The organism is Acinetobacter indicus, assembly GCF_009914475.1.
GTDB lineage: Bacteria > Pseudomonadota > Gammaproteobacteria > Pseudomonadales > Moraxellaceae > Acinetobacter > Acinetobacter indicus.
On record NZ_CP045198.1, the window covers coordinates 1,729,047 to 1,786,717 of the forward strand.

49 protein-coding genes, 1 other RNA gene and 2 pseudogenes (2 of these 52 cut by a window edge) are annotated in these 57,671 nt (G+C 43.2%); 19 read left to right on the forward strand and 33 right to left on the reverse strand.

Features of this window, described 5'->3' with window-relative positions:
• The 4 genes in view from GA693_RS08645 to GA693_RS08660 are tightly spaced (at most 44 nt apart) and all read left to right on the forward strand, a layout consistent with a single transcriptional unit that may run on beyond the window.
• A protein-coding gene (locus GA693_RS08645; protein ID WP_087528172.1) for a Csu type fimbrial protein crosses the window boundary here: on the forward strand, window positions 1–84 show its final stretch. 393 nt of this gene lie to the left of the window's left edge; the window shows 84 of its 477 coding nt (coding positions 394–477); its start codon lies off the left edge, out of view; it ends in the stop codon at window positions 82–84.
• 44 nt (window positions 85–128) lie between these two features.
• On the forward strand, window positions 129–878 hold the full coding sequence (locus GA693_RS08650) for a fimbrial biogenesis chaperone (RefSeq protein ID WP_104488383.1): 750 nt from the start codon (window positions 129–131) through the stop codon (window positions 876–878).
• Window positions 879–884: 6 nt separating this feature from the next.
• Window positions 885–3,254: a fimbria/pilus outer membrane usher protein gene (locus GA693_RS08655; protein WP_104488384.1), complete on the forward strand. Its 2,370-nt coding sequence runs from the start codon at window positions 885–887 to the stop codon at window positions 3,252–3,254.
• A complete protein-coding gene (locus GA693_RS08660; RefSeq protein WP_104488386.1) occupies window positions 3,245–4,222 on the forward strand; it encodes a Csu type fimbrial protein in 978 nt (325 codons plus the stop codon). Before GA693_RS08655 ends, GA693_RS08660 begins: the two co-directional genes overlap by 10 nt.
• A gap of 23 nt (window positions 4,223–4,245) precedes the next feature.
• On the opposite strand, the gene GA693_RS08665 is transcribed toward GA693_RS08660, so the two are convergent.
• The 5 genes and pseudogenes from GA693_RS08665 to GA693_RS08680 all read right to left on the reverse strand — a co-directional run bounded on the left by GA693_RS08665 (window position 4,246) and on the right by GA693_RS08680 (window position 10,632).
• Entirely contained in the window at window positions 4,246–4,716 is a 471-nt protein-coding gene (locus GA693_RS08665) for a Csu type fimbrial protein (RefSeq protein WP_104488387.1), read from the reverse strand.
• A gap of 26 nt (window positions 4,717–4,742) precedes the next feature.
• Window positions 4,743–4,917, reverse strand: a pseudogene (locus tag GA693_RS14890) (IS3 family transposase); the annotation flags it as partial.
• Window positions 4,918–4,958: 41 nt separating this feature from the next.
• A pseudogene (locus tag GA693_RS08670) lies at window positions 4,959–5,270 on the reverse strand (integrase core domain-containing protein); the annotation flags it as partial.
• Between the two features lie 446 nt (window positions 5,271–5,716).
• Window positions 5,717–7,519, reverse strand: coding sequence for a GmrSD restriction endonuclease domain-containing protein (locus GA693_RS08675; RefSeq protein ID WP_016659432.1), 1,803 nt, complete (start codon window positions 7,517–7,519; stop codon window positions 5,717–5,719).
• Between the two features lie 80 nt (window positions 7,520–7,599).
• Complete coding sequence (locus GA693_RS08680) at window positions 7,600–10,632, reverse strand: type I restriction endonuclease subunit R (protein WP_160241062.1); 3,033 nt, start codon at window positions 10,630–10,632, stop codon at window positions 7,600–7,602.
• A gap of 306 nt (window positions 10,633–10,938) precedes the next feature.
• Between GA693_RS08680 and GA693_RS08685 the strand changes: the two genes are divergently transcribed.
• Window positions 10,939–12,071 (forward strand): IS3-like element ISAba14 family transposase gene (locus GA693_RS08685; RefSeq protein ID WP_223155595.1). Its coding sequence is split into 2 segments (ribosomal slippage): window positions 10,939–11,191 and window positions 11,191–12,071, totalling 1,134 coding nucleotides; the frame shifts between segments, so codons are not numbered across the junction.
• 17 nt (window positions 12,072–12,088) lie between these two features.
• Here the strand turns inward: GA693_RS08685 and GA693_RS08690 are convergent.
• From GA693_RS08690 to GA693_RS08710, 5 genes are all read right to left on the reverse strand, one after another.
• The gene (locus GA693_RS08690; protein WP_160241061.1) at window positions 12,089–13,297 is read right to left on the reverse strand and encodes a restriction endonuclease subunit S; all 1,209 of its coding nucleotides are present in this window, start codon (window positions 13,295–13,297) and stop codon (window positions 12,089–12,091) included.
• Between the two features lie 11 nt (window positions 13,298–13,308).
• Window positions 13,309–15,669: a type I restriction-modification system subunit M gene (locus GA693_RS08695; RefSeq protein ID WP_160241060.1), complete on the reverse strand. Its 2,361-nt coding sequence runs from the start codon at window positions 15,667–15,669 to the stop codon at window positions 13,309–13,311.
• A 163-nt stretch (window positions 15,670–15,832) separates the two neighbouring features.
• A complete protein-coding gene (locus GA693_RS08700) occupies window positions 15,833–16,096 on the reverse strand; it encodes a hypothetical protein (protein WP_104470628.1) in 264 nt (87 codons plus the stop codon).
• A 12-nt stretch (window positions 16,097–16,108) separates the two neighbouring features.
• Window positions 16,109–17,356 (reverse strand): N-6 DNA methylase, encoded by a 1,248-nt coding sequence (locus tag GA693_RS08705; protein WP_104470627.1) that lies wholly within the window; start codon window positions 17,354–17,356, stop codon window positions 16,109–16,111.
• Window positions 17,357–17,367: 11 nt separating this feature from the next.
• Window positions 17,368–18,009, reverse strand: coding sequence for a restriction endonuclease subunit S (locus GA693_RS08710; protein WP_160241059.1), 642 nt, complete (start codon window positions 18,007–18,009; stop codon window positions 17,368–17,370).
• 623 nt (window positions 18,010–18,632) lie between these two features.
• Between GA693_RS08710 and GA693_RS08715 the strand changes: the two genes are divergently transcribed.
• Window positions 18,633–18,803 carry a YhfG family protein gene (locus tag GA693_RS08715; protein ID WP_075168045.1) on the forward strand — a complete coding sequence of 57 codons (171 nt, stop codon included), beginning with the start codon at window positions 18,633–18,635 and terminating at the stop codon, window positions 18,801–18,803.
• A 12-nt stretch (window positions 18,804–18,815) separates the two neighbouring features.
• Entirely contained in the window at window positions 18,816–19,412 is a 597-nt protein-coding gene (locus GA693_RS08720; RefSeq protein WP_160241058.1) for a putative adenosine monophosphate-protein transferase Fic, read from the forward strand.
• Window positions 19,413–19,445: 33 nt separating this feature from the next.
• Here the strand turns inward: GA693_RS08720 and GA693_RS08725 are convergent, their stop codons facing one another.
• The 9 genes from GA693_RS08725 to ssrA all read right to left on the reverse strand — a co-directional run bounded on the left by GA693_RS08725 (window position 19,446) and on the right by ssrA (window position 29,397).
• Window positions 19,446–19,673 (reverse strand): helix-turn-helix transcriptional regulator, encoded by a 228-nt coding sequence (locus tag GA693_RS08725; RefSeq protein WP_075168047.1) that lies wholly within the window; start codon window positions 19,671–19,673, stop codon window positions 19,446–19,448.
• Between the two features lie 94 nt (window positions 19,674–19,767).
• The gene (locus tag GA693_RS08730; protein ID WP_160241057.1) at window positions 19,768–20,664 is read right to left on the reverse strand and encodes a recombination directionality factor; all 897 of its coding nucleotides are present in this window, start codon (window positions 20,662–20,664) and stop codon (window positions 19,768–19,770) included.
• Window positions 20,665–20,761: 97 nt separating this feature from the next.
• Window positions 20,762–21,838: a YqaJ viral recombinase family nuclease gene (locus tag GA693_RS08735; RefSeq protein WP_096902608.1), complete on the reverse strand. Its 1,077-nt coding sequence runs from the start codon at window positions 21,836–21,838 to the stop codon at window positions 20,762–20,764.
• A 164-nt stretch (window positions 21,839–22,002) separates the two neighbouring features.
• Window positions 22,003–23,043: a DUF932 domain-containing protein gene (locus tag GA693_RS08740; RefSeq protein WP_160241056.1), complete on the reverse strand. Its 1,041-nt coding sequence runs from the start codon at window positions 23,041–23,043 to the stop codon at window positions 22,003–22,005.
• Window positions 23,044–23,354: 311 nt separating this feature from the next.
• A complete protein-coding gene (locus GA693_RS08745; RefSeq protein ID WP_096902610.1) occupies window positions 23,355–24,326 on the reverse strand; it encodes a YagK/YfjJ domain-containing protein in 972 nt (323 codons plus the stop codon).
• 424 nt (window positions 24,327–24,750) lie between these two features.
• A complete protein-coding gene (locus GA693_RS08750; protein ID WP_160241055.1) occupies window positions 24,751–26,646 on the reverse strand; it encodes a hypothetical protein in 1,896 nt (631 codons plus the stop codon).
• Between the two features lie 33 nt (window positions 26,647–26,679).
• A complete protein-coding gene (locus GA693_RS08755; protein ID WP_160241054.1) occupies window positions 26,680–27,450 on the reverse strand; it encodes a hypothetical protein in 771 nt (256 codons plus the stop codon).
• Window positions 27,451–27,715: 265 nt separating this feature from the next.
• Window positions 27,716–28,855 (reverse strand): tyrosine-type recombinase/integrase, encoded by a 1,140-nt coding sequence (locus GA693_RS08760; protein ID WP_160241053.1) that lies wholly within the window; start codon window positions 28,853–28,855, stop codon window positions 27,716–27,718.
• A gap of 182 nt (window positions 28,856–29,037) precedes the next feature.
• Window positions 29,038–29,397, reverse strand: a transfer-messenger RNA (tmRNA) gene (gene ssrA / locus GA693_RS08765).
• A gap of 132 nt (window positions 29,398–29,529) precedes the next feature.
• Between ssrA and glpK the strand changes: the two genes are divergently transcribed.
• On the forward strand, window positions 29,530–31,014 hold the full coding sequence (glpK, locus tag GA693_RS08770) for a glycerol kinase GlpK (RefSeq protein WP_160241052.1): 1,485 nt from the start codon (window positions 29,530–29,532) through the stop codon (window positions 31,012–31,014).
• Between the two features lie 121 nt (window positions 31,015–31,135).
• On the opposite strand, the gene GA693_RS08775 is transcribed toward glpK, so the two are convergent.
• Window positions 31,136–31,633 (reverse strand): thioesterase family protein, encoded by a 498-nt coding sequence (locus GA693_RS08775; RefSeq protein WP_034597877.1) that lies wholly within the window; start codon window positions 31,631–31,633, stop codon window positions 31,136–31,138.
• Between the two features lie 108 nt (window positions 31,634–31,741).
• On the opposite strand from GA693_RS08775, the gene hemB reads away from it, so the two are divergent.
• Together hemB and thiO are read left to right on the forward strand one after the other, a co-directional pair.
• A complete protein-coding gene (gene hemB, locus GA693_RS08780) occupies window positions 31,742–32,755 on the forward strand; it encodes a porphobilinogen synthase (protein ID WP_160241051.1) in 1,014 nt (337 codons plus the stop codon).
• A gap of 16 nt (window positions 32,756–32,771) precedes the next feature.
• Window positions 32,772–33,896, forward strand: coding sequence for a glycine oxidase ThiO (gene thiO / locus GA693_RS08785; RefSeq protein WP_160241050.1), 1,125 nt, complete (start codon window positions 32,772–32,774; stop codon window positions 33,894–33,896).
• Window positions 33,897–33,963: 67 nt separating this feature from the next.
• On the opposite strand, the gene GA693_RS08790 is transcribed toward thiO, so the two are convergent.
• On the reverse strand, window positions 33,964–34,413 hold the full coding sequence (locus GA693_RS08790; RefSeq protein ID WP_034598225.1) for an ABZJ_00895 family protein: 450 nt from the start codon (window positions 34,411–34,413) through the stop codon (window positions 33,964–33,966).
• A gap of 407 nt (window positions 34,414–34,820) precedes the next feature.
• On the opposite strand from GA693_RS08790, the gene GA693_RS08795 reads away from it, so the two are divergent.
• The 3 genes from GA693_RS08795 to GA693_RS08805 are packed head-to-tail and all read left to right on the forward strand — an operon-like array spanning window position 34,821 to window position 40,787.
• Complete coding sequence (locus tag GA693_RS08795) at window positions 34,821–36,071, forward strand: exonuclease SbcCD subunit D C-terminal domain-containing protein (protein ID WP_160241049.1); 1,251 nt, start codon at window positions 34,821–34,823, stop codon at window positions 36,069–36,071.
• 9 nt (window positions 36,072–36,080) lie between these two features.
• Window positions 36,081–39,686 carry an AAA family ATPase gene (locus GA693_RS08800; protein ID WP_160241048.1) on the forward strand — a complete coding sequence of 1,202 codons (3,606 nt, stop codon included), beginning with the start codon at window positions 36,081–36,083 and terminating at the stop codon, window positions 39,684–39,686.
• Window positions 39,687–39,689: 3 nt separating this feature from the next.
• Window positions 39,690–40,787, forward strand: a complete 1,098-nt coding sequence (locus GA693_RS08805) for an acyltransferase family protein (RefSeq protein WP_160241047.1) — start codon at window positions 39,690–39,692, stop codon at window positions 40,785–40,787.
• Window positions 40,788–40,832: 45 nt separating this feature from the next.
• On the opposite strand, the gene GA693_RS08810 is transcribed toward GA693_RS08805, so the two are convergent.
• Complete coding sequence (locus tag GA693_RS08810; RefSeq protein ID WP_005179764.1) at window positions 40,833–41,519, reverse strand: YggS family pyridoxal phosphate-dependent enzyme; 687 nt, start codon at window positions 41,517–41,519, stop codon at window positions 40,833–40,835.
• A 123-nt stretch (window positions 41,520–41,642) separates the two neighbouring features.
• On the opposite strand from GA693_RS08810, the gene GA693_RS08815 reads away from it, so the two are divergent.
• Window positions 41,643–42,680: a type IV pilus twitching motility protein PilT gene (locus GA693_RS08815; RefSeq protein WP_160241046.1), complete on the forward strand. Its 1,038-nt coding sequence runs from the start codon at window positions 41,643–41,645 to the stop codon at window positions 42,678–42,680.
• Between the two features lie 27 nt (window positions 42,681–42,707).
• Complete coding sequence (locus GA693_RS08820) at window positions 42,708–43,826, forward strand: PilT/PilU family type 4a pilus ATPase (RefSeq protein ID WP_005179770.1); 1,119 nt, start codon at window positions 42,708–42,710, stop codon at window positions 43,824–43,826.
• A 73-nt stretch (window positions 43,827–43,899) separates the two neighbouring features.
• Here the strand turns inward: GA693_RS08820 and fur are convergent, their stop codons facing one another.
• Window positions 43,900–44,337, reverse strand: coding sequence for a ferric iron uptake transcriptional regulator (gene fur / locus GA693_RS08825; protein WP_005179771.1), 438 nt, complete (start codon window positions 44,335–44,337; stop codon window positions 43,900–43,902).
• Window positions 44,338–44,449: 112 nt separating this feature from the next.
• Between fur and GA693_RS08830 the strand changes: the two genes are divergently transcribed.
• Window positions 44,450–44,848: an outer membrane protein assembly factor BamE gene (locus tag GA693_RS08830; protein WP_005179773.1), complete on the forward strand. Its 399-nt coding sequence runs from the start codon at window positions 44,450–44,452 to the stop codon at window positions 44,846–44,848.
• Between the two features lie 42 nt (window positions 44,849–44,890).
• On the opposite strand, the gene GA693_RS08835 is transcribed toward GA693_RS08830, so the two are convergent.
• The 10 genes from GA693_RS08835 to GA693_RS08880 all read right to left on the reverse strand — a co-directional run bounded on the left by GA693_RS08835 (window position 44,891) and on the right by GA693_RS08880 (window position 54,868).
• Entirely contained in the window at window positions 44,891–45,214 is a 324-nt protein-coding gene (locus GA693_RS08835; RefSeq protein WP_005179774.1) for an RnfH family protein, read from the reverse strand.
• Window positions 45,214–46,296, reverse strand: a complete 1,083-nt coding sequence (locus tag GA693_RS08840) for a hypothetical protein (RefSeq protein ID WP_127800517.1) — start codon at window positions 46,294–46,296, stop codon at window positions 45,214–45,216. The genes GA693_RS08835 and GA693_RS08840 overlap by 1 nt, the downstream gene beginning before the upstream one ends.
• 166 nt (window positions 46,297–46,462) lie before the next feature.
• The gene (locus GA693_RS08845) at window positions 46,463–46,918 is read right to left on the reverse strand and encodes a bacteriohemerythrin (protein WP_005179777.1); all 456 of its coding nucleotides are present in this window, start codon (window positions 46,916–46,918) and stop codon (window positions 46,463–46,465) included.
• A gap of 256 nt (window positions 46,919–47,174) precedes the next feature.
• Window positions 47,175–48,023 (reverse strand): class II glutamine amidotransferase, encoded by an 849-nt coding sequence (locus GA693_RS08850; protein ID WP_075168090.1) that lies wholly within the window; start codon window positions 48,021–48,023, stop codon window positions 47,175–47,177.
• A gap of 86 nt (window positions 48,024–48,109) precedes the next feature.
• The gene (locus GA693_RS08855) at window positions 48,110–48,922 is read right to left on the reverse strand and encodes a GNAT family N-acetyltransferase (protein ID WP_160241045.1); all 813 of its coding nucleotides are present in this window, start codon (window positions 48,920–48,922) and stop codon (window positions 48,110–48,112) included.
• 114 nt (window positions 48,923–49,036) lie between these two features.
• Window positions 49,037–49,939, reverse strand: a complete 903-nt coding sequence (gene argB, locus GA693_RS08860) for an acetylglutamate kinase (protein WP_016659457.1) — start codon at window positions 49,937–49,939, stop codon at window positions 49,037–49,039.
• A 10-nt stretch (window positions 49,940–49,949) separates the two neighbouring features.
• Window positions 49,950–51,374, reverse strand: a complete 1,425-nt coding sequence (locus GA693_RS08865; RefSeq protein ID WP_005179784.1) for a phosphomannomutase/phosphoglucomutase — start codon at window positions 51,372–51,374, stop codon at window positions 49,950–49,952.
• A gap of 193 nt (window positions 51,375–51,567) precedes the next feature.
• Window positions 51,568–52,020, reverse strand: a complete 453-nt coding sequence (gene dut / locus GA693_RS08870) for a dUTP diphosphatase (RefSeq protein ID WP_005179786.1) — start codon at window positions 52,018–52,020, stop codon at window positions 51,568–51,570.
• Window positions 52,021–52,050: 30 nt separating this feature from the next.
• Window positions 52,051–54,090, reverse strand: a complete 2,040-nt coding sequence (locus tag GA693_RS08875; RefSeq protein ID WP_005179787.1) for a UvrD-helicase domain-containing protein — start codon at window positions 54,088–54,090, stop codon at window positions 52,051–52,053.
• Window positions 54,091–54,217: 127 nt separating this feature from the next.
• Window positions 54,218–54,868 (reverse strand): OmpA family protein, encoded by a 651-nt coding sequence (locus tag GA693_RS08880; RefSeq protein WP_104472555.1) that lies wholly within the window; start codon window positions 54,866–54,868, stop codon window positions 54,218–54,220.
• Between the two features lie 242 nt (window positions 54,869–55,110).
• Here GA693_RS08880 and GA693_RS08885 point away from each other — a divergent pair, with 242 nt between their 5' ends.
• The 3 genes from GA693_RS08885 to minC all read left to right on the forward strand — a co-directional run.
• Window positions 55,111–56,031: an acyltransferase gene (locus GA693_RS08885; RefSeq protein ID WP_005179793.1), complete on the forward strand. Its 921-nt coding sequence runs from the start codon at window positions 55,111–55,113 to the stop codon at window positions 56,029–56,031.
• A gap of 18 nt (window positions 56,032–56,049) precedes the next feature.
• Window positions 56,050–57,105 carry a hypothetical protein gene (locus tag GA693_RS08890; RefSeq protein WP_035363269.1) on the forward strand — a complete coding sequence of 352 codons (1,056 nt, stop codon included), beginning with the start codon at window positions 56,050–56,052 and terminating at the stop codon, window positions 57,103–57,105.
• Between the two features lie 121 nt (window positions 57,106–57,226).
• Window positions 57,227–57,671, forward strand: the 5' portion of a protein-coding gene (gene minC / locus GA693_RS08895; protein ID WP_005179806.1) for a septum site-determining protein MinC. The gene runs 278 nt beyond the window's last position; 445 of the gene's 723 nt are visible here — the first part of the coding sequence; its start codon is at window positions 57,227–57,229; its stop codon lies beyond the right edge, outside the window.

The window sequence follows — 57,671 nt, forward strand, 5'->3', positions numbered from 1 at the left end:
CCTGTTGTTGCAAAAGTATCTGGTTCAACGAATGTTCGAGCAGGTAAATATATCGACACGGTTACCGCTACAGTAACGTATTAATTTTTGCTATCGTAAGGATATTCTTCACGAATAAGGGTATCGGCATGAAAAATACGTCGCGTTGGTCAAATGTACTGCGTAAGTGTAGCTTAGGTATATTGGCAACGAGTATTTTTTTGACACAGGCGCATGCTGCCAGTTTGCAGGTTGCGCCTATTTTATTGGAATTTTCGCCTCAAGAAAAAGTCAAAGAACTTTGGTTAACCAATACTGGGGATGAAGCCATCCAAGGTCAAGTTCGGGTAAATGCTTGGACGCAAACCAATAATCAAGATATTTTAACCCCGTCTAAAGATCTGATCGCAAGCCCAATGGTATTGACGATTCCCGCAGGCCAAAGACAGTTGGTTCGTCTTATTCGTAGTACTGCAAGCAATAACTTATCTGAGCAAGCTTATCGTTTGATTGTTGATGAGCTACCGAACCCTCAAGCAGAAAAGCAAAGTGGTCTTCAGTTGTTGCTGAAATATTCAATTCCTGTATTTTTTAAGGCCTCAAGCGCTGATGTCATTCAACAAGGTGTAACCTCGCTCAATGGCATGACATTTAAATACAATGCGAACAAATTAACGGTTACTAATCTGTCTCCGCACTATAAACGTTTTAGCCAGTTTGCCTATGTTGATGCGCAGGGGAAAAAAACACCCATCCAAAAAGGACTCATGGGTTATGTGCTGAGTGGTCAAAGTATGCAATGGCCTATTCCTGCTACGATAAATGTCAAACCTAATGGAAAATTTGTAGCAGTTGTAAATATGGATGTTCGGGAACAAGAACTTCCTATATCTCCTTGATATTGTATGTCTTTAGGAGTTTCTTCATTTAACGTTCGAGTCGGTCATTTACTCTGTGCAGGGCTAATTATTGTTATTGCTCCTCACGTTTTTGCAGAGTCGGACTCCCCAGAGCAAGTAAGTGAAATCCAGCAAGACTTATACTTGGATGTCGAACTTAATCAGTCTGTTCAGCCACAAATTGGTCATTTCCTGCAACGAGGTCAACAGCTTTATATAGACCGTGCATCTTTAGATAGTTTTGCCATTCATGCGGATGCTCCGCAAATGCTCATTGATCAAGCGACTTATATTGCGCTTGATCAAATTAACGGGCTGAGCTATCAGTATGATGATTTGAATCAGAAAATATCAATACAAGTACCCGTTGAGTTGTTAAGCGGACAAAACCAATATGGTTATCAAGCTTTACCTGCCGCCAGTATTAACCCATTACAAGAAAAAAAGGGGTTGTTACTTAACTACACGGCATTTGCTCAACAAAATGATGATGTTTTTTCATTTAATGGTTGGAATGAGCTACGCTATTTTGGCTTATATGATGGCGTTTTAAGTCTGTCAGGAAATTATGAGTATCGAGATCATGTCGCGACTGATGGTCAAATACTTGATACGTATTGGGAAAAAGATTTTCCAAATCAATTACTTCGATTGCGTTTAGGTGATGCTCAAAGTGATGCGCTTACATGGACACGTTCAACGCGTTTGAGCGGTTTGAGTATATCTAAAAACTTTGCATTACAGCCTTATACGGTAACCACGCCCTTAATGAGTTTTAAGGGGCAGGTGACTTTGCCCTCTCAAATTGATCTGATTATTAATGGGATCAAGCAATCTTCACAAAATGTGGTACCGGGGCAATTTGATATCCAAACCATCCCGAGTATTACGGGGGCTGGAAATGCCCAGATGGTCATTACCGACATCAATGGTCAGCAGCAAGTTCAAAGTTTTTCTTTGTATCGTGCCAATCATTTATTGGCACAGGGACTAAATGATTGGTCTTTGAACTTGGGTTATCCTAAGCTTAATTATGGTCTATCTTCTTTTGATTATGCGAATGATCCCGCTTTTAGTGGAAATTATCGTTATGGGCTAAGCAATACTTTCACAGTTGAAACGCATGCCGAGCTTACGGAACAATTGCAACAAGCAGGTTTAGGAACAGTTTATCAATTAGGCAAGCGCGCAGGGCAAATCAATGTTTCCTATGCTTATAGCCATACATCCGAGCAACAAGGTCAATTGTTGGGTTTTGGCTATAGCTGGAACTCCGCATTGCTCAGTCTAAACTATAATGGCCTACGTCAGTTCGGACAGTTTAATGATATTGCAAGCTTAAACGATGCAACATTTGCAAGCCAGTCCGATCAATTTTATATGGGACTAAATACTAAATTTGGACAATTTGGCGGTAGCTATATTCAGCAGGAATACATAGATCAAGCGAGTAATCGTTTTGTCTTGCTCAACTGGTCTTATATTTTACCGCGACGAATGAACTTGAGTTTGAGTTATAGCCGTGACTTGTTAAATAAAGAGAATAGTTATTATCTATCTTTAAATTTACCATGGGCAAAGCGTAATTCTGCGACACTTACCGCTCAGCGTAGCAATGACCAAAACCAAATGAGTCTGAATGTTTTACATTCTGTGGATCAAGACCAAGGTGGTTTAGGTTGGCAAGCTTTAGCCAACCATACTGAGCAATATTCACAATTTCAGGGGCAGTTGGATTATTTAGGACGTTATGGTTTGGCTCAATTTAATGTGCAACATACCGAATCTGATCAACAAAATAATACCAGTGCTTATGCTTCTGTGAGTGGTGGGTTGGTGATTTTAAAAGATACAGTATTAGCTAAACGTCTGGGCAATGGTTCATTTGCAGTTGTTTCAACAGATCAAGTTGCAGATGTACCTGTACGTTTAGAAAATCGTTTAATTGGTAAAACAAATCGGAAAGGTTATTTACTGCTTGATTATTTAAATCCATATCAGCATAACAGTGTGGCTGTAGATACTTTGGATTTACCGATCAATTTAAAAATTGAAACGACCCAGCAAGATGCAGTTCCTCGGCAGTCGAGTGGGGTATTTATTCGGTTCCCGATGTATCAGGTCAAATCAGTACAACTTCAAGTGGTCGATTTGCAAGGAAATAACCTTTCGGTAGGAACTTCTGTCTGGCAAGAAAAACCAAATGAGCAACTTCAACCGACGACTATTGTGGCGCATGATGGTATGGTGTATTTGGATAATGTAAAAAATAATACCCTATATATAGGTGATCAGCTCAAGCAGTGCAGAGTAAAGTTGCCAGATCTTGAAACTTTAAATGGTTATAGTGATTTGGGGCAAATCGTATGTCAGTAAACTACAGTCACTGGTTTAAAATGAACTATTCTAGCCAGTATTTTGCTTGTATTGGCTTGTTGCTCCTTAGTTGTGGGCTGATCTATTCGCCTGTGCATGCAGAAAGCTGCTGGATTGGGGGAGCAACTCTCAGTTTAGGTACTGCAAATGCTCAAGGCTCTTCTACTGCTTCAACGGACGTCACGGTGAGCTGTAACTCTAATTGGAGGCAGCCAGTCACATATAAAATGTGTTTAGCAATTGATAGTATATCTCCTTCGGGGAATGATCCTCGTAGTATGATTAGCTATAATCCTGAAACACTGCTCAATTATCATTTGTACTATGATGCTGCGCGAACGTACAAAATTCCAAGTTCAGACCGTAAAAATCAGGCACAGTGCCAGACTTTTCAAGTCGAGGCTGGGCAGGCGAATGCAAGTACTCAAATTAAAATATATGGACAAGTGCTCGCTGGGCAAGTGGTTCCTGCGAGAAGTTACACCACAAATAGTGTAAATCTGAAACTTTATTCTGCTTTTCGTTATGGTTCTGCAACACCTAGCAATGAAGAGGTTTTTGCAAATTCAAATACAGGAAATAATAACCTCATCGTTAACTCCAATTATGAAAATAGTTGTTTAATCCAATCGGCTACGGATATTGACTTTGGAGCTGTTGAGCAATTAAACACCCCATTATTTGGTTCAGGACTTATTCGTTTGGCTTGTCCAACAGGAACCAGTATGCAAGTTAGTTTGGATAATGGCGTAAATGCGCAAGGAAGCCAAAGACGAATGAGAAATGCAGTTGGAAGTTATATTCAGTACAATTTATATAAAGATGTTAGCCGTTCACAAATATGGCAGGCGAATGTTTTTTATCCTGTAGATAACCAGAGTGTTCCTGTGTATGCAGCTGTTCCAGCTCAAACGATCACAAGTATTGGGCAATACTCCGACACAATCACAGTCACTTTAACTTACTAAGTTGCTCATTATTCCTTTTCAGCTTAATAGGTAATGGTTGCGGTCACTTTGTCACTATATTGTCCTGCAGGAACATTAGCATTGGGGACTTTTCCCCAAATGGTAATATTTTGCGTTTGCCCAGTACCTTGTTGAGACAAACGATTGTCTGCAATATTGCCCCATTCTTTACTCATGGCAGCATCTTGGTATAGCTGATAAGGAATTTGTATAGAAATATCATTACTATGTTTTAAACTGCCATTGCTGTTTAACGCAATGTTATAGGGTGTTCCATTGGTACAATAAACATTTAAACTTCCTGTCGCTTGCACATTCTGTGCATTACGAGTCACTGTTCCAAAATCAATATCCGAAGTACTGCCTGTTCCAATATCGCAAATTTCTGTAACTTGCATTTTAACTTGAAATTGTGAGGATTGACGATCACTCATGGTATACGCTGAAACAGAAATGACGGCGAGAATTGCGAAAGAATATTTGAAAAGTTTCATGTATTAGCCCCTGTAAAAACGGACAGTTAACTTGCTAATTTTAGCGAGCGAAATTCCCGAGGGGATTTCATTTTTAAACCACTATGCGGGTAATTACGATTATAGTCTTCCATCTAAATAGGTAAATATTTCATGACTATTTTTTTCTGCATCTGAGATATCACTTAAATATACATAGTCCCGTTTAAAGGTTTTAATAAAGGTGAACCGTACCGGGTTTGTCGGAGACTTTTTTATTTAAGTTAGGCCACCTGACCTAACGGGTTAATCTTATCATAGTACATTGCTTCAAACTCAAAAGGCGATACATAACCCAGTGCACTGTGTACACGCTTTTTATTGAACCAATCTACCCAGTTTAGTGTCGCAAGTTGTAGATCTGCTAAACCTTGCCAATCTGCTTTTAGATATTCAATCACCTCTGTTTTGTATAAGCCATTCACTGTTTCAGCCAAAGCATTATCGTATGAATCACCAGTCGTACCGACTGATGCTCGTAAATTTGCAGCTTCTAAACGATTGGTATAGCGAATAGAAAGATATTGAACACCTCTAATGGCTGCTCAACCTCTACTTTTAACTTCGGTTATTTATGGGAGGATTACCCTTTGAACATGGTAAAATCCGTCGTATTTCGATAAGAAATAAAAAGCCTCAACTAAACCTTATGATTCAGCAGCATACTAACGAAGTAACGGATTTTGTCTTATGTATGAAGATAAGATGAGTATTTTTGTTTAAGAAAGTATGACTTCTTAACCGCAGGTTAAAACTCAACCTAGGCATTTTTGCTTAATTGAAAGAATATGAAATATCTAGTTTTTTGTCAATAACACTTCAACTAGAATTTGAGATGGTGACAAAACAACTCATATTGAAAATTTAATTTAAACATGAAGTTAAAACAATATTACCCACTATCTATTACCCATATTTACCCATCAACCTCAGAAAGAGAATAGGCTGTGCATGAAGCACAGCCTGTAACCATCTATAAGAATTATAGACCTTTATAGAATTCCTTAATTTTTTGTGCCATGAGCTTACGACGCTCATTCAAAAATTCAGTATATTGATCAGCATCTAACTGGTTTAAATTACTTGGTATGCAATGAGTCTGTAAATTCAGGTCTAAACCTTCAATACTTTTCAGAGAAGTTATTTCATTCTTATCCAACTTAATATCATTTTGGATTTTTTCCATATACACTTTTGGAGAAGCGTTTCCTAGTTTAATATTGATTGCTTGCTCTGTATAAACATAATTAGCTACTTGATTATATTCACTTTTCTTAAACCCATTTTTAGCTAAATAGTCTTTTGGAAAAACGTGATGTACATCCCCTCTTTGCTCTATTAAGCTTCGTACAGTTAAACTACCAGACAGGAAGGATTGCTCATTTGATTTGCATTGTGCTGCTAGATAACACAAGTATGCATTATTAACAGTACTTGAAGAATCCAGCTCATTTACCAAACGGTAATTCCAGAACCCATCATCTAAATCTGCTTGCTCGATTTGAGCTAAGTATCCTTCGATACCTTTTTCTAAGATTTGTTTACTATCACGCTCAATCGCTGATTCTGAAGATCCAGAATAACGCCCTGTCAGTAATGAAACCACATACCAGCGTTTTACAAGATTTTGAATTTGTGGCTCAGGCATTTTTGATGCTCTAAGCTGCAAATAAAGCGCATAAGCAAAATTCAAGCTAGTCTTTGAGCTAATAAGTTTTTTGTCAATAAATCCCGCTGATTGGATGATCGTTAGAAAACGTTGGTAATTTGTCTGGTTGAAGAAGTCTTCTAAACCTTGACGTAACTTGTGATAACTTTCTTCAGCAATACTTTGTATATTACGTCTATTTTCAAAATCGCGGCCAGAAAGTAACGCCACAAGATCACTAAATTTTCCACGATTAAATTGGCACGTGTATGCCACACGTAAAACATCTATATAGTTAGGTTGATACAAATCATCTTTGATATCAGCTATCCAACTAATTTTTTTATAGTCCTCCGTATCTGCAAAATTTTTATCATTTTGTTTAATGATTTTATTAAAACTACCATCTTTCAAAAGATGGCAAAAGTAATCAATCATTTTACGTAATCGATTTCCACCAAATTGCTCATCTGATGCAATCTTTGACATAACAAAGTCTGCATTACTGAGTACTACACCCTTTTGATTGATTCGTATAAAAATTTCAGTAACCGTGTCGATATCCAGAGATGAATCTAGTTCAATGATACCAATCTGACGATTTTTGATTGCTTTTAACTGCTCAAGCTTATCTTCAATGAAATCTTCATTTGCATCTGGATTCAATCCCATATATGCACGTCTAGCCTGAGATATTGAAATATCCCCATTTAAAATTGGGGCGATATTATTGACCCAGATTGGATTACGCTCGATAGCTGTGTTACATACTTCAAATAAGGGCTCATCATCTTTAGCAGTTGGGTTATACGCTATTCGAATATTAGTTTCTTTATAGTCCTTATCTAACACCAACTGCCCAACAACAGCAGCAGTCAATGCAGTAATACGTTGCTGTCCATCAATAAGTACCTTTTTTCCTGCGGATAAGGTTCCATCTTTAAGACGAATATCCGGGTTACGCCATGTGATGATATAGCCGACAGGATAACCTTTATATAGCGAATCCATTAGATCCCGCACTTTACTACTCGACCAAACGAAAGGTCGCTGGATTTCAGGAATTGCGATTTCACCTGATTTTATCCAAGAGAGTAATGTATCAATTGGATGCTGATGTACTGAATATTTCGCCATTAAGACGCCCCTCAAAATATCTAAAACCAACAAAACAAAAGGTCATTGGGTACTGATACCCAATGACCAAATTTAGAAAATCAAACTTCTTCCATCTCAATCAAGTTTTCCAAGGTCTGGCTAAACGTATCTTGGAATGCTGAGTCCTTACGGTAAAGATTATATAAATCCACCATGTTTTTACGCTGTACCACCATAATTTCATCGAGCATCTTTTTAAACACGAGTGCTCTGTTTTGTGGATCTTGCGTCTGCTTATACTTCTTCATAAAGTTTTGATGCTGCTGAATACGCTTCACCAAATCGATAATAATCACCCGTTGATCTTCTGGTGTTGCACTCCAATCCTGAAACCATTTTTCATTAAACTTGGCAACGATCGAATCTAAAGTCTCATCATCATTTTCTTCGCTTGGATTACGAGGGTTTGGATTTGGTGGTTCTACAACTGTTTCCTCTGCATCAAGTGTAATCGTTTTATTGATATGCTCACGCTTTAAGGCATAAGTACTTAAATCGACTGATTCCAACAGGTCATCAATACCATTTAAGCGACCATCCTGTACATTCAATTTTGGGATGAGGAATTTTAAAAACCAATACTGTTGCTCCCATTCCTTTTTATTGAACTGCATGATTGAAGATACTTGTGCATAAATTTTAACGAATTGTTTTGCTTTAACCTTAAAATCAACTCGTTGTTCATGCTCCCACGAGCCTTTTCTCTCCGCGTCAAATCGTGCTGCAACCGTATCGATGATAGGGCTTAAATCACTGCCTGACGCATCACTAAAGAACAGTTCATTGAACTTCACCACTTCATGTAATTCATAAATGCCTGTGTCGTCCAATGCCGTTTTGATATCATTCAACACATTGACATCAGTCGCATTCGACAATGAAGTAGAGGTATAGAAATCATCAAAGGCTTTTTTAATGTCATCAACGTCGTTATAAAAATCTAAGATAAACAAATCTTCTGTGCGTTTATTATATTTTGGCGCAGCACGGTTTAAACGTGACAATGCCTGCACACACAGTACCCCTGTCAGTTTTTTATCGATATACATCGTGGTCAGTTTGGGTTGATCGAAACCTGTCAGGTATTTGTTTGCCACCACCAAAATTCGGTTTTCATCTAAATCAAACTTTTCTTTGGTTTTAGCGTCATTAAAGCCATTCAGCGATTCTTCAGTATAGGTTTTACCATCAACCTCTTTGTCACCTGAGAACGCAATCATGATGTTAAATGGATTGCCTTTTTGATCTAGCAATTTTTTGAGTGACAAGTAATAGCGGATCGCAGCTTCAATGCTTTGTGTCACCACCATGCCCTTTGCTACGCCTTTGAGCTTTTTCTTATTGACCACATTATCAATGAAGTGCTCAAGCATAATACTGGCTTTGGCATCAATGGATTGTTGTGATGCTTCCACATAAGCTCTTAAAATACGCTGGGCTTTTTTAGATTCAAAAACAGGATTTTCTTCAATCGACTTTTGAATTTCATAAAAGCTCTTATAGGTCGTATAGTTTGCCAATACATCTAAAATAAAACCTTCTTCAATCGCTTGCTTCATGCCATAAAGATGGAATGGTACATACTTACCTGTTGCATCTTGCTGACCAAACTTTTCTAAAGTGGTGTTTTTAGGCGTTGCTGTAAAAGCAAAGTACGAAACATTTTCACGTTTTTTACGTGTGGTCATCATTGCCACAAGCATGTCCTGAACATCATCCGCATTTTTTAAAGCTTCATTGCCCATTGCTCGGTTCATGCTGTTATGCGCTTCGCCTGACTGTGAACTATGTGCTTCATCAATAATGATGGCAAAGTTTTTATCACTTAAATCAGTCACGCTATCCCAAATGATGCGGAACTTTTGAATGGTAGTGATAATAATTTTTTTACCTGTTTCTAAAGCAGTTTTTAGCTGAGCACTATTCATCGCAGGCGCAATAATATTCTTCATTTCAGAGAAATCATTAATATTATCCCGAAGCTGTTTATCTAAAATTTTACGATCTGTGACCACAATGACAGAATCGAACAATGGCTGATGCAATGCTCGTTTGCCGGCTGCCAATGCATTGTTTGGATAGGCTTCAATGAGCTGAAAAGCTGCCCAAGTAATCGAATTCGATTTACCCGAACCTGCTGAGTGTTGAATTAAGTAAGGCTTGCCTACACCATGTTGTGATACATCACAAATGATTTTACGCACCACATCAAGCTGATGATAACGTGGGAAAAACAATGTTCGTTTACTGAGTTGATCTGTATCTTTACCATCTAAACGGACAAAGTGCTGAACGATGTTTACTAAACTTTCTTTAGCAAAGATTTCTTCCCATAGGTATGCTGTTTTATAGCCATTCGGATTAACAGGATTACCCTGTCCACCTGAAGCTGTACCTTTGTTAAATGGCAAGAAGTACGTCTTTTTGCCTTCTAGTTTGGTGGTCATATAGACTTCATCGGTATCCACAGCAAAATGCACCAAGCAACGTGCAGGCGTCAGTAATGGCTGTGTTGGATCTCGATCTTCACGATATTGTTTTTGACCATGATAACGTGCTGTTTGATTCGTCCATGCGTTTTTAAGTTCCATCGTCACTAATGGCAAGCCATTGAGGAAGATGACCATATCAATTTCTTCACGACGGTTTTTTAGTGAATACTGTACTTGTCGTGTCACGCTAAAGATATTAGACGCGAAATTTTGTTTAACCGATTGGCTACTGCTTGCCAATGGGCATGGATACATAAAATGAAAATGTTGCTCATCGAGTGCCATGCCTTTTTTAAGCATATAGGCAATGCCATGTTTTTTAATCAGCTTGTCAAAACGCCCTAGAATTTTTTGTTTCCAGTCGTTTTTGTTATAGGCTTTGTAGGCATCTAAGCTATCTTTTTGAGTGCTTTCTAAAAATTGAAAAAATAGTTTTTCATCAATGGCATAGTCTGTATTAAAGTCAGACACTTGCCCGATGACATAGCCCAAACCCGTATGGGCTTGAGCGATGCCTTGAGCAAGGTCTTCTTTACAGATACCGACCAATGCACGTTCGATATTTTTTTCTAAAGCCAATTCGTTTAAATTTTTGTTCACAGTTACCCCTCTTACATGCATTGGTGATTTGTATTTTTAAAAAAGCTAGATGAAGAATTAAGCTACTTTAATTTTGCCTGTAACAGCATCATTAATCAGCGTGGTTTTATATTCTTTAAGTTGATGAATAGATTTCTTTTCAACATTAATAGCTTCATCAATAATTTGACAAATTCTTTCCAACGTTTCACAAATCTGTACTTGCTCATCTAGCGTTGAGAGATGGATCCGTAAATTTGAACAACTCCTATAAGTGATATTCTGCTCCTCAAATGATGTTATAAACATCAATATATGGAGTATTTTATGGCACGTAGACCAAGAAGAAATCATTCAAATGATTTTAAAGCTAAGGTAGCACTTGCTGCGATTAAAGCAGAAAAAACACTTGCTGAATTGAGTGCTGAGTTTGATGTTCATCAAAACCAAATTATTGACTGGAAAAATCAATTGATCTCAGCTTCCTCGCAAGCTTTCGATCAATCAAAAGCTCCAACAGAACCACCCATCGATCTAAAAAAACTACATGCAAAAATCGGTGAGCAGGCATTAGAAATTGATTTTTTAGAAGGTGTGTTGAAGAAACTGGGCCGCTTCAACCACAAAAGTTAATCGACGACTCACTTCAGATTTCAGTATCTAAGCAAGCTAAGCTGCTGAAAGTCTCCCGTGGTTGTTATTACTATCGCCCAAAACCTGTGAGTGCATCAGATCTGAAGCTGATGCGATGTATTGATGAATTACATATGCAATATCCTTTTGCAGGCAGTCGTATGATGCGTGATTTGTTGAATCGTCAAGGACATCATATAGGACGACGTCATACACGTACTTTAATGAAGAAAATGGGTATTCAGGCGTTATATTGCAAACCAAATTTAAGCCAGGCTAATCAAGCTCACCGTAAATATCCATATCTGCTCAAAGGGTTGGCTATTCAGCGCAGTAATCAAGTGTGGTCTACGGATATAACGTATATCCCTATGGCAAAAGGCTTTGTTTATTTATGTGCTGTGATTGATTGGCATAGCCGCAAGGTACTTGCGCATAGGGTATCGATTAGTATGGAGGTGGATTTTTGTATTTCGGCTTTAAATGAAGCGATTGAAAAATATGGTCGACCTGAAATATTTAATACAGACCAAGGCAGCCAGTTTACCAGTGATGCATTTATTGATGTATTGAAATCAAATGGCATTCAAATCAGTATGGATGGTAAAGGTCGATGGGTAGATAATGTGATGGTTGAACGATTATGGCGGAGCGTTAAATATGAAGAGGTGTATCTCAAAGCTTATAGCAGTGTCACAGATGCGAAAAAGCAATTAAGTGCATATTTTGAGTTTTATAATTTGAAACGACCTCATTCGAGTCTAGACAAAATGACACCAAATGAGTTTTACTATGATCAGCTACCCCAACAAAACAAGGTGGCTTAACTAGAGCGGAATATCACTTATAAATACGCTTTTAGTTGTTCAAACAAGTGGGACCACCTCTTTGGATACACTAAAGGCAAATTACCGATTGATACAGTTGAAATATTTGGTTGTTGCCCTGTAATATCTATCTTCTTCTCAAATTCTTGAACAAATCCATCAGCTAATAAAACATAATAAAGCCATTCCTTAATCACTTTATTATTAGGTCTGAGCACAGCATTTCTTTGATTTAAAAGCATTGTTTCATCGCTATCGATTATAGTTGCCTTGAGACCTGTAGAAATAATAGGGCGCGTTAAAGCAAAAACTAAATCACCTTTATACACCAAAGCATTGGTAGCAATTTTCTTCCATTTTTCATCAATATAAGATTCATCTTGCCAGTCAAGGGTCATAGTTTGAATATTTGAGATTTTTAAAACTCTAACCCCCTGATCTGTAAAACTATCACTAGGAAAAGCAAAGCCGTTTAAAATTTTACCTAAGTGCTTAATTCTAGAAATTTCCCAATGCTCAGGAATCTGTCCAATCCATTCCACACCCGAATCTTTCATCACAACATTTGGATCTAAACCTTGCGTCACAGCTTTTTGAATCACAATTTGCTTACGTTCATTCAGTAATGCAATTTGCTGTTCTTTAATGGCAATAGCTTGGTCTATTTGAGAGGTGATTTGATCTAAGATTTTTGCTATCAACTCCTGCTCTTCTTTAGGAGGAAAAGCAATCACAAAATCTTTGATATCTTTAGGAGCCATATGTGGAATCATCGGATCTGTCTTAGATCGATTAATCCAATTTAAAAATCTTTTGCTAGCAATATTCCAAAAAAGAAATCTAGCATTCAATTGTTCATTAACTCTTAATCTAGCTACCCGTTGTAATAGTAACAAAGGCAGATCATGTTTAGTAATTTGACAAAAGTTTTTCCCTACTTTGGAACCATCCATTCCAATTAAAATATCGCCACTCTCTAATAAATAATTGGCTAAGTCAGGAGTCACTTCAGACCAGTAAGCTGTATCTTTCCAGTCTAAAACAGATTCTTTCACATTAATTCCACGAACAAGCTTGATACCATTTTCTATGTATTTAGCACTATTAAATGGATAACCTGTAAGTAATTTTATCTCGTACTTGATTCTATCTACTTTCCAATCAGCAGGAACAATAGGAAGTTCCACATTTTTAGAATCTTTATAAGCATCATATTTTTTAAACATTCCGCTTCCCCTTAAAGACCCAAAATCTGTGCAATCAAACCATCAGCTTGCTTCTCAAGACTTAAAATATCCTGAGCCACATCTTCAAGCGAACGTAACGGCTTATGTTGGTAGAAATACTTATTAAAACTGATCTCATAACCAATTTTCACAGAATCCAAATTAATCCATGCCTCATCGACATGTGGTTTCACTTCATCTAAAAAGTATTGATGAATACGTTGATTTAACGGCACAGATTCACTGTCACGAATATCAGCATTAGTTTCATAGGTGATGTATTCCCCTTTCTTCGCTGTTGCAAAATAACCAAAGTCGGCTAAGTCAGACTCTTCACAACCTAAATGCTCAAGCAACTTTGCTAACTTATCGCCATTCAGTTTCAGCACTTTTTTCAGCACTTTTTCAGCCGTTTCGTCATACCAGCTTACGGCATTTAAAATGCTGTTCTTTTCAGGAGCAGACAGCTTTAGACCAAGGGCTTTAATGGCTTTATCCACGTTGTCTTTAAACACATTAAAGTCACTTGTCTCAGCTTCTCCCACTTGTGCCATAATCGCTTGAGCAGATTCAAACAACGTCTTGAGTGATGTCCAATTCTTGATATCAAATAGCTTCGCTTTCGCCTTGGTATTTAAGCTAATCTCTTGCTTCTCACACCAATCTAAAACGTCTTTTTCCACGTCTTTGAGCTTACCTGCTTGGTAGAGCTCATCACCATATTCAGCAAACATATATTCCATTGGCTCAAGCAATGACTTATCAAAACGTAATGGTTGTAAACGCGCCAAACTAAACTGCGCTTTACGACGGTCAGGACGTTCGATATTGACTTTGTAATAACCAAAATCACTGTTATTAAAGACTTTAGATGCTAAACCAATCGGGTCGTTATTGGCATCAAAACCACGCTCAACATCTTGCCCATTCAGGTACACATTTAAAATTTCTTCAATATGCTCCGGTGCAAACTCACAATTCTTTTCCCCTAAGTTTTTACGCAGCTTCCGGTAAAGTAAACTTGCATCAATCAGTTGTACTTTGCCTTTACGTGATTCAGGCTTGTTATTCGATAACAACCAAATATATGTACTAATATCGGTGTTATAGAACAATTTGTTTGGCAATTGAATAATGGCATTCAACAAATCATTTTCGATAATATATCGGCGAATATTAGAAGCTCCACCACCTGCATCGCCTGTAAATAAACTCGAACCATTATGGACAGAAGCAATACGGCTACCGATCGGGCTGACATCAATCGATTTCATCTTACTGACCATTTCCATCAAGAAGAGAAGCTGACCATCAATTGAACTTGGTGTTGCATGTTCTTCTTTGAGTTCGCCCCAATAGTTTTTAAGCTCGACTCTAAAACGTGGGTCGATGACTTTTTTATCTTCTTTAATATATTTCTGATCTGATGCCCAGCTTTTACCATAAGGAGGATTTGACAACATAAAATCAAAACGTGTTGAGGCAAACTCATCACTTGCCAAAGTCGAACCGACACGAATGTTTTCAGGGTTGTTGCCCTTAATCATCATGTCCGATTTACAAATCGCATAGGTTTCATCGTTAATTTCTTTACCGTAGAGGAAGATGTCACGATCTTCATCGCTATAACGCTCTTCGATAAAGTTTTGCGCTTCTGTGAGCATACCGCCACTACCGCAGGCAGGGTCATATACAGATAAAGCATACGGAATACGGTCTTTGATTGGGTCAAAGACTAGGTGTGTCATTAATTCAATGACTTCACGAGGGGTAAAGTGCTCCCCTGCTTCTTCGTTGTTTTCTTCGTTAAACTTACGAATGAGTTCTTCAAAAACATAGCCCATACCCAAGTTAGACAGGCCACCGAGCTTATAGCCATTCGGATCTTGTGTTTCAAATGGACTGAGGTTGATGTATGGTGAAACAAATTTTTCTAAAACGTCGAGCAATACGTCTTTGTTTGCCATGTGACGGATTTGAGCAAATAGATTGAAGCAATCAATAATTTCTTTAACGTTGTCGCTGAAGCCACGTAAGTAATCTTCAAAGTTTGCCAATAAAATCTGCTGATTATTGGTCGCTGTCTCAAATAAACTCTTCAAGGTCCATTGTGAGCTGTTATAAAACACATAGCCTGAAATATGTCGTAATGGTAGATCATCCAATTCAACAAAGTCAGGTTCAGCTTGTTGATCCTGAACTTCAGCTAAAATTGCATCTTTGGTTGGTTCTAATAAGGTGTCTAAACGACGTAACACGACCATCGGTAAAATGATATCACGGTACTTACCACGTACATATACGTCACGTAAACAATCGTCTGCAATTGACCAGATAAAAGAAACTAATTTGTTGTGAACTGAGTGATCCATGTATTAACCTAAAAATATAAATTTTATAATAACTTGCATTTAACTAACCCTATTCTACATTTGAATAATCGCTAGCAAATGACTATCTTTCCGCTTAGCGACAATAAATGTCGCTAAGCATTAATTCTAAAAATTTCCTGTACTTAAGACTTTTAACTGCACATTAATATGCCATCTTTCGGCTATCAAAATCATAGGTCGTCAGCAAAGCCTCTCCATCTGCGACCACAACCACCCCACCTTTATCTCTGAGTCGCTTGGCAACTTTCAATTGTGCTTCAAGTTCATGAATTGTCTCATTCAATAACTTACGATTCAGGAACCATCGATCACCTTGGATGACACCATGATCTAAAGTAAAGTTGATCATGTCTTTGGTAATGCCACGCTGTTGTGCTCGTTTTTGAACATGCTTGGTATCGTACATGATATTTCTCCTTTAAATTTGGCTCAGCAACTGATTGAGTTTCGCTTGAGTGATTGAATATTCATTTTGCAAAGCACTCAATGCTTTCAATTCCTCACCCAAATCCAGTTCTTCTAAATTCAATTCATGCTCAAAATACTCAGAACAGTGCAAGCTATACTTCTTTGATCGAACCTCTTGAATCGAGACATCTTTCACCAAATTCGATTCGGTATCATGTCCATTAATTAAATTGACAATGTGTTGAATTTCTTCATCAGTGAGTACAAGTTTGCCTCGTCTTTTGACACCTAAATTTCGACCATCAACTAAACGAATGTCATGTGAGTCTTTCGCCTTATTCAAAACCAATATGCTCATTTCCACTGCTGAATTTAAAAGCGTACCAGCAGGTAAAAGCGTTACCGATTCAACCAAGTTTTTTTCAACTATCTTCTCACGTAGTTCAGCATCATATCCCCCTCGGAATAACCAACCTGGGATAATAAGTAAATATGCTTTACCTTGATCATTGAGCTGATGAAGTGCCTGCTGAATCCATAGACTTTCAGATGCACTTGAGGGAATTTTTGCCTGAATAAATTGGTCTTTTAGATATTCATTACCTGACACCAATTGCGATTGTACTCGTACGCCAATAGGTGGATTACTTACAACAAGATCAACACCATGTGAGGCTTCATTATCAACCAATGAATCAGACCGTTTAATATCAACTTCGATACCAGCCAAGTCTGCTAAGATAGAAGCAATACCAATAGTCGTGGTATTAATATCTCGTAAAATTGTTTTCTCAGCTTGTAATGCAATTGGCGTAATCCCAAGTCCACAAGCTCCGTCATATAAGGTTTTACCCTTGCACGAACCAACCATCTTCTTAAATATATTGCGAATCACCTCAGAATCTATACTTTCAAATTTTAATGAAAGATATAGCTCCGTCAGCATCGTTAACATTTGAAGATCATAGTCTGAATTAGAACTGTGAAGATCTAAAAAAAACTTAATAATTTCTTGTAATTGCGTACTACTAACGGTAAATAAATTTGAATTAAACCACTGTAATTTTTCATCTGATGCTGTCTTTAATTTCAGTTGTTCAACAGTGTCTTGCTTATTTAAGCGTAATAAATCACTGATACCATCTATATCATTTTTTACCATGAAAGCGATGACTGAAAACAGCTGCACTGATTCTTGTACAGGCATTTCACCACGTAGTAAATCTACATATTTAAAAATATCTTTTGAAATATTCATTCTCTAACCTCCTAAGCAATCAGCTTCTGGATTGTTGCTTCCATCACGTTTAAGTGCGCTTTTTTCATCTCTTCCAATAACATCAATGCCTGATGATGTTGGTAAAATGCTTGCGCAATAATTTCTTGCTTAGAAAGGTCAGGTAAATTGATTTCAATATCCTTTAAGCCACTGACAGGGATATTCATAATTACAGTGCCTTTATTTAGGCTAGTGAGTACCGCTTGACCATATTCACTATTCAAGAACACAGTTAAAAATTCAGGTAAAACAGTTGTCGAGTTCACCTTGATTACTAGGCACGTTGCAGGAGCCAACAAATTTAATTGTTCCTGTTCAGGTGTCACAATTGCAGCACGTAAATTTGTTCCTTTTGATAAGAAGACAATATCACCTGCTTTTAGCTTCTTTTTTTCGATAAGGTCTTGATCAACAAATACAGCTTTTGTTGTGTCAGTATTTACATTAAGAAAACCGTTGTCATTTAGGCTCTGCCCAGTCAGCAAAGATGCCTCCACAAGATTTTCAGCTTTGGCATCATTAAACTTATTGATACCAACGATAATACTCGAACATAATTCATTTAGTTTCATAGCTACCTCAAAATTGTTTTTATAAAAACCATTTTCAATCCATGAGCAGATAGCAGCCACACCAGATCAAATTGTCAATTGTTTTTAGTAAAACTATTTTTATTTTTTTATAAAAACTTATATAGGTAAGGAACTAAATATTAACTTAAACTACTGTAAACTTATCTCCAGATTCGTTCAATATATTGTTTTAATTTAATTTTTTAAAAAATTACAACTATTTTTAATAACTTGTGCATAAGCCCGCTCCTCTGCTTTATGTGATCACTCCTTATCTATTAAAAAAACAAGGACTGAAATTCGGTCAACATGGACGTAGGCTATTCAATGTTTCTACCATAAAAATTTATCTGATTTTTTCCAATCGAATAACAAAGATTAGACATCCATTATTAAATTAATTATTTTATTCAACATCTTTTAAAATCAATGAATTAAGACTTAACAGCAAGGTAAAGGAATTTCATATGTCAGAAGTAAAGTGGATTGCTCACAATATTGAAATAATAAAAAAAGAGGCTTTGTTGCATAAATATGTAAGCATCTGATTTAAATAAATTTAATTTTGGATCAAAAAATAATCAAAACTTTTAAAATCATATAGTTATGAAATCTTTGTGCAACAAAGCCGACTCGATCTGCTAAACTCAATTTATACTCCCTTGTTTAAAGGAACTTGAACTATGCTCCTTACCCTCGAACAGAAAAAAAAATATATCCAAGCAACGCGCTTGCAAAACTATCAGGCCAGTTTAAAGCTGGAAGGCATTAACCCGTCCTCAACTGCACCGGCATTAAGTAAAGCTCAGATCCTGCAGAAATATAAGAAATTCTCACAGACCTCGGAATCGTGATCAGGTTTCCTTATGGATAAATATGGTGAAATGGGTGACAGCATTTACTGTTACCCCGACTCGGACGTACTCAAAAACAAGCTGAACATTCAGGATGCAGAAATTCTGCAACAGGCAGAACTGGAGTTGACTGAGTATGCCAGCACACGAATTGAGTATGCGGAGCCACCTTACGATCTCAAATACCTGCAATCCATTCACTTTCAGCTCTTTTCAGACCTGTATGCCTGGGCAGGTGAACTAAGACAAGTGGATATTGCCAAAGGTGATACCCGCTTTTGTACCTTCTCGCGTATTGAGATTGAAGCCAATAAGCTCTTCAAGCAACTTGAGCATCAGCACTATTTTCAAGGTTTAGCAAAACCAGTGCTTATCCAAAAAATTGCCGATTTTTATTGTGAACTCAACGTGATTCACCCATTTCGTGAAGGCAATGGACGCACCCAGCGTATCTTCTTTGAACACCTACTTGCTCACTGCGGCTATGGGGTACAGTGGAGTAAAATTAACAATAAGGAAGTCTGGATTCAGGCCAATATTGATGGATTCAACTGCCGGTTAGATGGACTGATCGCTATTTTTGAAGCCTGCATAATCACTCCTGAATAACAAAAAAATTAAGGGAGCCGAAGCTCCCATCCATTACCGGCTTTCCAACTTGGCTTCAATCCACTGATTGATTTCCCAAGCTGACCAACCAATACGGTTTTTTGTGATTTTCACTTTCTTGGGGAAAGTTTCATCGTAATAAGGTGAATTTTCATCCATCATCTCATAAATAGTTGATCGACAAACGCCAGTAAACTCTATGACTTGTTTGATATTAATGAGTTGATTCATTTGAAAAGTTTGACCGACAAATGTATTCATGACGAGTTCTCCTAAGATCATTTAAGCGAGCTGTCTTCTGCTCAAATGATCAGGACGTTCTGTAGAAATTTATTCCAAATTGATCCAAGCCAATCTAATTTACCGCACTGACACTTTGTTGCAGCCCCTGCTGAATCTCCTGTATGTAATCCATCACATCCGTCTGACCAGATTCAGGCTTAGTTTCTGTGCTGGCATAAAACTCTTCCAGCACATCTACTCCTTCCTCACTATTGACCTCAAACTTCGCATTCGCAAAACCCTGTCGTGCGATATGATCCAAAGCCTCCTGATAAAAACCTGCCTGTTTACTTTGTTCATCAATCTGTGTCGCTGTACGAATGGCTTCATGTAACTGAATCCCTTCCCTTAACGTCAGATCCACGTAATACACGGGTTGGCGATAGCTTTGCGTAGTACTCTTTCCCCTTAAAGTCAGCTGTAGGGGCAGACATGACAACAACCCTCCCGATGCCGCATGGTAGTAAGCTAAACGTGCAGCCAAGGTTCGGATGCTGTTAAAGCCAGTGGTTCTAAAGATGAAAGTGCCCAGTTCATCCGATTCATCCAAATTGACATGCAAACGCCTATAAGGCTTGCAGTGTCCACCTTGTGCCAACGAACAGAGATCTGGCGATGGACACGGATGCTGTTCGACGCCTTGACTGGTCAACCGCTGGCAGGTCTGTCCGTTACCTACACAAATCGGTCGTCCCGTCTGTCGGTCAAACATGCTGTACTCTGCTCTCAGATTCAGATCAGGGTCATTGAAGATCATTCTGACTGGAATGGAGCGCAGCTTTTGATTGGGAGCTTTGGCCCGTAGCTGCTCATCCAGTGGATGCTTGATCCAGCCGTCCTTACTCTGAATCTGACTGGTGATGGTGAACTGGTCATCTTTTTCTGGTAGGCGTTTACCATTCTTTTCGACCACCTTGCCAATACTGATACGACCAAGTACAGGCGGGGTAATTGCTAGACCTTTAATCATGTTGAATCTCCTAGAAATATTGAATAAAGAAATAAAAAATCCCATGCGCTGGGGCATGGGATCGGTATAGGCTTAGGTTAAGTTTGGTTGTTGTTGATTAACGATTGCTATAGATCTGGAAACGTCGTGTACCTGCACGGGTGAGGGGAAATTGTTCCAGCATTTCTGGGTGTAGTTTCAGCAAGGCCTTACTGTCCAAGCTGACAGAGTCCTTACTTTTCTTCCAGGTCACTGAACCGTTTGCAAACGTAGCTCGTTCTGCATCTTTCATTAAGGCCTGTATTTGATGCTTTAGTTCATCAAACTGAGTTTGGTGTTGCTCAATCTGGTTCTTCTCCTCAATCAATTGATCGAATAACTGATTAGCAAATTCCAGCTGACTGAGATCTTCTACCGTTAAAGGCTGATGCTCAGGATAGAGTTGCTGTAAGGCTTGTGCTGCCGACTCACTGGCATCTGCTGCCGGTGGCATATCACGCTGTACACATTCCCAGAAGTAGCGTTCCGCATGGATGATCTGTTGGATCAACGCTTCGTTGCGGGTGACTTTAAAAATCCGGGTTTCATGTCCACACAGCAAGACGCAGATATGCGCAGCCTGTTTACCGGTTACGGCCAGTTGATGCTGTACCTGACACAGAACATAGAGTGGAACACCGTCCCGCCATAGTTTACTGCCATACTCTCCTGCGGTTTTACATTCAAGGATCTGTACCTCATCGCTACCGACCACAGCATAGTCCAGATTGGCCAGCATAAAGGCTTTATCCGGATCAGGGTGCTGCAACACAGCATTGACCCGACGCACCTTATTGTTGGTCTGCATGCTGTAGTATTCGGCGACTAAAGGTTCAAGCTGCTTGCCCCAATATAGCGGTGCATGGCCTGAGCTTTCATCTTGAATGTTTTGCTGTACCCGACCCGTCTTGATCATCCACAGTTCCAGCATCGACATATGCGGATTGAGTCCGCATGCAGTGGCTGCATCACTACTGCCAATACCCTGTTTACGTACTTCTAACCACTGTTGATGATTGAGATCTTTGGTGTTGGCTAATCGTTTGGCTGCCATACTACGGTTGTTTTTATTTGATGCTGCTGGCTGCTGTGCCAATGGTTGTAATGGCAACAGGGATGGGTGAGATAGATTTGATAATTGAGCGACGTTGTTCATGATTTATCTCCTGATCATTGAATCTACAAATTTGCGGCATAAAAAAAGCCACATCCGGGGAGATGTGGCCAAAGGGTAGTTTTGAGGTTCATGGAGAATTTAACCTTGATAGTAGATTAAGTTCTCGATCTTAAATAAAACTTAAGCCAGTAAATAAAACTGTATTAAGCAACCAATCTCAAGGCCTGTTCCAGTCCACGCTGTTTGAGTGCTGCGCCTGCACCAAACCATGCGGAATCAAGTCGGTGATCGGTACTCATGGCTCGACGCTCATGGTCTGCAAATTCAGTGATCGAACACAGCAAACCATAGGCGGTATCTTTGGCAGAGGAAAGTTCTGCCCCTCGTCCCTGTCCGTTAAACATCTCCATGACTTTACTCATGGCCCGTCCATTTGGCTCAGTTTTATTACTTGTGGAGTTACTGGCTTGTGCTGCCACATTCCGGTAGAACTGGATAATGTTATCCTCCTGGTCTTGTACGCTCATGGTTGTGTTATTGAACACAGCATCAAAGAAGGCAGCGGCTTCACCCTGAGTGACTTTACGCTGACTGAGCTGTTTCATTTCATACATGTGCTCATCCCAGGCACGCACGGAAATACCCAATTGCTGTTTGACTTTCTCGGCATCGAACTTGGTGCTATGTGGAACTTTGACTACACCAGCACTGCTACTCTGCCCACGTAAGGCAATTGCCAAAGTGTTGTTACACACCACACGAATCGAAGTGAACTGTGCCGTGGTTGCCAAGGTGCCATCACAAGCGGTTGCCAACAGGATGTAGCCATTGCTGACATCCTTACCTTTGAGTGCAGTAGATTGCCCTGTACGTGCCAATGCCCAGAATTTCTTACCACCTTTGAGTACTCCGACGGTTTCCAGCTCAAAGCCGGATTGCTCAGTGAGATCCCGATAGAACTCCAGAATCTCTCTAGGTTGTACTTCCTGATAACGCTGGCTAACGACTGATAAGGGGGCATGGGTATCAGAACGGTAGAGTACCCGTTGTTCTTCATAAGGCAGGATGATGCTCTGTCCACGTTCATTCTGTGCCATGTAGCTGACATTAGAGGATTCAATGCGCCAGTCCATCCCTGCCTGTTGTGCCCAGATTTCAATCGGTTGATTAGGGGTCAGTTGATTACCCAAGCCATGCCAAGGGGTATCACCAACATAAGCCATTTGTTCAATTTGATGTGCCATAGTTTTAGTCCTTATAAACAAAAAAGACTGCTCAATCTCACTCCCTTTATCAGGAATGAAATCGAGCAGTCTTCTATTTGATCGATGTAATTAGAACGGACTTATCACTTGATAAATCCAATTCCTGATTGATTCATATTGATGTTATATAACTGAAATATGTTTCAATCAGTCTTAGGAAACTTAGATCTTATGATGCTAGTAGCATAGCTTTCATCTCGCGGTAGTCGCATGATGCGTTTAAAACCACTTTTGCGGTTTATTCAAGATGGCTTTTTTGAGTAATAATGTATAAATCAAAAGTGCTGTGTTCAGCCTTTTTTGATCCCTCGTCTGCTGTCTATTTCAAATTTTCCATGCCCAAAAGTTTGCATACCCTTAGTAGTCTTTACCCTCAACCTTTGGCTTTCTTTGGTTTCCTTTGTGAGATACAAGCCAACTGTGAGTAATTTCTCCAAATCGCCTTCCACCTCCCGTGACAGTGTGCCAATGCCTATCTCATTACCCTGCATTATCAATTGGTTGATATATGCTCTATTATGCAGATTGTAATAAGTCCCTTGTTGGTTAGTCAGTTCAATCCACTTCTCACCAACTTGCTGTGCCAGATATGAACCTTTACGATGTTTATCCGCACTATAGATCAATAGCAAATGTACGTGATAACCACCATTTTCTGTTCCTTGCTCCATTGCCCAAGCGTAACCATGTAGATTTTCAAAACAGGTATCTTGATTTGATATGCGATTTCGCATCTTCTCAAAATGCTGATAAAACTGTTTAATATTGATGTCTGTCTGAGCTTCTTTTGTATATTTCAAATCCACCCGTACCACTAGTATCCGTGAATAATGCTTAAAAAGCTTCGTGAGATATTCCGCAAGACTTTTTGCATTATCAACTTCCTGTAAATGAAACTGCTGAATATCTGTATAGATACTGCTCTTACAAAGCTGAGCCTGTTGCAGTAGTTCCTGTAATTGTTCAGGTGTCAGTGAAAGTACAAAGTCATAGTTATCAGCTGTTTGATCATCTGATCCTATAGGTTGAAAAGGACTATAGCGTATCCCATCTAGTATTAATTTCAGCTTGATGAATGCTTGTAGGTAATCGCAGTAAAACAAATCTATATCATAGATAAGATCAAATTGCTCCAAAAGGTATTTGAAGTACGTCAATTGTTCAGAATAAAGTCCACAACTAATAATTTCTTGTGTGAATTTTTCAATATCCAATAGAATTTGGCTTTCTGAAAGTGGTTGATTTTGTCGTTGAGATGTCATTGTGTGAATTTCCTTTAGTTGGTTCATCTCATCAGTCACTTATGTATTTTTTTATTTTGAAAGCTATCTTATCTTGTTGTACCAATATTCAGTCAGGTATTGAATTCACTTACTTTTATGAGTTTGGGTTGAAGGCTTGAATAAATCTATGATTGCTCCGATTACGTATAGATGAATATGTGTTCACTATCATTAGTTGATGCAATTGAAATCGTATAGTTTATTGAAATCACGGTATCATCAGATAAATGTGTTTTATTCTTTCTGTGAGTTATTGATAATCCTAAGCTTTATTTGTTTATATTATAAACTACCGAATAAGACATACTAGAAAGACACCTCAATAGTTCCTAGTGGCAAGGGCGGTGTTTCTTAAATACCCCCATATTACGGGCTATATGGGGGTGGTTGAGTTAAGCTAAAGTTAAGTCACTGATTCGTCAATTGTTAAGCTTAGTTTTGTTGTATGTTCTTCCAGTTTCAATGGCATTTTTTTAACTGTGGATCTTAAAGCTTTCTTACTCACAGACTCTTTTTTAACAAACAAGTTTGTTAAATATTGACTCATGCTGAGTTTGTATCTTTGATTGGACGAGACATCCTGTAAAAAAATAGCCTGCGAAATAAAAAATGGAATAAGATCAGAAATGACTAATTTGTCATTAGCCATCTTACTATTTTTGATAAATAGATATTTCACTGCCAATTGTTCATGTTTTGGAATCAAGCTAATACTATGTGCTAAATCTTCAAGCTGACCAAAATTCATTTGGTTTCCTCGCTTTTTCATTTCAGCTTCTACAGTTTTTGTCCATAATTCTACAACATGCTCACTGAGCTTATTTTGATTTTCCGCTAATTCAGCACTATCAAAAATCAATACAACATCCAAAGAAACACTTTGATGCTTCTTACATTCCAATAGAATATGTTGAACATCCTTAAAGTGACGTTCTTTACCTGATAACCTCGTTTTAAATTTATTAAAAAGTGACATTAATCCTTCTTTTACATTGGAGTCACTTGGCAGATTAAATTGCCAACGCATAAGAATGCGTTCTTGATCAAAAGCCTTTTGCCACAACTTTGCATTTGCATACTTTAGATATGTTAAAGGTTGCTTCATTTTCTTTTGATACTCTGCGACCAATACTCGCGCCTTTTTCATCAAGTCATTAAGCTTTTGAACTTGCTGGTGATGCATCTTCAATTGTGAAAGATCGGACTGATATTCTTCATTAGGACGAGATTCAAACATCTTAGTAACCAAAATCCAATAACCTGATTGAATACTCAGCTCATTTAACTTATTTTCAATATCTTGTGTATGAAAGTCATAAAGTAAAGAAAGATACTGCCCCCCAACAACAGACATTTCTTCAGGATTACATTCTCGTTTTGGTACTACTGCAAAATAGGGATTTGAAGCACTTAGTAAATTATCGATAAAATGTTCAAACCTGACCAGAAAACTTAGAAGTTCTGCATCAAGAATCTCATTTTTAAATAATATTTCAGCCCAAGTGACACGTTGCTTATTTTTAATTTCAGTTTTCCATATGCCATTTTTCTCATCCAAGACGTAATCAATAAAGTCTTTCAAAATGGGGATTTTTGATGGATTTATTAGATCTTCATCTTTAGGTGCACCAACATGAAGCTTTTCTATTTTGAAAATAGGTTTACTTTGAAATTTTGGTCTAGGTTTTGATTCAACAATGTCAGCCAAAGGTAAATTATTGGTAATATCAAATTTTTCACTGTAGAAAGAAGTTTGGTTAACCTCAGTCCTTCTTTGATATGTTACAGGCCCTTCATTCACTTGAGATTTTTTTCTTCCTGACTGATTTGAATTTTCTGTCTTCTGTTCACCCCTACAGCGACTATATTTTTCCTGTTTTTCAGGTGTTGCTAATTTAGTCTGAATTTTTTTAGGGTAGGTTGATGATCGATAAACAAAGCTTACTATAGATGGATGTAAATCCTCATGATGTTTCTGGAAATATAGATACTTACTAGAAATAAATAAGTATTTAATCCCCCAATACTCTAATTTTTGCCTGTCTTCATTACTAAAAGAATCATCTATTCCAAACTTTAATTCAGGTTGAAGCTTTCTTAATTGCTCATTCCAATTGATAATTTTAAAAATAATATCGTGCTGATAGTCTTGAAAAGTGGAATGGATACTTTGCTCAATCTTATCCAAATCTTCTTTGGAATAACATAATTCATTTAAATCCCTATGATTACGCCATTCGTTTATTTTTTTTGTGTAAAGTGGATTCAACCACTCATTTAACAACACTTTATCAGACAATCTATGTTGCAATTTTTCATTAAATTCTGCTAGCTACGATGATTCAGTCAAAGTCAAAGATTGCAAAAAAATGACTACATGGAATCGAAAGCCATATATCCCATCATCTTCAAACTTCACATAAAATCGTAAAGTATCCGACTGTTGTTTCAGAATATCATTCAGCGCATTCTCTAATAGAGGTTTTAACAAAACAGCATTTTCTCGCCAATTTTCAATCGCATCCCCTTTGAACTGATCCGCTTCAATTTCAATATCAAATGCTAAAAAGTATGCACTCTGGGTATTTTTTAAAAATAGCTGTACGTCTTCAAATTGATATTGATATTCTAAATCTACATCAAATCGCGCTTCATTTTTGGCTAATAATTTTAGCTGTTCTCGTACGGGGTACACTTCCTTTAACCAATGGGTCAGTTCATTGTCACCATATTTTTTTAGTACCAAATTTCGATATTCACGTAACCTCAAATCAGAGTATAGCTTCCTACAATCTTGTGAGTATTCTGTTATTCCAAAATTTCCAAGCACTTCATCTTTGACTATTAACTTATCTGATTCTGTTTGAAAGGACGCAAAATCATTTACAGAAGGAGGCGTAGCTTCGACGGACAATTGGTAAAAATAATCTTCACAATTACGATACCATCGAATCAACTCTAAGGAATTTGAAACTGGTGATGAGATGATATTAAAACAACCATCCTTATCAAAAATAGAATGTGAATAGCGGAGTTCCATAATCTTAAATAAATCACTGCTCCGCACGAAGGAAGAATTGCTCAAATAAGTAGTATTAGACACGCTGAAATACCCTAAGTTATTGTTTTATTATTCTATAATGAATCATTTACTCTTTTTTTACTACAGCAAACTCAGGTTTTTATCGCAGCAATTTTTTACAGATACAACAGCAAATTTTATAACTTACAATAATCATTGCACTCAATTACAACATGCTAGACAAGTATTTCCACCAACCAATATTTCTATCAGACATAAAAAATCCCCCTTGAACCAATATGCTTCAAGGGGGATTTCAGTTTATTTAGTCTTGTATAAATTAATATCAATATTCTATCCATATTTTAACCTGCTCTCCATACCACTCCATCAATCTCACCCGCTCATCCCAATATTGCGCTCGGTTATATGCCGAGCGAATTCTATTCTGGGGCACATGTGCAAGCTGGCGTTCAATGGCATCTGGATTAAACAGATTCGATTCGTTTATAACTGTACTGAATAGCGATCTAAAACCATGTGTGGTCATTCGTCCCGCATAGCCTGAACGTTTGATCACAGCCAAAATAGACTCGCTACGCATAGGTTCTTTGTTATTTAAACGATGTGGAAATAGCAGTTCCTGATTATGGGTAAGCCTCAAAGCCTTTAGCTCAGCAATCATCATGTCCGTCAACGGTACACGATGCGGAAGACGGTTCTTCATCCGCTCTTCAGGGATATCCCACTTACGTCCTTCTAAATCAAATTCTTCCCAACGTGCTTGCAGCAATTCACTAACCCGAACCCCTGTCAGCATAATCAGAATAATGGCATGATGTGTCTGAGCATCACTTGGGTATGCTCTTATCTTTCTTAAAAATTCAGGCATTTCAGAGGCTGTAAGCGAAGCCAGGTTTTTGACTCTTTTGTTCTTAAGAGCATAAACCAGATCACCTGCCGGATTATCATAACGATAGCCATGCGCAATAGCATACTTCATGACCATGCCGCAACGAGATAAGGTCCGTTTTGCAATTTCAAGCGAGCCTCTAGCTTCGATCTTCTTAATGATCTGCAGAATCTCCGGAGCCTGAATTTGATTAATACGCTTATTAGCAAGAGCAATATAAAGCTCATCCAATGAAGCTCGTACATTACTGATATGTTTGGATGACCAGGTTTCTTTTTGATTATTGAACCAATCTTCTGCAACTTCTTTGAAATAGGGCTTTAAGTCTTCATGCAATACTGAACGTGAGTATCGATGCTTAAGCTCGTATGCAAGTTCCCTTGCCTTTTTTAAACTTAAATCTGGATATGGGCCCAGCGATTCAGACTTACGCTCACCATGGACAGTGACGCGCACATTCCAATATTTTTGACCTTTGGTGGTAATGATTAGAGATAAACCATGAGAATCTGAAAGACGATACTGTTTGTCTTTCGGCTGTGCTTTTCTGCATTTAGTATCTGTAAGTGGCATGTCGATTACCCATAATTGATGTATTAATTTCTGGGTAAATTTTCCCAATATTTACCCGCAAAGAGCAAATATGGGGTCAAATAGGATCAGATAATATCGGACAAACAGGCATAAAAAAAAGCCTTTAAACATTGAGTTTAAAGGCTTTTTTAGATTCCGATGGATTACTTCGGAAAGAATTTTGGTGGAGGTGGCGGGAGTTGAACCCGCGTCCGCCAACACTACGCTCGAGAATACTACATGCTTAGATATCGTCTATTGTTTTAACACTTTAAGACCCGACGAACAGGGTTCAAAGTGCGATCCTCTAAATTTGGTATAAAGCCCCGAGGCTTGGCTCTATACGGACTTGTGTGCGTTCGCTTCGGTCGGGTTCACTGACCACAAGTATTCAGTGAAGCGGACAAGCGGCCCTTAGGCAGCTAGAGCGTAAGTTTCGTCGTTTGCGACTATTTAAATGCAAATTTGATTTACGAGAGAAAATGCGCTCTCGGCATGCATCTATGAGTTTCATCATCAGCGTCGAAGCCAATAACACCCCCAGACTACAGCGCCATCATAGCATAAAAGTTGAAAATTACGAGATCATTTCACAACTATTCACCGCAAGATCTGCGCTTAATAACATAATTGCGCTAATATTTTAAATTTCAAGTCAGATAACAGTATAAATTATGACTTATTTACTCGCCCTGGATCAGGGCACGACCTCAAGTCGCGCGATTATTTTTAATGAACATGGGCAGGTTCAGGCCAGCGCGCAACGCGAAACCCAAATCAACACCCCGCAATCCGGCTGGGTGGAACAGGATGCCCAGGAAATCTGGAGCAGCCAGATGGCTGTGGTGCAACAGGCGCTGGCGTCCGCACGGATTCTGGCCAAAGATATTCATGCCATTGGCCTCACTAACCAGCGGGAAACCACCATCGTCTGGGACAAACGCAATGGCCAGCCCTTGGCTCCGGCCATCATCTGGCAAGACCGGCGCGCAGCCGACTGGTGTAATCAGCTGCTGCAACAGGGACTGCAACAAAAAATACAGCAGACCACCGGATTATTAATTGACCCTTATTTTAGTGCCGGCAAGCTGGTCTGGTTGCTTAAGCATATTCCCGGTCTGGCCGAACTGGCAGCGCAAGGTCATGTTGCCTTTGGTACCGTCGATAGCTGGCTAATCTGGAACCTGACCCAAGGCGCCGAGCATGTAATTGAAGTCAGCAATGCCTCACGCACCATGCTCATGAATTTACAAACCCAAAGCTGGGATGAAGAACTGCTGCAACTTTTTCAGATTCCCGCTTCGGTCTTACCGAAAATTATCAGTTCCGACCATTATGTGGCCGATACCGCTGCCGGCTTACTCGGCGCCCGAATTCCAATCAGCGGCATTCTGGGCGATCAGCAATCGGCCCTGTTCGGCCAGTCCTGCTTTGAGCCGGGCATGGCCAAAAACACCTATGGCACCGGCTGCTTTATGCTGTTTAATACCGGTTCGACACTGCAATACAGCCAGAATAAACTGCTCAGCACCTTGGCCTGGCAATGCCAGAACCAGACCCATTATGCGCTTGAAGGCAGTGTGTTTATGGCCGGTGCGATTGTGCAATGGCTACGCGATGGTTTGGGCATCATTCAACAGAGTGCCGAGGTCGAACAGCTGGCCAGTCAGGTCCGCGATACCGATGGCGTGGTGCTGGTGCCGGCTTTTACCGGTCTAGGTGCGCCGCATTGGGACAGTGATGCACGTGCCCTGCTCTGCGGTATGTCGCGTGGCACTCACAAAGCCCATATCGCCCGGGCAGCGCTTGAAGCAATTGCCTTTCAGGTGGCCGATGTTCTCAGCGCGATGCAGTCAGATATTCAGCAACCGCTCAAAGAATTACGGGTCGATGGCGGCGCCAGCTGTAATGATATGCTAATGCAGTTTCAGGCCGATCTGCTCAATGTGCCAGTGTTAAGGCCGCAAATGCGAGAATCCACCGCTTGGGGCGCAGCGGCAATGGCCGGGCTTAAATCCGGGGTGTTTAACAGCCTGAATGATATTGCTGATAACTGGCAGCTGGAACGCGCGTTTGAACCCGGCATGGGAGAAGATCAGCGTCAGGCACATTTGCAAAAATGGCAACAGGCGCTAAAACGTGCCCGTTCCGATCTTTAAACGGCACACGCCCCGCGAAATCGCTCAAGCTTGATTTTTACGCTATTCACCGCGACTGATCCAAATAAAAAACAGGCCCGATTGAGCCTGTTTTTTTTATCTGCCAATCAATCCATTTGGATTAATAAGCATAAGACGCAATTGCGGTGGCAATAGCTTTATGTTCATCATTAACCAGAGTCATGCGCATGGTACAGCCTTTACGGCCCAAACGCAGGGTTTCAGCACGGGCCGTAAAATATTTGCCTCGCCCCGGCGCCAGATAATCCACCCGCATATCCACCGTGGCCAATCGGGTCACTTTCTTGATGGTATCAGGTAACTGCTCCGGCTCGGTGCGCTTATACAGCTCGCCCATCGCCACAATCCCGCCCACACTGTCCAGAATTGTCGCAGCAACCCCGCCATGTAAAATCTGGAAAGCCACATTGCCAATCAGCTGCGGCTGCATCTCGATATAGGCTTCAATCTGCTGATCCACCACGCGCATCTGCATGCCGTTATGCTTGAAAAATGGTGAACTGTTAAAGGCCTGACACAATTGCTGTAAGACGACATCAATATCTACTTTCGAACCCAAATGAATGCCTCCGGTCCACTTTTTTGCCATATCGCTCATAAATTGGCCAATTACCTTAAATTGAGAAAAAACGCATGTATTTTGCCCCACAATCCTGTTTATGGGTCTACAATATTGCCTAGTTTAATACTGATCAGTGAGATTGTTATGACTTATACGTTCAATCGTCCCGCATTTCCTGCCACTCGTATGCGTCGTATCCGTAAAAATGACCAGCTACGTGCCATGGTGCGAGAAACCCAGCTCACGGTTGATCATCTCATTTATCCAGTATTTGTTTTACCCGGTCAAAACCAGACCCAAGATATTCCAAGCATGCCCAACATTCAGCGCCTGTCGGCCGATCTGCTGCTGAAAAAAGCCGAACGCCTGCTGGAACTGGGCGTGTCTAAACTGGCGCTGTTTCCGGTCACCCCACAAGAAGATAAAAGCCTGACCGCCGAAGCCGCCTGGCGCGAAGATGGCCTGGTACAAAGTACGGTCCGTTTACTGAAAAAAGAACTCCCGGAGATGGTGCTGATTACCGATGGCGCCCTCGATCCGTACACCACTCATGGTCAGGACGGCATTATTGATGACAGCGGTTATGTGCTGAATGATGAAACCGTAGCAGCCTTAATCAAGCAATGCTTAAGCCATGCCGAAGCTGGTGCCGATGTGGTGGCACCAAGCGACATGATGGATGGCCGTATTGGTGCTATCCGTCAGGCACTGGAAGCACAAGGTCATATCTATACCAACATCATGGCTTACTCGGCCAAATATGCTTCCAGCTTTTATGGCCCGTTCCGGGATGCCGTCGGTTCGGCCAGCAATTTAAAAGGCGGCAATAAATACAATTACCAGATGGATATTGGCAACCGTGCAGAAGCGCTGCATGAAATCGCGCTGGATATTCAGGAGGGCGCCGACATGGTCATTGTCAAACCGGGTATGCCGTATCTGGATATTGTCCGTGTAGTCAAAGATACCTTTGCTGTGCCAACCTTTGTTTATCAGGTCAGTGGCGAATACGCGATGCTGGCTGCTGCCATTCAAAATGGCTGGTTATCCGACAGCGTGATCATTGAATCGCTGATGAGCTGCCGCCGTGCCGGTGCCGATGGGATCTGGACCTACTTTGCAGAAGAAGCCGCACTCAAACTCAAAGACATGAAATAAGGATATTGCCACTGCAATGAAGCACATTGCCATGATTGGCGCCGGCATTAGTGGACTGATGTCGGCGCTGGAGCTCTTGGAACAGGGCTGCTCGGTCAGTATTTTTGATCAGCAGCAATCCGGTCAGGCAGCCTCCTGGGCCGGTGGTGGTATTCTCTCTCCAATGTATCCGTGGCGTTATCCGGCTGCGGTAAATGTGCTGGCGCAATCAGCCAAGACTGAATATCTGCGCTGGAATGCTAAACTTCAGCCTGACACCGGTATTGATTTTCAGATCCATGAAACCGGCATGCTGATTTTTGATGAAAGCGATTTTGACATTGGCCTGAATTTTGCCGAGCAGTTTCAGCAACCCATGCAGCAGGCAAAGCATCTGCACAGCGCCGAACTGCATCAGCTGAATCCGCATATTTCCGCACAGTTCCAGCAGGCCATCTATTTCCCGCAGCTGGCCAATGTGCGTAATCCGCGTTTATTACAGTCAATTCTGTGCTATTTAAAGCAGCATCCACGGGTGCAGCTGTTTGAACACTGCCCGATTGAACGCCTAGAACTGCACGGTCAGCAGGTATGCGCTATTGTCGATCAGGCCGGACAGCGTTATCAGGCCGATGACTATGTCTTGACCACCGGGGCCTGGTCAGCGCGCTGGGCCGAGCAGCTTGATGTACAGATTCCGGTACGTCCGGTGCATGGACAAATGGTGCTATTTAAAACTCCGGAAAACTGGCTGCCCACCATGTGCATGAATCAAGTCATGTATCTGATTCCGCGTCAGGACGGCCATATTGTCTGTGGTTCCAGTATGGCAGAACAGGGCTTTGATACCCGTTTGAATACCGATACCACGGCCCATATTCTGGAGGCCAGCTATGCCATGGTGCCAGCTTTAAAAGACCTGCCGATCGTCAAGCAATGGGCCGGTTTACGCCCGGGCTCACCAGACGGCGGTATTCCCTATATTGGCTTGATGCCGGAGTTTGACAATCTATGGGCCAATTTTGGTCATTTCCGCAATGGCTTATGTATGGCACCAGCCTCTGCGCGTTTGCTACGTCAACTGCTGTTGGGCCAGACCCCGGATGTATCTCCTGAGGCTTATAGTCCGGCCCGTTTACAGCGCGCTGCCCTGGCCAGTTAAGATTGGAACAATTCCCCTACCCGAGATGAGGCGAAGGGAAAATACGTCAGATGATTTAGCCCTGATGCTATGAACCAAACATTTTCGCCGCCATCCGCTGCGCCTGTTTGCCATAAAACCAGTACGTCAGCAGATACAGCGGAATGGCAATTAATAACCACATAATCACCACCACGCTTAAAAATTGCGGCTGCTGTAAATACAGCAGAAAATCCTGCCAGATGGTTGGATTCTGACGGGAAAAAATCCAGATGCCGAGTAATAAAAAGGCCAGATTATAGCCCCAGAAAATCAGGCTAAAACCTAAGGTCAGCTTTTTACGCTCGGCCTGAGACGGTGCGCGCTGCTGCTGTTTTAAAAATTTAAACAGCACCCAGATCATGGCAACCAAGTAAGGCACTGCGGTTAAAATGCCGCCCACACCTGCCGGTAACAATGCAGCCAGTACCCCGCAGATACAGGTAAAGATCAGACAGAAAAATAAAAACCAGAGAAAATAACGTGTTAGAGAAATCATTAAACTGTCTACCTGAGCCATAAGCAACTAGTATAAAAAAAATTAATTTTTTTTGCATGATCCTGTCAACCGTTGTGCCCGAACAGGCGTTATATAGGGCACAAGCTTCATCTCCGGCGAATTTGTAACGGCATCCACAAATTTTTCGGGAAGCTTTGCTAAAGCAATAAGCGAATGTGAATCAAGTTTTTGTATAGCAGCCAAATGCTTTGTTCATCGCACTTTTTATTTGGCCGACGATTTATCATCACTCGAATCGTCGGCTTTTATTTGTCTGGCCTTTGCTGGTGAGCAGCACTCATCTTCAGGACAATAAAGATTAAACCTTAGCGTTTTATACCGGTACAGAATTTTAAATTTCGCCCTCAGCTATAGTATGCTTGCCTAAAGCAAAACAGGTTGATGACATGGCAGTGCATTTTTTTCATACGTCAGATTGGCATTTGGGGCAATTTTTCCATAACCACGATCGTGAATATGAACATGCACAGTTTTTAGACTGGTTATTAGAACAAATCCAGGAAAAACAGCCGAATGCCCTGTTTATTGCCGGGGATATTTTTGATGTGATTAACCCGGCCTCCAGCGCGCAGCGCCAGCTGTACCAGTTTCTGGCCGATGCCCACGCCATTGCACCGCACATGCAGACCCTGATGATTGCCGGCAACCATGACTCCGGCTACCGCATTGAACAGGTGGAACCGTTGCTGGCCAAGTTTAAGGCCAAGGCGGTTGGGGTGATTCAGCGCAATGCCGACAACCAGCTGGATCTCGACCGTTTACTGGTACCAATTTATGATGCCGAAAACAAAGTTATTGCCTGGTGTCTGACCCTGCCGTTTTTGCGCACTGCGGAAATTACCGGACTGAATGAGCAGACCCAGAACGCCCAGAATGCGATTGCCTATTTACATCAGCAGTTGATTGCCGAAGCCAAACGCCGTAAAACGGAAGATCAGGCACTAATCCTGATGTCACATGCGCATATGCAAGGCGGCGAAACTTCAGATTCAGAACGGCCGATCATTATTGGTCATGAAGAAGCACTTTCCACTGCCCTGTTTGATGATGTGATTGACTACGTCGCGCTGGGCCATCTGCATAAACCACAAAAAGTCCAGCATTCACATATCCGCTATAGCGGCTCTCCAATTCCGCTGTCTTTTAGTGAAATCCAGTACAAGCATCAGGTGCTCGAGGTCAAGATTGACCCGCAGGCTGCGCCCGAACAGCGCCTGCAACTGGGCTCACTGCTGATTCCGCGCAGTGTACAGCTGCACCGTATTCGCGGCAGTCTGGATGAAGTGTTTCAGCAACTGAAAGCCCTCCCGCAAGGTACGGTGGAACGCATCTGCCAGCGTGATTATCTGGAAATTGAATACAGCACCGATGTACCACCACCGGTCGATTTACGCCAGCAGATTGAACAGACCTTACCGGAACAGCGCTATCGCCTGTTACGCATTTGCCGGGTCTACACCCCACAGGAAGATCAGGCCGCAGATCAGTCCAAAATTGATCTGGCCCCGCCCACACCGGACAGCTTATTCAAACAGTTGTGGAGCAAAATGGGCTATCAGCCGGATGCCTCGGTCGAGCGAGATTTTATGCAGCTGCTGATTGAAGCGCAGCATAGCCTTGAACAAGAACAGCCATAAGGATCAGACATGAAAATTTTACGTTTAAGTCTGAATAATCTGGCTTCTATTGCCGGCACCCAGGACATCAACTTTGAAAGCGCACCGCTGGCTCATGCCGGCCTGATTGCGATTACCGGAAAAACTGGGGCCGGTAAATCGACCCTGCTCGATGCCATGTGTCTGGCGCTGTATGACCAGATTCCGCGCTTAAACGGCGCTGCCGGGGCGCTTAAAGATGCCAGCGGTCAGGGCATCTCGATTAAAGATTCTAAAAATATTCTGCGCCGCGGCTGTACCCAAGGCTTTGCCGAACTGGAATTTATTGCGCTGGATCAAAAGCGTTATCTGGCACGCTGGGAAGTGCGCCGCGCCCGTAACAAGGTCGATGGCAATTTAAAAGTCGAACGCGCGATTACCGCTGTGGAAGATCAGCGCGTGCTGACCCAGAAAATTTCGGAATGCACCCCGACTGTTGAAAAGCTGATTGGCCTGAGTTTTGAGCAGTTTACCCGCGCCGTCTTGCTGGCCCAGTCTGAAGTGGGTGCGTTTTTAAAGGCCAAAGATCAGGACCGCGCCGACTTGCTGGAATATCTGACCAATTCCCATATTTTCAGTCTGGTCAGTCAGAAAGCCTTTGAAAAAATCCGCCAGATTCGCAGCGAAAAAGAACAGTTACAACAACTGATGGGGCATATTGAGTTGCTTAGTGATGAGCAGCTGCAAACCCTACAACAGCAGCATGCCCAGAGCAAACTGAGTCTGCATGAAAAACTGCAAAGCGAAAAACTGCTGTTGAATGATTTAAGCTGGTACAAGCAGCAACATCGTCTGCACAGTGAAATTCAGGCCAAAAAAGAATTTTATCTGGTGCAGGTCGATGCCAACCAGAAAATGCAGCCGCAGCGTGACCTGCTGGCGCAGCTGGACCAGTTTCAGGAAATCCGTGAACAGTATCTGCAGCAGCGCCAGCAACAGTTGCAACAGCAACAGCTGGCGCAGCAACTTGAGCAATTCCAGCCGGAATTTCAACACTGTGAACAGCAGCATCAGCAGGCACAGCAGCAGCTGGAACAATTGCAGCACAGCGCGCAACAACAGCAGAAAGAACAGCTACAGTTACAACCCGTGTTAGAACAGGCACTACAGCTGGATGGCCAGATTGAGCATCTGATTCAGCGCTATAAAGAAGCCGATGCCCAGCTGAAACAGATTCAACATGAAAAAATTACGCCACTAACCACCCAGCAGCACGGCCAGCAACAGCACTTACAGCAGTTGCATACGCAATTAGAACATCTGGAACAGCAATCGGTCCAGCATGCCTTTCTGGCAGTATTTGACCGTGAGCCGCACAGTATTCTGCAACGCTTGCAGCAATTCCAGAAACTGCAGCAACAGCTACAGCAGCAGGCACCGGTACATGCGCACAGTTCACTGGCCCAGTTGCAACAGCAGCTAGATGATGTAAAACAGCAACAGGCCGATGCGCTCCAGCAGGCCGGCTCAATGGCTGAACTGGAACAGCAAGCCACAGAACTGGAACAGCAGCAGGTACAATACCAGCAACACAGCCAGCAGCTGGAACAAGCCCTGTTCCTGTTACAACACATGCTGAACGAGCAGCAGGAACAGCAGCAATTACAGCAGCACATGACCCAGCTTCAGGCCGAGCTAAGCAGCTTGCAACAGGCGCAAACTGAAGCACAGCAGCACTACCAGAATGCCCAGACGGCACGTGAACAGCTGGAACAGATTTTTGCCCAGCAGCGTTTATTGCAGGCACAAAGTGTGCAGGAGTTGCGTCAGCAGCTGCAAGCAGAACAGCCGTGTATGGTCTGCGGTAGCACTGAGCATCCATTTGTCAGTCATCAGGATTTGCTGGAATCTGCACTGCAGTCGGTGCAGGACACCCAGTTACAACAGGCCCAGCAGCAGGAACAGCAGTGCCAGCAGCAGCTCCAGCAATTACAATTGCAACATTCCAAACAGCAAACCCTGCTGGAACAGAAACAGCTACGCTCTAGCCAGCTTCAAGACAGTGTGCAACAGAAACTGCAGCAGGTTCAAAAGCTCAGCCCAAGCACACAGCTGGATGATACAGCACACGATCTGACCGCCTTGCAGACCACACTGCAACACAAGCTAAATCAGCAGCAACAGCAGTTACAGCAGCTAAAAACTCGCCAGCAACAGCTGAAAAGCCAGACCCAGCAGCTGCAACATTTGCAGCAACAGATTCAGTCCCTGCAGTTACTCTGTCAGCAATTCCAGCAGCTGGAACAACTGATTGAACCGGTTACCCAGGCACTGGAACCGGCCCAGCAAGCGCAATGGGCGAACCAGGCCGAGATGTGTCAGACTCTTATTGCCCTGCTGAGCAGCCGGACTCAATACCTGCAACAGCGCGAGCAATGCCTGCAACAGCAGCAGGAATTACAGCGCCAGATCAAAGACGGCGAACAGCAACTACAGTTTTATCAGCAGCAACAGCAACAGCTGAGCAATGACCTTACCCATGCACAAACTCAAGGCAGCCAGTTGCGCCAGCAGGTACGTGATCTCAGCCAGCAACATGCTGGACAGGTGCTGGATACCGGCAAAGCCTGGCAGCAGCTGTTACGAGAGCAGCAGCAACAACTCCAGCAGCAGGTAGAACAGCAACACCTGCACTGCCGTCAGCTGGAACAGCAATTCCAGCAGGCGCAGCTGAAACAGCAAGACCTGCATACACGCCAGCAGCAGCTTCTGGAAAGTGTACAGCAGCTACAGCACAACATTCAGCAGTGGCAAAGCCAGCATCCACAGTTCACTGCCGAGAAGATTGAGCAGTGTCTGGGTATTGATCTGGCCAGCTGGCAGGCCATGCGTCAGGCCATCCAGCAACAGCAGCAAGCCATGCTCAGTGCACAAAGTGCGCTGGATGTATTGCAGGAGCAATTCCAGCAGCATCAGGCCCAGCAACCAACTGCCAGCTATGATGAGGTGACCACCCAACTGGAACAGCTGGAACAAGAAAAAAACAGCTTGCAGGAGCAGTTTAACCAGCTGGAAACCCAGTTACGCATGCAGCAACAGGCGCAGGCACAACTGTCCAAATTCCAGAGCCAGATTGAAAAAATTCAGGCTGAAGAATATCGCTGGGGCCGGATTGCCGATTTAATTGGCAGCAAGGAAGGCACCAAATTCCAGAAAATTGCCCAGGAACATCATCTGGATATTCTGGTGGAACATGCCAACCAGCAACTGCAGCCACTGGCGCCGCGTTATCAGCTACAACGTATTCCCAACAGTCTGGGCCTCGCGATTCTGGATCATGACATGAATGGCGAAATCCGGCCGGTACTGTCTTTATCGGGGGGTGAAACCTTCCTGGTATCACTGGCGCTGGCACTGGCCATTGCCAATATGGCCTCCGGCTCCATGAAACTGGAATCGCTGTTTATTGATGAAGGCTTTGGGACGCTCGATCCGGCCTCGCTACATATGGTCATGAATGCGCTCGACCGGCTGCAAAGCCAGGGCCGTAAAGTGGTGCTGATTTCCCATATTCAGGAAATTCACGAACGGATTCCGGTCCAAATTCAGGTCAAACCAATTGGTGCTGGGGCCAGTACCCTGCAGATCGTAGGCTAGACCATGTTCTGGCACTATCGTCCGCTCTCGCCGCAGCTCAGCCTGCAGCTGGAAAGCCTGCGCGGATGGAGTGCCATTCTGGTGCTGTTCAGCCACTGTTTTCAGGCCTTTATTGGTCCGCTGGATCAAACCCTCTATTCGGGTGTGCGTCTGCTCGGACAAGCCGCAGTGATGATGTTCTTTGTTCTAAGCGGTTATCTGATTGGACATTCCACCCGTCACAATATCCATCGCCATCGACAGTTTTCAGGCTTGGCCTATAGCCGGCAACGCTGCCAGCGTATTCTGGGACCATTTTTATTTGCCATGTTGCTGACCTTGTTATTGTATGCACTGGCGCCCTATTTCTTTGCATCCGGCTCCCATAACATTGAGGCGAGCCAAAGCTTTATGATCCGGCACAGCTATGACATTAGTGCAGCCGATTTTCTCGGTTCACTGTTTTTCGTCAATGGTTTTGTAACGCCGACCGTATCGGCCAATGCTGCCCTCTGGAGCCTGAGTTATGAAGTCTGGTTTTATGTTCTGGCCGGTTGTCTGGTGACATTCAGACCTGGGAGCATCCTGCTGTTTTTAACCCTGCTGCTTGGCTTAAGCCTGCTCAATATCCAGTTCCTGATTTATTTTCTGGTCTGGTTGTTGGCTTTTGCTTTTGCCAGTCCGGCATGGAGCAAACAGATTCCAGCCGCCCAACTGCACTATTTTAAATCCGGTTTTCTGCTCTTGGCGCTGCTGATTGCCCTGTTTGATGCCTACCAGTTTCACTCCATTTATCTGGCGCAGTACTATACTGGCGAAAATTTCAGGCTGTTTAACCTGTGTATCGGGATTGCAGCGGCCTGCTGGCTGCTACAACTGGCGCGTGGTGAACGGCAGATTCAGGTGATCTGGCCGGCTTCCGCGCAGTTTTCCTATACCCTGTATATCACCCATTTCCCGTTGCTGATTTTTATCCTGGGCTGTTTTCCGTTTACGCTGCAGCACGGTTTAGGAGTAGCTCTGCTCAGCCTGATTATCACAATGGCGGTGCTGATTGGTTTTGCCTGGCTGGTGGCGCAAAAACTGGAGCCACCACGCCGGATTGAACGACACTTGTCCTAAGCGGACTGTGATGTCAAACAATAAGCTGAATATTGTGATGCAGCATTATTTCGAATAATCGCGCGCACCAAATAATGCCGTACCAATCCGCACCATGGTCGAACCTGCGGCAATTGCTGCATTTAAATCACCGGACATGCCCATACTTAACGTATCCCAATCTGCAGGCTGTGCATGTTGCGCCTTGACCGTATCAAACAGTTGTTTGGCATCCTGAAAGGCGGCAGTGTTATTTGGTGCCGGAATCACCATCAGGCCACGTAAACGTAAATTCGGCAACCGACTGATCTGCTCGACCAGCGCCGGTACTTCGCCAGGGCTACAGCCATCTTTGCTATCCTGTCCATCAATATTGACCTGCAGGCAGATATTCAGTGGCGCCTGCTGATCGCTGCGCTGATTGGACAAGCGCTCAGCAATAATCAGCCGGTCTACCCCATGCACCCAGGCAAATTTTTCAGCCAGATGTTTGGTTTTGTTGCGCTGCACATGGCCAATAAAATGCCACTCAATCTCTAAATCCTGCAGCGCCTCAATTTTTTCCAGCGCTTCCTGTAAATAGTTTTCGCCAAAGGCTCGCTGTCCGGTCTGGTACATTTCCTGCAGCACAGCACTCGGATGGGTTTTGGAAACCGCCAGCAGCTGGACCTCTGCCGGGTCACGCTGCGCCTGCTGACAGGCATGCTGAATTTGTTCTAACACATGTTGACGCGATTTTTGCAGGCTATTCATTGATGCGGTTCTCATTTTCATTCATCTTTTTTACTTTGCCCTCGTGCTAGGTGTTGGTTAAGCTGAGGGAAAGCCGTATTATTCTAACAAAATAATTAAGATTTATATGATCTCGGGGAACTTATGGATATTACAGAACTATTGGCCTTTTCGGCAAAAAATGGGGCATCGGATTTACACCTGTCGGCAGGCATGCCGCCACTGATTCGTGTGGATGGTGAAGTACGCCGCATCAATTTGCCCGCCTTGGAACATAAAGAAGTCCACAAGCTGGTCTATGACATCATGAACGACAAACAGCGCCGTGATTATGAAGATAACCTGGAAACCGACTTCTCGTTTGAAGTCCCGGGCGTGGCGCGTTTCCGTGTTAACGCATTTAACCAGAACCGCGGTGCCGGCGCGGTGTTTCGTACCATTCCCTCTAAAGTGCTGACCATTGAAGATTTGGGAATGGGTCAAATCTTTAGAGATATCTGTGACTATCCACGTGGTCTAGTGCTGGTCACAGGGCCGACGGGTTCGGGTAAATCGACCACCCTGGCGGCAATGATTGACTATATCAATGACAACCGCTATGACCACATTTTGACCGTGGAAGACCCGATTGAATTTGTGCATCAGTCTAAAAAATGTCTGGTCAACCAGCGTGAAGTGCATCGTGATACCCACGGCTTTAATGAAGCACTACGTTCGGCGCTGCGTGAAGACCCGGATATTATTCTGGTCGGTGAGATGCGTGACCTGGAAACCATCCGTTTGGCACTTACCGCGGCAGAAACCGGTCACCTGGTCTTTGGTACCCTGCATACCACCTCGGCGGCAAAAACCATTGACCGTGTGATTGACGTCTTTCCGGCCGAAGAAAAAGATATGGTGCGTGCCATGCTGTCTGAATCTTTACAGGCGGTCATTTCACAAACCCTGCTCAAGAAAAATGGCGGTGGCCGTGTGGCGGCGCATGAAATCATGATCGGGATTCCGGCCGTCCGTAACCTGATTCGTGAAAACAAGGTTGCACAGATGTACTCGGCCATTCAAACCGGTGCCAACTACGGTATGAGTACGCTGGACCAGAGCCTGAAAGCCCTGGTCAGCCGTGGCGTGATCAGTCCACAGACCGCGCGTACTGTGGCGAAACAGCCAGAATCGTTCCTCTAATCGTGTGCAGGAAGCCAGGACAGCGCTATGGACTTTAATGATTTATTGAATTTAATGATTCAGCAAAAAGCATCGGACCTGTTTATTACGGCCGATGTTGAGCCTTCCATGAAAATTAACGGCCAGATTGTGCCAGTGGCCAAATCCAAACTGACCGGGGAAATTGTCGGCCAGCTGCTCAACTCGATTATGACCGACAAGCAGCGCAAGGAATTTGCCGATACCCGTGAATGTAACTTTGCCATCACCAACCGTGATAAAAGCGCACGTTTCCGTGTCAGCGCTTTTCAGCAGCGTGATGAACCGGGCATGGTGCTGCGTCGGATTGAAACCAAAATTCCGACCATGGAAGAACTGAAACTGCCACCGATTTTAAAAGATCTGGCCATGACCAAACGTGGCATCATCATCTTTGTCGGGGCAACCGGTACCGGTAAATCGACCTCTTTGGCGTCAATTATTGGTTATCGTAACCAGAATTCCAAAGGTCATATCATCACCATTGAAGACCCGATTGAATTTGTGCACGAACACGCCGGCTGTATTATTACCCAGCGTGAAGTAGGCATTGATACCGATTCGTTTGAAGTGGCACTGAAAAACACCTTGCGTCAGGCCCCAGATGTGATCCTGATTGGTGAGATCCGTTCACGTGAAACCATGGATTATGCAATTGCCTTTGCCGAAACCGGTCACCTGGTATTTGCCACCCTGCACGCCAACAACGCCAACCAAGCCATTGACCGGATTATCCACTTCTTTGAGGCTGACCGTCATGGCCAGCTGTTTATGGATTTATCACTGAACCTGAAAGCCATTGTGGCACAGCAGCTGATTCCTACTATTGATGGCAACTCACGTCGTGCCGCGATTGAACTGCTGATTAACTCGCCACTGGTGTCCGATTTAATCCGTAAAGGCGATGTGCACGAAATTAAAGACCTGATGAAGCGTTCACGTGAGTTGGGTATGCAAACCTTTGACCAGGCCTTGTATGACCTATATAAAGCCAAGCAGATCAGCTACAAAGATGCCCTGAAACATGCCGACTCGCCAAACGATTTGCGTCTGCAAATCAAGCTGTCGGAAGAAGGCGGCGAGCGTTTAATGCATGCCACTTCAAATATTACCTTCGACGGACAATAATTTTAGACAAAAAAACAGGCTGATCTTCAGCCTGTTTTTTTATGAGTTGATTTATTGATTGGCTATTTTGCGCTTATTTTTTACGGAACGCTTCGCGGCATTCCGGCGCATCGCAGTAGCCATATAAATTCAGTGAGTGACCGGTCAGTTCAAAACCAAACTTTTTCGCCACTTCATGCTGTTCGTGTTCAATCACGTCGTTGGTAAATTCCACCACTTTATTACAGTTCTGGCATACCAGGTGGTCGTGGTGATCTTCCTGCATAATTTCAAAAACCGAATGATTATTTTCAAAATTATGACGCTCGATAATCCCCGCGGCTTCAAACTGTGTTAACACGCGATACACAGTTGCTAAACCCACATCTTCACCCTGTTCGAGTAAAGTCTTGTAAATATCTTCCGCGCTTAAGTGATGTTGTCTTGAATTTTCTAATAATTCCAATATTTTAATTCGTGGAAGTGTAACTTTAAGGCCAGCTTTGCGTAGATCTTGATTTGAAATAGGCATGAAAAAAGGTCTCTCAACAAAATTAAAGTTGGAATATGCAACAAAGTTAAGATGCAGTATGATCTATGCTTGGATCGAATGCATCAATAATTAATTGGGATAGTGTAGCAAAATGCAAAAAGTCATGTTGACGTTATTCGTCACTTCATTGCTCATGGGTTGTTCGACCTTGGGCGTTTATAAAGTAGATATTCCTCAAGGCACCCCCTTAACCCAAGCACAAGCTGCAAAAATTCAGGTCGGCATGAGCCACCAACAGGTCCGCTTTTTGCTGGGTAGCCCAACCATTTCAGATCCAATGAATCCTTTACGTTGGGACTATATTTACCATTATATCCCAGGAACCTATGCTAAAAAAGCCAAGATTCCCGCTGCACAAGGTCAACACTTAAAAATCTACTTCGATCAAACCGGTATTGTGCAGAAAATTGAAGGTTTAGAAACCATTCCTGAACAGCAACCAGGCTTACCGGGTTCAAAAGAAGCAATTTTAACCGCGCCCCCACTATAGCCCCTTTCAGATAAAAAGAAACCCCTCAGTGAGGGGTTTTTCTTATGAACTCAATTGCTTAAAGCGATTGCCTTTGGCATAGCGGCCCACCGGGTTTTTCGCTGCTCGTTTGCGGCGGATATCTTTCGGATTAATGGTCAGCGGCCGGTAAATCTCGACCCGGTCACCCGGTTGCAGTGGCTGCTGCGCATCGGTTAAACGGCTACCAAAAATTCCCAGTTGCAGCGGTTCAGGCAAACTGACCTGTTCGCTAATCCCGCTCTGCTGAATCGCATCCAGCGCAGTCATGCCATTTTGATACGGCACTGCCAGATGAAACTGCTGTTCGGCTGAGGCAAAAGCCACCCAGACATACTGCGCAGTCATCAGAACATTTGTCCAATCACGGCCAGCAGCGCAGCAATAATTGCCAGTGGCAAGACAATACGGATGGCAATACGCCACAGGTTATAAAAGGCTTCACTGCTGAAGTTCATGGATTTACGCAAATGACTGATTTTCATGATCCAACCGGCGAAAATCGCATAAATCAGACAAATCACCAGGCCCCAGATCATCAGCAGCGGATTTAACACACTGGCCAGACCTGGAATGGCCCAGATCAACGTGGCTGCCAGCAGAATGATCCATTGAATTGCCACTGCAATCTGACGCTGTGCCAACTGTTCACGTGCCAGTTGCAGGATGAGCGCAGCAGCCATCACCACAGCAAAAGCCAGCGCAAAAGCGGGTAGCTGAGCAGTCGCGGCAAAGAAAGCAAAGGCAATCACGGCCAGTAATTGCGCCAGCCAGATCGGGAACACGGTTTTGGTCGCCACCTGTTGCTGTTGTACCGCCGGCAAACTGGTTTGCCAGTACAGACCCAGACCTAGGCCACTGGCCACCAACGCCAGTACTGTGGCATTGCCCCACTCGCCAAACTCAAGCGCGGTCATTTGCCATTCAGCAACCGGAGCACCCATCACTTGCGCCAGAATAAAGGCAGCAATCACACCGACCGCAGTCAGGCCAAGCAGCAGCAGACGCGAAATAAAAGACAATGCCAGGGCAACCAGTGCCAAGCCAATAAAAATCCACAACGGTAGAATCGTTGGCAGTGCCAGCTGGGTCAGCATTTGGCTGACATTAAACAGCATCGCGCCTGCTAAAAATGGAATAAACACCGCGGCCAGCCAGCCCACCAGACGCCACTGTGCAGAGGCATCGGCATCACGGGTCAAACTGGATAGAGCCTGCAAGGCTGTAGTTTTTGAGCGCTTGGCCAGCGCAATTTCCATATAGGTCAATGGCAAGGCCAGCACCAGCATGGTACCCAACCACAGCAGCCAGAAGTCCAGTTGACGTTCCAGCTGAATGCCAGTGACCGGTGCCAGTGTGGCAATCAGAATAAATGATAAACAAAATGCCATCAGCGGCGATAACCATCGTGACATAGCATTGTCCTGCATGATGCTTTCCTAATAAAAATCTATCGCTATTTTGCCCTTGTCACCCGGGAAAATCAAAAACTAAAAAAGAAAAAGCAAACCATTGCCATCAATGGTTTGCTGCGCTAGTTTTTAGTCCAATATTGTTGTTCTCTGGTTTTATTAATTGTGCAGTAATTTATTCTGTTTATGAGAAGAAACGGGCAAACCAGTTTTTACCTTTTTTCTTTTCTTTTTCCTGAATAATACCCATCATATTTTCTTTTACAGCGCCAACATAATCTGCATCATCATGCTGAATATGGTTAATTAACCATTTTGACAACACTTCGTGCAGTTCTCCTTCAATGGAATGCCCCATTTCAAAGCGTTCACGATACGACTCGATTTTTTTAATAAATAAGTCATGTACGCGTTTATGTGGTACGCGGTATTTATAACCGGCTTCTTCTTGTAAAGATTCTTCAAAGGTAAAATGAGACTGGGTATAGTCAATAATATTATCGAGAATCTGTTTAATACGGGCACGATCGGTATTTTCACCAATCTCGACAATTTCGTTAATATAATCAAGAATACGTTTATGTTGGTCATCAATCACATCGATGCCAGTATTATATTCTGGAATCCACTTCATTTTCATACGACCACCCCTGATTCAAATGATTTATAAGCTTTGAGCATAGTAGCCATATTTAATTTAAAATAAAAATGAAGTGATTTACTTGGGATTCCTATTTCTGCCAACAAATTCACACAAATCCTTGTTTTATAATGTTTATATTATTTTAACCTGAGCAAAAGAGTCAGTTATTATTTAACCGTTTTATTATTTTCTGCCGTATTTTTAGACTTAAATAAAATACGGCACTATTTAAAATAAAATATACAACAGTAGATTAATATTGATCGGCGCGGGTAATCCGTTTTAATTCCGGATTCAGACGTTCTTTTTCCAAACGTTCAATATAAGTCAGCTGTTTTCTGATCGGCTGTCCCTGCTGGAATAAAATCATTTCGCCGGGGCTAAAAGCCTGCCAGGTTTCATTTTGAGTCAACGGTTCAGTGGTAATCACCGCCACCCGATCTTCCGGTGTGGTAACCTGGCTAAAATCGACCTCGACATCAATATCAATTAATTGTGCCGGTTTAAACGGGTATTCACGCACCAGCCAGTGCAGTTTGGTGGTGGCATAGCTAAACAGCGCCTGACCATTAGACAGACAGAAGTTAAAGGTGCCATGCTCGGCAATTTTCGGGGAAATTTCGGTCAGCAGTTCAAAGAGCTGCTCTAAAGACGGTTCCACAAAACCGAATTTCAGTACCATCTGATCGAGCAAATAACAGAATGCCCGCTCGCTATCGGTATTGCCCACCGGGGTAAAATGACCGCTTAAGGCTGGATCAAAATGGTGTAAATCGCCATTATGGGCAAAAATCCAGTGGCGTCCCCACAGCTCCCGAATAAAGGGATGGGAATTTTCCAGGGTAATTTTGCCTTGCGTGGCTTTGCGAATATGCGCAATCACATTGCGTGATTTAATTGGATAGTTGCGTACCAGCTCGGCAATCGGTGATTCCACTGCCGACTGGTTATCGACAAATAAGCGGCAGGCCTTGTCTTCAAAAAAGGCGATGCCAAAGCCATCACTATGGTCGGAAGTTATGCCAGCACGTTGTGAAAAACCACGAAATGAAAAGGTAATATCAGTAGGTGTTGCACAATTCATTCCGAGTAACTGGCACATACAAGACTTCAACATCTGATTAAAACTGCATTTATTGTGCATGACTCTGTCAGGCCATGCAAATCACAATCGCTGCAAAGTTTTATTTATTCCACAATGTGGCGGGTATTTTTCTTGAGTACCATCTTTTTTAGCACCTGGTTCATTTCGACAAAGACAAAATAATCCAGACAGTTAAACTCCTGATCATAATAGGCTTCGGTGGACAGCTTGCCCTGCATTTTCAGGTAAATATCAAACAGCTTGGGAATCCGGCCCTGTTTCAGCGAAGTCATTTCAGAGGCCTGCGGAATATACGCCTGTTTCGAGGCAATGCTACAGCGCTGCTGTTCGCTTAACTGCTGGATATACTGATGGGTATGATAGGCACGCGCTTCATTGCCTTCTAAACGCACACTAACACAGCCAATCAAATAGCGGGCTTTCATGCTCCACAGTACTTTGGGCACCAGATTCAGCCATAAAATGGATAAGGCTTTACCGGCCCGATGCCGTGGATGCACGCAGGTACGGCCAATTTCCACAATATTGTTGAGATGCTTTAATTGCTCTTCAATGGCAAATTCGCTGGCACTATAACTTTGCGCCAGTTCATACCCCTGAAACAGTTTTAATCGGGTATAGGCCACAATTTCCCCACTGGCCTTATCCCTTAATACGGCATGTTCGCAGCCAAAATCGTAAACATCCTGATCCAGTCCATGCTCAAACTGCAAACCGAACTGGTTGGCAAACTGCTCGGCACGAAATTGCTGTACTTCTTTTAACTGTTTTAAATTTTCAACCCATTCAAAGCTGTATTCTGTTTTTGTTGTGGTTTTAAAATCATATTTGGTATGATTTTTTTTGCTTAAAGGAAAACTCAAATTTTGTCGATATTGATTGAGTTTGGCTAACATCGATCAGCACTCCTAATGTTCTGCCTATACACTAGGCGATGCAGATGACAATTCAATGACCAAAAATCAGCCATAAAAAAAGGCCTCCTTAGAGACCTTGAGTTGTTTTAACTCTTAGTGTTTGGCGGCACGGTTGGTAATTAAAGTGCCCACTCCATGGTCAGTAAAGACTTCCAGCAAAGAGGCATGTGGCACACGGCCATCGACAATATGCGCACTGACCACGCCATTTTTGACAGCATCCAGCGCACAGCCTACTTTCGGAATCATACCGCCATAAATTACGCCGGTTTCAATTAACTGATCGACTTCCTGAGTGGTTAAACCGGTCAGCAGATTCTTGTTGGCATCCAGTACACCCGTAATGTTGGTCAACAGAATCAGTTTTTCTGCGCCCAAAGCTTCAGCCACCTTACCAGCGACCAGATCGGCATTAATATTATAGGTATTACCGTCTTCATCGACGCCCAACGGTGCAATCACCGGAATAAAATCGCTTTGGGTAAACATTTCCAGTACGTCGGTTTTCACGCCGACCACTTCACCGACCAAGCCTAAATCAATTTTCTGTACTGAGCCATCTTCTGCAGTTTTTTCCATCAGCAGTTTTTTGGCCCGAATCAGGTTGCCATCTTTACCGGTCAAACCAATGGCACGACCGCCATGCTGGTTAATTAAATTGACGATAGATTTATTCACGCTACCGCCGAGCACCATTTCCACCACTTCCATGGTCGCCGGATCAGTCACGCGCATGCCATCAATACGGTCAGATTCACGGCCCAGCTGTTTCAGGAAGGAATCGACCTGTGGACCACCGCCATGCACCACAATCGGGTTTAAACCGACCGTTTTAAGCAGCACAATGTCACGTGCAAATGAACTTTCCAGCTCAGGATCGGTCATGGCATTGCCACCATATTTCACGACCAGCGTTTTACCCATAAAACGTTGAATATACGGCAAAGCTTCTGTCAGAATCTGTGCTTTGTCGATGCCAGTCTGTTGCTGTGGCATGCGCCTCTCCTTATTGAGCATCTAAAATGTCTTGAGCAATCTGCGGATAACGGTTGCTCAGCATGGAAACAAAGGTATGACGAATATCCGCTAATCGTGCCGGATTATCGGCATCAAAACGTACTGTAAAATATTCGCCCGTATTCGATGCTCGAATAATGCCAAAACCATCTTCAAAATCAAGTCGAACGCCATCAATTTTACTTAATTGTGCGGCCAATGGCTGACTTAAGGTTTCAAGCTCATGTAAAACATGCGCTGAAGCAATGTTGTGAGTGCTGATATAAGTATCTTCAGTACAACAGCGTTCAGGATATTTGGCCAGCAGTTCAGACAGGCTTCGCTCCGGGCGCTGGCTTAAATATTCCATCACCCGCAGCGCGGCATACAGGCCATCATCATAGCCAAAGCCGCGCCCGTCATTAAAGACATAATGCCCGGCATATTCACCACCAAACACTGCGTGTCCCTTTGATTGCGCCAGATACTGACGCAGGAAGGTGCTGCCGGTACGAATCATTACCGGATGGCCACCCAGCGCGCGTACCGTGTTACGCACCATGGTCGAACACTTCACATCAAACACCACTTCATGCTGTGGATGTTGCTGTAAACACATTTCGGCAAACAATGCCAGCAAACGGTCTGCACCAATCACTTTGGCCTGTTCATCGACCAGAACCAGACGGTCGCCATCGCCATCCAGTGCAATGCCTAAATCTGCCTGATGCTGCTGTACCGCCTGTTTCAGCTTGCTTAAATGTTTTTCCTGAGAGGGATCTGGGGCATGATCGGGGAAATGCCCATTGGCTTCACAACGAATCGTAATCAGCTCACAGCCCAGTTTTTGCAAGACCAGCGCGGCACAGCGGCCGGCTGAACCATGCAGACCATCGAGTACCACCTTAAAACGGCGCTGTAATTGAATATCATCGAGTAGCGCCTGCTGATACTGCAGGCAAAATTCCGGATAAATCTGATGCAGCTGTTCAGCCACAGGCTGCTGCCGATGCGCCAGAAAATAGTTGCTGGCATGAGCCGCCACCTGCTGGATCTTGTCTGGCGTCGGGGGTTCACCGCCCAGAATCCATTTAATGCCATTGTCAGATTTGGCATTGTGACTGGCCGTGACCATAATACCATTGCCATCAAACTGGCGGGCAATGTAATACAGCATCGGACTGGAACAACAGCCCATTAAGGTCGGGCTTAAACCCTGCTGCTGGAGCACCTGCATGATCAGATCGGCATAGGCCGGACTGCTGAGACGGGCATCATAACCAATCACCACACGTGTGCTGCCCGTGTTTTTAATTTGTACGGCCAAACCCAACGCCACCGCTTGCACCAGTTCAGGCGTCAGCAAAGTCACCTTGCCACGAATGTCGTAAGCACGGAAAACCTGAAAAGGGAAACTGGACTGTTGAATATCCATGGCAGAACTACTTTATATATGAATAGGGAGAATGATTGTTTTAGGCTTTTTAATATAAGTTAATATAAGAACTGATTCTATGCGGCCGAAAACAGAATTCACGCTACAAAATGTAATTTTAAGTGTTTGTTGCGTTACTTTCTAGCGTGTTGTGATAAAGCCTAATGTTTAGGCTTTATCATTCAAGCAGATTTTAAGCTTTACCGGTATGGCCAAAACCGCCAGCACCACGTTCGGTGGCTTCAAATTCCTCAACCAGATCAAACTGGGCTTGTACCACCGGCACCAGCACATATTGCGCCAGACGCTCACCTGGTTCCAGGCTAAATGCAGTCTGACCACGGTTCCATACCGACACCATCAGCTCACCCTGATAGTCAGAATCAATCAGGCCAACCAGGTTGCCGAGCACAATACCGTGTTTATGGCCCAGACCCGAACGCGGCAGAATTAAACCGGCAAAATGCGGATCTTCAATATAAATCGCCAGACCGGTTTTCACCAATACGGTTTGACCCGGCTCAATGACAGTGGTCTCATGCACGCAGGCACGCAAATCCAAACCTGCCGAACCAGAGGTGGCATAGGTTGGCATTGGCCATTCTTGGCCCAAACGTGCATCAAGCACTTTTACCTGAACTTTCATCAGTAATTCCTGTTTATATCAATGAATGGTTTAGCGTTTAATTAACGCACGTAAATTTTCCAGATAATGCTGGGCCTGCAGTTTCGGATCGATATCGCCAGCCAGCTTTTTCTTGCGACCCAGCCATTCCAGCTCATCTTGTGGCATTTCATCTAGGAAGCGGCTTGGGGTCATCTGTTTCATCTGCCCGCCAGCCTTACGCTGCTCGGCCAGGGTAATGGTGAGGCCTTGACGCGCACGGGTAATGCCCACGTACATCAAACGGCGTTCTTCTTCGACCGTCTCAGCCACAATCGAGTTTTTATGCGGCAGAATTTCCTCTTCCAGTCCAATTAAATAGACATACGGAAATTCCAGACCTTTGGAGGCATGCAAGGTTAATAAGTTGACCTTGTCAGTGTCTTCTTCCTCCTGTTGCTGCTCCAGCATATCCAGCAGCACCATTTTACGGATCACGCTTTCAATATTTTTTTCGTCCACATCTTCAGCGCGGTTAATCAGGCTTTGAATACTGCTGTACAGCACTTCAATATTGTCCAGCTTGGTTTTTTCCTGCGCAGGCGTGGCGGCGCTTTCTTTGACGTAGTCGATATAACCAGCTTCGTTCATCATCTGGCGGATGATTGGCACCGGTTCATCATCTTCCAGCAATTCACGGGTAAAGTTCTGGATAAAGTCGGCAAACTCGGCCAGCTGAGTCGTGGCTTTTTTCGGAATGGCCATGGTCAAACGCTGATCACCTGCTGCCGCCAGCAAGGACAGATGGTTTTCCTGTGCAAATAAGCCCAGTTTTTCCAAGGTCACCGGGCCGATGGCACGTTTTGGCGTGTTGATAATGCGCAGGAAAGCACTGTCATCTTCCGGGTTAATAATCAGCCGTAAATAGCTCATCACATCTTTAATTTCTGCCCGGGCGAAGAAAGACTGACCTCCTGACAGCTTGTACGGAATCTGCATCTGGCGCAGCTGGGTTTCCAGAATACGCGCCTGGAAGTTACCGCGATACAAAATCGCATAATCTTTCCAGTTTTTACCGTTCATCAGTTTATGCGTGATCAGGTCTTTGACCACGCGCTCTGCTTCATCATCATCATTGCGGCAGGTAATCACCCGGATGACTTCACCATGGCCTTTGTCCGACCAGAGTTTTTTGTCAAAAATATGCGGGTTATTGCCAATTACAGTATTGGCCGCTTTTAGAATCCGGCTGGTGGAGCGGTAGTTCTGCTCCAGCTTGATCACTTTTAAATTTGGGAAATCTTCTTTTAAGAGCGCCATATTTTCCGGTTTGGCGCCGCGCCAGGCGTAAATGGACTGGTCATCATCCCCTACGGCGGTGAACTGTCCCATTACCCCGACCAGAAGTTTGACCAGAATATACTGCGCGGTGTTGGTGTCCTGATACTCATCGACGAGCAAATAACGCACCCGGTTTTGCCATTTATCGCGGACTTCAGCATTTTCCTGCAATAACCGGGTTGGCATCACAATCAGGTCATCAAAATCGACTGCGTTATAGGCACGTAAATTACGCTCATACAGCTGATATAAATGCGCCATCTGGATATCTTCTGGCGTTTCACAGGTGGTATGTGCCTGCTCCGGTGGAATCAGGTCATTTTTCCAGTCCGAAATCATTTTCATGGCCCGCGCAATCAGCTCTTTGCTTTCTGCACCCGATAAATTGTCGCGATGCATCAGATCCATCAGAATGCGTTTGCAGTCGTCGGCATCCAGAATCGAAAAGTTGGCTTTAAGCGGGGTATGTTTCAGCTCTAAACGCAGTAAATTTAAACCGAACGTATGGAAGGTCGAGACCGAAAGACCTTTGGCTTCTTCACGCGACAGCAACTTACCAACCCGCTCTTTCATTTCACGCGCAGCCTTGTTGGTAAAGGTCATGGCGGTAATCCGGTGCGCCGGAATACGGCATTGCTGCACCAGATAGGCAATTTTCCGGGTAATCACCGAGGTTTTACCTGAACCTGCACCTGCAAGCACTAACAAGGGTCCTTGAGTATATTTCATGGCTTCAAGTTGCTTGTCATTGAGTTGACTTGCCAGTGACATAGTGTTTCCTCTATTTCGGTTCGAGCTCGATTATAGTCATCTCCACCACAGTTGCCTAATCTAAAATGCTGCTTTTCTGGTCATAAAAAAAACCACCCGAAGGTGGTTTTTTGAATTCTGGACCGAATTACTGGATCGCGTAAATGCTGATCTCAACACGACGGTTTTGTTCACGGCCTTCTGCAGTTGCGTTAGATGCGATCGGGTTTGATGAACCGTGACCTTGGGCATTAATACGTGCAGTTGATACACCACGAGATGCCAGGTAGCTCGCTACAGATTGTGCACGCGCCTGAGATAACGGGATGTTGATAGAGTCATTACCGGTGCTGTCAGTATAACCTGTCACCAAGATACCGCTCTTGTTATCTTCTGTCAGGACTTGCGCCACTTTATCTAGAGTTGCATAGAAGTTTGGCTTGATGTTTGACTTGTTGGTATCAAAAGTAATGTTACCTGGCATGATCAGGCCAACAGAACCATCTGGGTTACGGTTAACATCTACACCGGTACCAGCCATTTGTTGACGTAATTTTTTCTCTTTATTGTCCAAGTAGATACCTGCAGCCCCACCGAGTACCGCACCAATTGCTGCTGCACGGTTGTTTTGTGCGCTGGTATTGGCGTTCCCTTTAGAAATACCATAACCTGCTGCCGCACCAATAATGGTTCCTAATGCGGTTTTGTCATATTCTACGCCGCCCAGGTTATTACCAGTGGTTTGACAACCTGTTAATACCATTGCCCCGACTACTGCTGAAATTGCTAGTGCACGCATCGCATGCCTCCTTACTTGTGTTTTTCGTATATGGGAAAGTTTGGATGAAATAAAGTGCTTAGACCATTGATTTTTTGTTAATAAATAAACTTTTATTTACAATTTGCAATAATCTCATGTTGTTCTACGCATAAGTTCACCATAATTCCTACACAGTTTCACTTCAACACTTTTTTATTTTAAAAACAACAATTATATTGGGCAGAACTTCGTATAAGTTGTTTTTATATTCAGGACTGTTTATGTCATCTAAAACCAATAAGCAACCGCTCTTAAAAAAAATCACAAAAGGGCTTACGGTCAGCTCAGTGATCACCGGCAGCACTTTTTTACATGGACCGCCGGTACTGGCTTTGGGCCTGACCAAATTGTTCAAGAAATCGGCCAAGGTCGACCAGACCAATATCCAGATTACCAACAGCTGGCTGAGTGTCAACAACTGGCTGATTGACCATGTATTACCCAATACCCACTGGGACATCAGTATTGAAGATGGTCTGGAACTGAGCATGCAGGGCCGTTATTTAATGACCTGTAATCACCAGAGCTGGGTCGATACCACCGTCAACCAGTATTTCGGTTTAACCCGTATGCCACTGACCCGTTTCTTTACCAAATGGGAGCTGATCTTTATTCCTTTTGTCGGACAAGCCTTTAAAATTCTGGGTTTTCCAATGATGAAACGGCACACCAAAGAACAGATTGCCAAAAATCCGGCGCTAAAAGACCGCGATATGCTGGAAGCGCGTAAATCTTGCGAGCAACTGCTCAGCCAGCCATTTACCCTGCTCAACTATCTGGAAGGCACGCGCTTTACCCAGGAAAAGCATGATCAGCAACAATCACCGTATCAGCATCTGCTGAAACCCAAAGCTGGCGGTCTGGCGCTGGCGCTGAATATTCTCGGCAATGAAATTGATGCGCTGGTAGATATGACCATTGTGTATCCGGACGGCGCACCGGGTTATGGTGAATTCTGGCTGGGTGAAGTGCCACGTATTGCGGTCAATCTGCGAAAAATTGACATTCCAGACTGGGTCTTGGGTGGTGACTATGAAGAAGATGCCGCATATCGGGAACGTTTTCAGGACTGGGTGCATCAACTCTGGACAGAGAAAGATCAGCTCATTCATGAAATGAAACAGAAATTTGCTGAGCAGTAAGCGAGTACCAAAAGCATTATGAAGAAACGCGAAGAGCCGGTGATCAAATCTTCCTTTCACTTTGTCAGAAAGGACTCATGGAGCTGGAAAGTAGTGCTGGTATACGACATCTTTATGATGGCGTTAATTCTCATCAACCTGTTCTGCCTGAGTGCCAATGCCATTTTGATGAGTGATTTTGGTGACTGGCTTTTCAACTTTATTCAGTTGCCGGAGGTATTGCAGTTTTATCGCACGGAACTGCGTCCCTGGGTCATTATTACCGAAGGCTGGTTTACCACCTTCCTGATTATCGAATTGCTGGTACGTTGGGGCCTGGCGATTATTTTCCGGCATCATGCCCGCTGGTGGTTCTTCCCCTTCGTACACTGGTATGAAGTGCTGTCGATTCTGCCACAGCTGCGTTTTCTGCGTTTATTACGTGCCGTGGCAATTGGCTACAACCTATATAGTCATGGCTACAAGGTCATCCCGGACAGCATCTTCCGACGTGCCAACTTTTATTACAACCTGGTGATGGAAGAACTGTCGAGCCGGATTGTGCTGACCATTGTCAATAACCTGCAACGTGAACTGAGCAGCAGCACTGGTCATCGCCAGTTTATTGATGATCTGGTCGAGCAGCACCGCAAACTGCTGGCCGCAGCACTGGCCGACATCTTGCAGCAATCTTTGGGTAAAGAATTGCAGAGCCAGCGTCAGAGCATTGCCGAAAATGTCGGTCAGGTGGTGAGTCAGGCCATTGAAGATACCCCGGAGCTGACCCAGTTACTGCGCCTGCTGCCAATTGTCGGCGGACGTATGGAACGGCAGATTCAAAGCATTGGCCAACGTTTGGGTGAAAATATTACCCAAGGGCTGATTCAGCCTTTTGCCCATCATGACACCCTGCCAGATAATGTGGCCTATGCGCATATTGCTGACAAAGTCAGCCAGATCGAGATTGAACATAATCCGCATATTGATGCGTTGGTAGAATCTGCGGTATTTGAAACCCTGGAAGCTATTCGCAAACAGGTCAAAGTGAAAAAGTGGCAACAGATCCTGAATGAGCAGGAAACTGACAAAGAATAGCCAGCAATAAAAATATTTAAACCTTCGGCTAGAGTATTCGGCCGAATTGTTCTAGGATTTGCTCTATTTACAACATTTACTTCGACAACAATGAACAGGTCAGAAGTCTTAAGGAATCATTATGGCTGACATACGGATAAAAGGCAGAATGGTCAATGCGATTCGCATTAGCTTAGATACAGATGATCATGATGCGATCCGCCAGCAATTGAGCCCAATGTTACAAAAAGGGTTTCCACCCCAAATTCCGGCGGTGATTGAAAGTTCGGTAGATCAGGAATTAATTGCCCTGATTCAACTGCTGATTGATCTGAATGTACAGCCACTGGCCGTGGTAGAAGGCATTCTGTCGGAACAGGCGCGTGCCATCCAGTTCCCGGTAATTCCGCAAGATCGTCAGTTACAACAGATCAAAGCCACCCAGGAACAGGTCATTGAAACTCCGGCAGAACCTGAAGCGCCTGCCGCAGAAGCCGCGGTGGTAGAAGCTGCAGCGGCACGAATTTCGCATGTGACCTCTTATCACGATGAAATTCTGCGTACCGGTCAATGTCTGGTCCAGAACC

Excerpts from the sequence above, each read along its gene's own strand:
- GA693_RS08650 (WP_104488383.1), top strand. The coding sequence starts at position 129 with ATGAAAAATACGTCGCGTTGGTCAAATGTACTGCGTAAGTGTAGCTTA.
- GA693_RS08655 (WP_104488384.1), top strand. The coding sequence starts at position 885 with ATGTCTTTAGGAGTTTCTTCATTTAACGTTCGAGTCGGTCATTTACTC.
- GA693_RS08660 (WP_104488386.1), top strand. The coding sequence starts at position 3,245 with ATGTCAGTAAACTACAGTCACTGGTTTAAAATGAACTATTCTAGCCAG.
- GA693_RS08665 (WP_104488387.1), bottom strand. The coding sequence starts at position 4,716 with ATGAAACTTTTCAAATATTCTTTCGCAATTCTCGCCGTCATTTCTGTT.
- GA693_RS08675 (WP_016659432.1), bottom strand. The coding sequence starts at position 7,519 with ATGGCGAAATATTCAGTACATCAGCATCCAATTGATACATTACTCTCT.
- GA693_RS08690 (WP_160241061.1), bottom strand. The coding sequence starts at position 13,297 with ATGTTTAAAAAATATGATGCTTATAAAGATTCTAAAAATGTGGAACTT.
- GA693_RS08695 (WP_160241060.1), bottom strand. The coding sequence starts at position 15,669 with ATGGATCACTCAGTTCACAACAAATTAGTTTCTTTTATCTGGTCAATT.
- GA693_RS08700 (WP_104470628.1), bottom strand. The coding sequence starts at position 16,096 with ATGTACGATACCAAGCATGTTCAAAAACGAGCACAACAGCGTGGCATT.
- GA693_RS08705 (WP_104470627.1), bottom strand. The coding sequence starts at position 17,356 with ATGAATATTTCAAAAGATATTTTTAAATATGTAGATTTACTACGTGGT.
- GA693_RS08715 (WP_075168045.1), top strand. The coding sequence starts at position 18,633 with ATGCTCCTTACCCTCGAACAGAAAAAAAAATATATCCAAGCAACGCGC.
- GA693_RS08720 (WP_160241058.1), top strand. The coding sequence starts at position 18,816 with ATGGATAAATATGGTGAAATGGGTGACAGCATTTACTGTTACCCCGAC.
- GA693_RS08725 (WP_075168047.1), bottom strand. The coding sequence starts at position 19,673 with ATGAATACATTTGTCGGTCAAACTTTTCAAATGAATCAACTCATTAAT.
- GA693_RS08730 (WP_160241057.1), bottom strand. The coding sequence starts at position 20,664 with ATGATTAAAGGTCTAGCAATTACCCCGCCTGTACTTGGTCGTATCAGT.
- GA693_RS08735 (WP_096902608.1), bottom strand. The coding sequence starts at position 21,838 with ATGAACAACGTCGCTCAATTATCAAATCTATCTCACCCATCCCTGTTG.
- GA693_RS08740 (WP_160241056.1), bottom strand. The coding sequence starts at position 23,043 with ATGGCACATCAAATTGAACAAATGGCTTATGTTGGTGATACCCCTTGG.
- GA693_RS08745 (WP_096902610.1), bottom strand. The coding sequence starts at position 24,326 with ATGACATCTCAACGACAAAATCAACCACTTTCAGAAAGCCAAATTCTA.
- GA693_RS08760 (WP_160241053.1), bottom strand. The coding sequence starts at position 28,855 with ATGCCACTTACAGATACTAAATGCAGAAAAGCACAGCCGAAAGACAAA.
- glpK (WP_160241052.1), top strand. The coding sequence starts at position 29,530 with ATGACTTATTTACTCGCCCTGGATCAGGGCACGACCTCAAGTCGCGCG.
- GA693_RS08775 (WP_034597877.1), bottom strand. The coding sequence starts at position 31,633 with ATGAGCGATATGGCAAAAAAGTGGACCGGAGGCATTCATTTGGGTTCG.
- hemB (WP_160241051.1), top strand. The coding sequence starts at position 31,742 with ATGACTTATACGTTCAATCGTCCCGCATTTCCTGCCACTCGTATGCGT.
- thiO (WP_160241050.1), top strand. The coding sequence starts at position 32,772 with ATGAAGCACATTGCCATGATTGGCGCCGGCATTAGTGGACTGATGTCG.
- GA693_RS08790 (WP_034598225.1), bottom strand. The coding sequence starts at position 34,413 with ATGATTTCTCTAACACGTTATTTTCTCTGGTTTTTATTTTTCTGTCTG.
- GA693_RS08795 (WP_160241049.1), top strand. The coding sequence starts at position 34,821 with ATGGCAGTGCATTTTTTTCATACGTCAGATTGGCATTTGGGGCAATTT.
- GA693_RS08800 (WP_160241048.1), top strand. The coding sequence starts at position 36,081 with ATGAAAATTTTACGTTTAAGTCTGAATAATCTGGCTTCTATTGCCGGC.
- GA693_RS08805 (WP_160241047.1), top strand. The coding sequence starts at position 39,690 with ATGTTCTGGCACTATCGTCCGCTCTCGCCGCAGCTCAGCCTGCAGCTG.
- GA693_RS08810 (WP_005179764.1), bottom strand. The coding sequence starts at position 41,519 with ATGAATAGCCTGCAAAAATCGCGTCAACATGTGTTAGAACAAATTCAG.
- GA693_RS08815 (WP_160241046.1), top strand. The coding sequence starts at position 41,643 with ATGGATATTACAGAACTATTGGCCTTTTCGGCAAAAAATGGGGCATCG.
- GA693_RS08820 (WP_005179770.1), top strand. The coding sequence starts at position 42,708 with ATGGACTTTAATGATTTATTGAATTTAATGATTCAGCAAAAAGCATCG.
- fur (WP_005179771.1), bottom strand. The coding sequence starts at position 44,337 with ATGCCTATTTCAAATCAAGATCTACGCAAAGCTGGCCTTAAAGTTACA.
- GA693_RS08830 (WP_005179773.1), top strand. The coding sequence starts at position 44,450 with ATGCAAAAAGTCATGTTGACGTTATTCGTCACTTCATTGCTCATGGGT.
- GA693_RS08835 (WP_005179774.1), bottom strand. The coding sequence starts at position 45,214 with ATGACTGCGCAGTATGTCTGGGTGGCTTTTGCCTCAGCCGAACAGCAG.
- GA693_RS08840 (WP_127800517.1), bottom strand. The coding sequence starts at position 46,296 with ATGCAGGACAATGCTATGTCACGATGGTTATCGCCGCTGATGGCATTT.
- GA693_RS08845 (WP_005179777.1), bottom strand. The coding sequence starts at position 46,918 with ATGAAAATGAAGTGGATTCCAGAATATAATACTGGCATCGATGTGATT.
- GA693_RS08850 (WP_075168090.1), bottom strand. The coding sequence starts at position 48,023 with ATGTGCCAGTTACTCGGAATGAATTGTGCAACACCTACTGATATTACC.
- GA693_RS08855 (WP_160241045.1), bottom strand. The coding sequence starts at position 48,922 with ATGTTAGCCAAACTCAATCAATATCGACAAAATTTGAGTTTTCCTTTA.
- argB (WP_016659457.1), bottom strand. The coding sequence starts at position 49,939 with ATGCCACAGCAACAGACTGGCATCGACAAAGCACAGATTCTGACAGAA.
- GA693_RS08865 (WP_005179784.1), bottom strand. The coding sequence starts at position 51,374 with ATGGATATTCAACAGTCCAGTTTCCCTTTTCAGGTTTTCCGTGCTTAC.
- dut (WP_005179786.1), bottom strand. The coding sequence starts at position 52,020 with ATGAAAGTTCAGGTAAAAGTGCTTGATGCACGTTTGGGCCAAGAATGG.
- GA693_RS08875 (WP_005179787.1), bottom strand. The coding sequence starts at position 54,090 with ATGTCACTGGCAAGTCAACTCAATGACAAGCAACTTGAAGCCATGAAA.
- GA693_RS08880 (WP_104472555.1), bottom strand. The coding sequence starts at position 54,868 with ATGCGTGCACTAGCAATTTCAGCAGTAGTCGGGGCAATGGTATTAACA.
- GA693_RS08885 (WP_005179793.1), top strand. The coding sequence starts at position 55,111 with ATGTCATCTAAAACCAATAAGCAACCGCTCTTAAAAAAAATCACAAAA.
- GA693_RS08890 (WP_035363269.1), top strand. The coding sequence starts at position 56,050 with ATGAAGAAACGCGAAGAGCCGGTGATCAAATCTTCCTTTCACTTTGTC.